45 protein-coding genes and 2 tRNA genes (2 of these 47 cut by a window edge) are annotated in these 44588 nt (G+C 47.5%); 30 read left to right on the top strand and 17 right to left on the bottom strand.

Annotated elements, in window-relative coordinates; genetic code table 11:
• From porU to rplM, 6 genes are all read right to left on the bottom strand, one after another.
• Positions 1-2394, bottom strand: the 5' portion of a protein-coding gene (gene porU, locus L6472_RS10935) for a type IX secretion system sortase PorU (protein ID WP_237805034.1). 1155 nt of this gene lie to the left of the window's left edge; the window shows 2394 of its 3549 coding nt (coding positions 1-2394); the start codon lies at positions 2392-2394; the stop codon falls past the left edge of the window.
• A gap of 6 nt (positions 2395-2400) precedes the next feature.
• Positions 2401-3018, bottom strand: coding sequence for a fumarylacetoacetate hydrolase family protein (locus tag L6472_RS10940; protein WP_237805036.1), 618 nt, complete (start codon positions 3016-3018; stop codon positions 2401-2403).
• An 82-nt stretch (positions 3019-3100) separates the two neighbouring features.
• Positions 3101-4099 (bottom strand): translation elongation factor Ts, encoded by a 999-nt coding sequence (gene tsf, locus L6472_RS10945; RefSeq protein WP_237805039.1) that lies wholly within the window; start codon positions 4097-4099, stop codon positions 3101-3103.
• A gap of 39 nt (positions 4100-4138) precedes the next feature.
• Positions 4139-4966, bottom strand: a complete 828-nt coding sequence (gene rpsB / locus L6472_RS10950; protein WP_237805041.1) for a 30S ribosomal protein S2 — start codon at positions 4964-4966, stop codon at positions 4139-4141.
• A 235-nt stretch (positions 4967-5201) separates the two neighbouring features.
• Positions 5202-5588: a 30S ribosomal protein S9 gene (rpsI, locus tag L6472_RS10955; RefSeq protein ID WP_027451113.1), complete on the bottom strand. Its 387-nt coding sequence runs from the start codon at positions 5586-5588 to the stop codon at positions 5202-5204.
• Positions 5589-5597: 9 nt separating this feature from the next.
• A complete protein-coding gene (gene rplM / locus L6472_RS10960) occupies positions 5598-6059 on the bottom strand; it encodes a 50S ribosomal protein L13 (protein ID WP_237805043.1) in 462 nt (153 codons plus the stop codon).
• Between the two features lie 447 nt (positions 6060-6506).
• Between rplM and argS the strand changes: the two genes are divergently transcribed.
• Genes argS through L6472_RS10975 form a run of 3 tightly spaced genes read left to right on the top strand, consistent with a single transcriptional unit; the run spans position 6507 to position 9499 of the window.
• Positions 6507-8291 (top strand): arginine--tRNA ligase, encoded by a 1785-nt coding sequence (gene argS / locus L6472_RS10965; RefSeq protein WP_237805046.1) that lies wholly within the window; start codon positions 6507-6509, stop codon positions 8289-8291.
• 50 nt (positions 8292-8341) lie between these two features.
• Positions 8342-9013 (top strand): porin family protein, encoded by a 672-nt coding sequence (locus L6472_RS10970; protein ID WP_237805048.1) that lies wholly within the window; start codon positions 8342-8344, stop codon positions 9011-9013.
• A 15-nt stretch (positions 9014-9028) separates the two neighbouring features.
• Positions 9029-9499, top strand: coding sequence for an RNase H family protein (locus tag L6472_RS10975; protein ID WP_237805050.1), 471 nt, complete (start codon positions 9029-9031; stop codon positions 9497-9499).
• A gap of 617 nt (positions 9500-10116) precedes the next feature.
• On the opposite strand, the gene ribD is transcribed toward L6472_RS10975, so the two are convergent.
• The gene (ribD, locus tag L6472_RS10980; RefSeq protein WP_237805052.1) at positions 10117-11058 is read right to left on the bottom strand and encodes a bifunctional diaminohydroxyphosphoribosylaminopyrimidine deaminase/5-amino-6-(5-phosphoribosylamino)uracil reductase RibD; all 942 of its coding nucleotides are present in this window, start codon (positions 11056-11058) and stop codon (positions 10117-10119) included.
• A 399-nt stretch (positions 11059-11457) separates the two neighbouring features.
• Between ribD and L6472_RS10985 the strand changes: the two genes are divergently transcribed.
• The 26 genes from L6472_RS10985 to glmM all read left to right on the top strand — a co-directional run bounded on the left by L6472_RS10985 (position 11458) and on the right by glmM (position 35833).
• The gene (locus tag L6472_RS10985; protein ID WP_237805054.1) at positions 11458-11841 is read left to right on the top strand and encodes a hypothetical protein; all 384 of its coding nucleotides are present in this window, start codon (positions 11458-11460) and stop codon (positions 11839-11841) included.
• Positions 11842-11875: 34 nt separating this feature from the next.
• Complete coding sequence (locus tag L6472_RS10990) at positions 11876-13276, top strand: energy transducer TonB (RefSeq protein ID WP_237805056.1); 1401 nt, start codon at positions 11876-11878, stop codon at positions 13274-13276.
• Positions 13277-13340: 64 nt separating this feature from the next.
• Entirely contained in the window at positions 13341-13955 is a 615-nt protein-coding gene (locus tag L6472_RS10995) for a hypothetical protein (RefSeq protein WP_237805058.1), read from the top strand.
• A gap of 277 nt (positions 13956-14232) precedes the next feature.
• Complete coding sequence (locus L6472_RS11000; RefSeq protein WP_237805060.1) at positions 14233-15297, top strand: hypothetical protein; 1065 nt, start codon at positions 14233-14235, stop codon at positions 15295-15297.
• Between the two features lie 11 nt (positions 15298-15308).
• Positions 15309-16964: a hypothetical protein gene (locus L6472_RS11005; RefSeq protein WP_237805062.1), complete on the top strand. Its 1656-nt coding sequence runs from the start codon at positions 15309-15311 to the stop codon at positions 16962-16964.
• A 264-nt stretch (positions 16965-17228) separates the two neighbouring features.
• Positions 17229-17969 (top strand): four helix bundle suffix domain-containing protein, encoded by a 741-nt coding sequence (locus L6472_RS11010; RefSeq protein WP_237805064.1) that lies wholly within the window; start codon positions 17229-17231, stop codon positions 17967-17969.
• 84 nt (positions 17970-18053) lie between these two features.
• Positions 18054-18887, top strand: a complete 834-nt coding sequence (gene prmC / locus L6472_RS11015; RefSeq protein WP_237805066.1) for a peptide chain release factor N(5)-glutamine methyltransferase — start codon at positions 18054-18056, stop codon at positions 18885-18887.
• Positions 18878-19366: a regulatory protein RecX gene (locus tag L6472_RS11020; protein WP_237805068.1), complete on the top strand. Its 489-nt coding sequence runs from the start codon at positions 18878-18880 to the stop codon at positions 19364-19366. Before prmC ends, L6472_RS11020 begins: the two co-directional genes overlap by 10 nt.
• Complete coding sequence (locus tag L6472_RS11025; RefSeq protein ID WP_237805069.1) at positions 19344-20039, top strand: ComF family protein; 696 nt, start codon at positions 19344-19346, stop codon at positions 20037-20039. Before L6472_RS11020 ends, L6472_RS11025 begins: the two co-directional genes overlap by 23 nt.
• Before the next feature lie 82 nt (positions 20040-20121).
• Positions 20122-20751, top strand: a complete 630-nt coding sequence (pyrE, locus tag L6472_RS11030) for an orotate phosphoribosyltransferase (protein WP_237805072.1) — start codon at positions 20122-20124, stop codon at positions 20749-20751.
• A 6-nt stretch (positions 20752-20757) separates the two neighbouring features.
• Positions 20758-21171, top strand: coding sequence for an SRPBCC family protein (locus L6472_RS11035; protein ID WP_237805074.1), 414 nt, complete (start codon positions 20758-20760; stop codon positions 21169-21171).
• A 50-nt stretch (positions 21172-21221) separates the two neighbouring features.
• Positions 21222-22571, top strand: a complete 1350-nt coding sequence (gene argH / locus L6472_RS11040; protein ID WP_237805076.1) for an argininosuccinate lyase — start codon at positions 21222-21224, stop codon at positions 22569-22571.
• Positions 22572-22588: 17 nt separating this feature from the next.
• Positions 22589-23125 (top strand): hypothetical protein, encoded by a 537-nt coding sequence (locus L6472_RS11045; RefSeq protein WP_237805078.1) that lies wholly within the window; start codon positions 22589-22591, stop codon positions 23123-23125.
• Between the two features lie 90 nt (positions 23126-23215).
• Positions 23216-23300, top strand: a tRNA-Leu gene (locus L6472_RS11050).
• Between the two features lie 88 nt (positions 23301-23388).
• Positions 23389-25080 (top strand): tetratricopeptide repeat protein, encoded by a 1692-nt coding sequence (locus L6472_RS11055; protein ID WP_237805080.1) that lies wholly within the window; start codon positions 23389-23391, stop codon positions 25078-25080.
• On the top strand, positions 25077-26078 hold the full coding sequence (locus tag L6472_RS11060; RefSeq protein ID WP_237805082.1) for a DUF4369 domain-containing protein: 1002 nt from the start codon (positions 25077-25079) through the stop codon (positions 26076-26078). The genes L6472_RS11055 and L6472_RS11060 overlap by 4 nt, the downstream gene beginning before the upstream one ends.
• A gap of 29 nt (positions 26079-26107) precedes the next feature.
• Positions 26108-27676 (top strand): YifB family Mg chelatase-like AAA ATPase, encoded by a 1569-nt coding sequence (locus L6472_RS11065; RefSeq protein ID WP_237805084.1) that lies wholly within the window; start codon positions 26108-26110, stop codon positions 27674-27676.
• A gap of 17 nt (positions 27677-27693) precedes the next feature.
• Positions 27694-28677, top strand: a complete 984-nt coding sequence (locus L6472_RS11070) for an acyltransferase family protein (protein ID WP_237805086.1) — start codon at positions 27694-27696, stop codon at positions 28675-28677.
• A 412-nt stretch (positions 28678-29089) separates the two neighbouring features.
• Positions 29090-29464 carry a RidA family protein gene (locus tag L6472_RS11075; protein WP_237805088.1) on the top strand — a complete coding sequence of 125 codons (375 nt, stop codon included), beginning with the start codon at positions 29090-29092 and terminating at the stop codon, positions 29462-29464.
• A gap of 9 nt (positions 29465-29473) precedes the next feature.
• Positions 29474-30613: a HAMP domain-containing sensor histidine kinase gene (locus L6472_RS11080; protein WP_237805090.1), complete on the top strand. Its 1140-nt coding sequence runs from the start codon at positions 29474-29476 to the stop codon at positions 30611-30613.
• Positions 30614-30667: 54 nt separating this feature from the next.
• Positions 30668-31192 carry a DUF177 domain-containing protein gene (locus L6472_RS11085; protein WP_237805092.1) on the top strand — a complete coding sequence of 175 codons (525 nt, stop codon included), beginning with the start codon at positions 30668-30670 and terminating at the stop codon, positions 31190-31192.
• A 20-nt stretch (positions 31193-31212) separates the two neighbouring features.
• Positions 31213-31404, top strand: coding sequence for a 50S ribosomal protein L32 (rpmF, locus tag L6472_RS11090; protein ID WP_081778395.1), 192 nt, complete (start codon positions 31213-31215; stop codon positions 31402-31404).
• Positions 31405-31406: 2 nt separating this feature from the next.
• The gene (locus L6472_RS11095; protein ID WP_237805094.1) at positions 31407-32408 is read left to right on the top strand and encodes a beta-ketoacyl-ACP synthase III; all 1002 of its coding nucleotides are present in this window, start codon (positions 31407-31409) and stop codon (positions 32406-32408) included.
• A gap of 271 nt (positions 32409-32679) precedes the next feature.
• Positions 32680-33717 (top strand): bifunctional oligoribonuclease/PAP phosphatase NrnA, encoded by a 1038-nt coding sequence (locus L6472_RS11100; RefSeq protein ID WP_237805096.1) that lies wholly within the window; start codon positions 32680-32682, stop codon positions 33715-33717.
• Positions 33718-33830: 113 nt separating this feature from the next.
• Entirely contained in the window at positions 33831-34463 is a 633-nt protein-coding gene (locus L6472_RS11105) for a DUF4827 domain-containing protein (protein WP_237805098.1), read from the top strand.
• Entirely contained in the window at positions 34460-35833 is a 1374-nt protein-coding gene (gene glmM, locus L6472_RS11110) for a phosphoglucosamine mutase (RefSeq protein WP_237805100.1), read from the top strand. The genes L6472_RS11105 and glmM overlap by 4 nt, the downstream gene beginning before the upstream one ends.
• A gap of 68 nt (positions 35834-35901) precedes the next feature.
• Here glmM and L6472_RS11115 read toward each other — a convergent pair whose 3' ends face one another.
• From L6472_RS11115 to L6472_RS11140, 6 genes are read right to left on the bottom strand one after another with little or no spacing between them, the layout of a single operon-like run.
• Entirely contained in the window at positions 35902-36564 is a 663-nt protein-coding gene (locus tag L6472_RS11115; protein WP_237805102.1) for a Crp/Fnr family transcriptional regulator, read from the bottom strand.
• Positions 36565-36572: 8 nt separating this feature from the next.
• On the bottom strand, positions 36573-37511 hold the full coding sequence (locus L6472_RS11120) for an FAD:protein FMN transferase (protein ID WP_370640847.1): 939 nt from the start codon (positions 37509-37511) through the stop codon (positions 36573-36575).
• A 2-nt stretch (positions 37512-37513) separates the two neighbouring features.
• Entirely contained in the window at positions 37514-38140 is a 627-nt protein-coding gene (locus tag L6472_RS11125) for a DUF6048 family protein (RefSeq protein ID WP_237805104.1), read from the bottom strand.
• 13 nt (positions 38141-38153) lie between these two features.
• Positions 38154-38630: a DUF6452 family protein gene (locus L6472_RS11130; protein ID WP_237805106.1), complete on the bottom strand. Its 477-nt coding sequence runs from the start codon at positions 38628-38630 to the stop codon at positions 38154-38156.
• Positions 38627-39580, bottom strand: a complete 954-nt coding sequence (locus L6472_RS11135) for a glycosyltransferase family 2 protein (RefSeq protein ID WP_237805108.1) — start codon at positions 39578-39580, stop codon at positions 38627-38629. The genes L6472_RS11130 and L6472_RS11135 overlap by 4 nt, the downstream gene beginning before the upstream one ends.
• Before the next feature lie 27 nt (positions 39581-39607).
• Positions 39608-40141 (bottom strand): DUF4199 domain-containing protein, encoded by a 534-nt coding sequence (locus L6472_RS11140; protein ID WP_237805110.1) that lies wholly within the window; start codon positions 40139-40141, stop codon positions 39608-39610.
• A 276-nt stretch (positions 40142-40417) separates the two neighbouring features.
• Here L6472_RS11140 and L6472_RS11145 point away from each other — a divergent pair.
• Positions 40418-40491: transfer RNA gene (locus L6472_RS11145), tRNA-Thr, on the top strand.
• Positions 40492-40538: 47 nt separating this feature from the next.
• Here L6472_RS11145 and hemG read toward each other — a convergent pair.
• The 4 genes in view from hemG to L6472_RS11165 are tightly spaced (at most 31 nt apart) and all read right to left on the bottom strand, a layout consistent with a single transcriptional unit that may run on beyond the window.
• Positions 40539-41891 carry a protoporphyrinogen oxidase gene (gene hemG / locus L6472_RS11150; protein WP_237805112.1) on the bottom strand — a complete coding sequence of 451 codons (1353 nt, stop codon included), beginning with the start codon at positions 41889-41891 and terminating at the stop codon, positions 40539-40541.
• 3 nt (positions 41892-41894) lie between these two features.
• A complete protein-coding gene (gene hemN / locus L6472_RS11155; RefSeq protein WP_237805114.1) occupies positions 41895-43259 on the bottom strand; it encodes an oxygen-independent coproporphyrinogen III oxidase in 1365 nt (454 codons plus the stop codon).
• A gap of 2 nt (positions 43260-43261) precedes the next feature.
• Complete coding sequence (locus tag L6472_RS11160) at positions 43262-44470, bottom strand: MFS transporter (RefSeq protein ID WP_370640914.1); 1209 nt, start codon at positions 44468-44470, stop codon at positions 43262-43264.
• Positions 44471-44501: 31 nt separating this feature from the next.
• Positions 44502-44588 carry the final stretch of a TonB-dependent receptor gene (locus tag L6472_RS11165; RefSeq protein WP_237805116.1) on the bottom strand. 1932 nt of this gene lie beyond the right edge of the window, so 87 of the gene's 2019 nt are visible here — the last part of the coding sequence; its start codon lies off the right edge, out of view; it ends in the stop codon at positions 44502-44504.

The raw sequence follows: 44588 nt of genomic DNA on the forward strand, positions 1-44588 counted from the left end.
ATAATGTAGTTTATTATATGGATATGCAGTATTCCATACTTCATTCTTGGTCAGACGCACCGCATCACCAAGGGTATTCCTTTGTCCATTGGTTGACGCAAGCGCATTATTCAAGAAAGCCCTGTTCACCTCTCTGTTGGCATTAGACCACACCGTACGTGTGGTGCCGAAAAAGGCAATAGCACCACCTTTCGGGTTCAGCATCGCTGTTTCTCCGATATTCTCTTCTTGCGAATCGAAGGGCATAATATCGCACGAGGCGGTAATCCAAAGCGGAAGGCGCAAGGATGTCTGCTGCTCGAAGTCAGCACGCTGTAACACCATTTCGTGAGAGAGACAGTAGGCTGCACCATGTCCACAATAGTCCATAACCAAGGCGCCATCCTTCATCTGTTGCTTGACAACACTTTCTACTTCTGGATAGCTGTAGCCAGTAGAAGAAGCCACACGTGGATAAGCGTCCCAATAGATGCGCTTTATCTGGTAGTTGGGATAAGACTTCTCGACAGCAGTGGCAGCCGACTCTGCAGCTCGCATGTGGTCATTGTCATTGCCATCGTCACCCAGAAAACAAAGGGTATTCTGCCATGAACCAGCCATCTCGTTGTTACGGTAGCTCACAATCTTATCAACCATCACCTTCGCATCTTCCTCTGTGCGCGCCGTCAGACGGCCGACACCCACATCGACCATATCGCTCACGGTGAGCCTTGCTCCCTCACCGTCATCGAGCAGACAGAAATAGTCATCCGAAACATAGCTATCTGTCTCACTAAAGGAGTTTTCACCCTCGTGACACAACAGGAAATCGTCGGCAGAATAGCTTCGCCAACCTAAGCTAAGCATACGGTTATCCCACGCACCATCACCAAAAAGCAACAGATAGCGGGGTGCATCTGCCTCAGTTTCGGCACGGTCGTACAGCATCTTCAGATAGCGACGATAGGCATTGCCATCGGGTGTTCCGCTTGAGAACTCATTATACAGTTCATCGGCAGGAACTATTGTTACTCGCATGTCATCTTTTGATTCATGCAACTCTTTCAGACGCAATGCCTGCGACAGGACTTTCTGGCTGGTTGGAATAATGATAACCATGTCGGCAGGTTGATCGGCATGGTGGTCCTGATTCGTAATCCGATAAACGAAACTGGGGGCCTTAAAAGACGTATGGGTCAAACTGGGCATTGCCACAGGGGTGGGATGTGTCAGGCATAGATAATCCAGACGTACCGCAGCACCATACTTAAGTCTCAGCGTCAAGTTATTAGTCTCCTTCAAAATGCCATCAAGCGCAAAGATCTTGGTTAGTTCCATGGCCTTAGTATAGGATGGAAGTTCTGAGGTATTAGTTATCACACCAACCGAAGCCCCATTTAACAGCACTTCTACTTCGAAGACATTATCGCTGGTCAGCTTTACAGTCAGTTGTGCGCTTGTGGTGTGTGATGGCAACTCATAACTGACGCCCGAAGTCGTCAAGAGTGTACTTTCAGACAGATTGCGGCCACTATGATACCATGCAAAGTTATCTATTTCATGAAGCGTGTGAAAATCATTTGTGGTGGGATAGAAACTATCAGCGAAGGTAAGGCTATCTACGGTGATCGGTGCGTCATCTGTCTGTGTCAGGAAATAGCAGCCGTAGTCAACATAGAAGTTGCGAGTGCGCTCTGTGGCAGTGGCACTTCTCCACCCCACTGGCCCAATGGCATGAAACAACCGCTTGCCATTCACGATGCATTGTGGCACTTCCTTCAAATCATCAGTTGACATCAGATAATCGCCAGTCAAAACGTCGGGCTGAAGAGCGCCTCCATAGCCATAGACCTTTACCTTATTAATATCACTAAAGCCTGCCTGACGAACCAGTGCGTCAGTTATCTGATAGATGCCCGTCTCGGGAACACTGATTTTTGCCCATTGTCCCGATGCCAAGACTGAATGGTCTGCATAGCGTTTTTCCGTAGCGCTGCGCATCATGGCATGACGCTTGTTGACAGGAGTGGCCTGCAACTTCAACTTAAAGCTGACAAGCTTCTGATACTTACCATCTCGATAGACCAGCGGTACAAAGCCCACATGCAGCGATGCTTGTTTACGAGAGACGCCAATATACTGTTCTATGATGGGCAGTTCTGGCAGAGGGGATGATGAAATCTTGTGATAGCGTTCGATATCAGCTTCAGACATATCGATAAATTCTGGATAAGCTATCGTGACGCTATAAGCTGAGTCTGCATAATGAGCATCTAAATCATAGACGCGTGAAAAAAAAGGAAGAACCGAATCAATCTTGACCTCAGCTGCCGTTAAGTTATAAAAGTCTTGCGCAGAGGTGGTTACCATCCCTGCCAGCACGCAGCAAATCATGATGACGATTCGTTTCTTCATTATGTCTTATTTACATGTAAAGTCTAACACTTTTCGGTCTTCCAGGAATCCCTCCAGGTGGTCGTCAATCTTCACAGGTCCTACACCTACGGGGGTACCGGTATAAAGCAAGTCGCCGGTTTTCAGCGTAAAGAACTGTGAGAGATACGCAATCAGTTCGTCTATCTTATAGAGCATCTCACAGGTGTTTCCTACTTGCACAGTCTGTCCGTTGATGTCAAGATGGAAATCCAAAGCCTGAACATCGCGAAATTTCTCCTTTTCAACCCACTCGCCAATGGCAGCACTACCATCAAAACCTTTACAGATAGTCCACGGATTACCCAACTTGCGAGCTTCTTCCTGCATATCACGAGCGGTAAAATCAATACCTACCGTCACCGCATCATAATAGCGATGGGCAAAACGCGCAGGAATCCCTTTTCCTAAGCGGCAGATGCGCACCACCACCTCAGCCTCGTAATCTACTCGTTGGCACCAGTCTGGAATAAAGAAGGGTTTTCTGTCCTTCAACAAAGCAGAATCGGCCTTTGTAAAAATCACAGGATGCTCTGGTTTATATAACGCTCCATCCAACTCTTTATTGTGCTGGATGTAGTTCATTCCTACTCCAAAAATCTTCATAACACCACAAACTACGCTTTAGGTAAAAAGAAAGGCGGATGCACGATACATCCGCCTTATCCATTATTTATTTGCCGTTGATTTACTCAGCAACGAGTGTGAAGCGACGGAAAGCAACAATCTCGAGTTCCTTATCCTGAGTCTTCAGCCACTGTGCAACAGTAGCCTTGTCGCCGTCACCGAACTGGAACTCCTGGTCAACCAGGCAGTTCTCCTTCAGGAACTTCTGAACACGACCCTTAGCGATGTTCTCGATCATGTTAGGATTCAGCGAAGCAGCCTTCTCAGCAGCAGCCTTCTCCTTCAACTCGCGAGCTTCCTTAGCCTGCTCCTCGGTGAGCCAACCCTTGTTGATGTTGCTTGCGATATGATCCTCGCTGTCAACGAGATTGGGGTTGATACCTGCTTTCTTCAGAACAACCTCTACATACTTCTCAACCTGCTCCAGCTTAGTCTTCTCAACAGCAGTGTTATACTCCTCGTCAAGTATCTTCTGGTCAACCTGATCAGCATTCAGAGCAACGGGCTTCATAGCTGCAACCTGCATTGCAACCTTGTGGCCAGCCTCTGCATTCTCCTTGTTGGTCTGAACCATGGTGCACAGTGTGTGCTTACCCATGTGATCGTAAACCTCAATATTGTCACCCTCAAGAGTCAGGTAGCCATCAAGCTCCATCTTCTCACCAGTGATACCAGAACGCTGTGTAACAGCATCCTGAACCTTCTGACCATCAGCCAAGGTCAGCTCTTTCACCTCGTCCAGAGTCTTAGCCTGAGCTGCGATAGCAGCATCGAGGACAGCCTGTGTCAAAGCGATGAAGTCAGCACCATTAGCAACGAAGTCAGTCTCACACTTCAGGGCGATAATAGCAGCGAAGTTACCTACCTTCTTAACGAGCACGCAACCATTAGAGGTCTCACGGTCTGAACGCTTTGCAGCGATAGCCAGGCCACGCTCACGAAGCAGTTCCTTAGCGCGATCGAAATCACCTTCTGCCTCGGTCAGAGCCTTTTTAACATCAGCCAGACCAGCACCAGTCATAGCGCGAAGCTTCTTGATATCGTCAATTGAAATTGCCATAATCTAAATCTTCAATTTTTTATTCTTCAATTCTAAAAATTACTCAGCAGCGGGAGCCTCTTCTGCGGCAGGAGCCTCAGCAGCCTCATCCTTACGAGCACGACGTGTGCGCTTAGGCTTAGCCTCCTCAGCAGCAGCCTCTGCCTGAGCATCAGCAGCTTTCTCGTCGGCCTTCTCAACCTTACGCTCCTCGACACCCTCAGCGATGGCAGCGCAGCAAGCGTTGAGGATAACCTCTACACTATCCTTTGCATCATCGTTAGCAGGGATCACGAAGTCGATGTTCTTAGGATCGCTGTTGGTATCAACGATACCGAATACGGGGATACCCAGACGGTTAGCCTCGGCAACAGCAATGTGCTCCTTCATAACGTCAACAACGAACAGGGCGCTTGGCAGACGAGTCAGGTCAGCGATAGAACCGAGGTTCTTCTCCAGCTTAGCGCGCTGACGAGTAATCTGCAGCAGCTCGCGCTTAGACAGGTTACCATAGGTACCGTCCTGCATGAGCTTATCAATATTAGCCATCTTCTTCACAGCCTTGCGGATGGTGGGGAAGTTGGTCAGCATACCACCGGGCCAACGCTCAATAACATAAGGCATGTTAACGCTTGCTGCCTTCTCGGCGATAACTTCTTTAGTCTGTTTTTTAGTACCTACGAAGAGGATTTTCTTACCACTGCGAGCAATGTTCTTCAGAGCTTCTGCTGCCTCATCAACCTTAACAACAGTCTTGTGGAGGTCAATGATGTGAATACCATTACGCTCAGTGTAGATGTAGGGAGCCATGGCGGGGTTCCACTTACGCTTCAGGTGACCGAAGTGACAGCCAGCCTGCAACAGCATATCAAAATTTGTTCTTGCCATTTTTTCTTAAATGCTTTAATTGTTTGTTTACTTTCTTTTTAATCTTGTTAGATCAATCCGAGAGTAATTGAGAACTGTGGTGAGAACAGAGCGAGGCATCGCCTCATTCATTCTCGGAGCAGACCAAGTCCCCCGGATTTAGATACTAAACTGTTCAGTTTCTTGTCGTGAGCCTCATGCCGCATTCATGATCATAAAACCATTCAACACACGCATTGAGACGCTCTGTCCAAGATTAACGCTTACTGAACTGGAAGCGACGACGTGCCTTGGGACGACCTGGCTTCTTACGCTCAACCTCACGGCTATCACGTGTCAGGAAGCCCTGACTGCGCAGTGTCTTCTTGTCCTCAGCATTCACCTTAACGAGTGCGCGAGCAATAGCAAGACGCAGAGCCTGGCTCTGGCCAGTGAAACCACCACCGTCGAGGTTTGCCTTAATGTCATACTTCTCAGCAACTTCCAGCAGATTCAGGGGCTGCTTAACAACGTACTGCAGAATAGCTGAGGGGAAATATTCGGTTAAATCCTTCTTATTGATCGTGATCTTGCCAGTACCCTCTGACAGATAAACGCGAGCTACCGAGCTCTTGCGACGACCTATAGCGTTAATTACTTCCATCTCCTTTAATTATTTATACTGGTTAATATCAATAGCCTTTGGCTGCTGTGCCTCGTGCTTATGCTCTGTTCCCTCGTACACATAGAGGTTGTTCAGCAGACTGCGACCGAGGGGACCCTTGGGCAGCATACCCTTTACTGCATGGCGGATAATGCAATCAACACCATTGGGGCGCTTGCGCAGCTCAGCAGGTGTATTGAAACGCTGACCACCAGGATAGCCAGTATAACGAGTGTAAACCTTGTCGGTTTCTTTGTTGCCGGTGAAACGTACCTTGGCAGCATTGATAATAATAACGTTGTCGCCACAATCTACGTGTGGGGTGAAGCTGGGCTTATACTTGCCACGAATCAGCTTTGCGACCTTAGAAGCGAGACGTCCCACTACTTGATCAGTAGCGTCGATAACTACCCACTCCTTCTTGGCAGTCTCTTTATTAACAGAGACGGTCTTGTAACTTAAAGTGTTCATTCTTAAATAAATTTACTAAAAAACAGTTTTTTACTTTATAAAGTGATCTGTGAACGCCGATTCTCAAACCGTGCCATCCGGCCAAAGACAGTCACTATTTACACGACGCCCGTGGGGATTCTAAGACTCTCCCCCAATAATCGGACTGCAAAGGTACTTACTTTAATTGGAATAAAGAACCTCAGCACAGCTTCTTAACTATAAAATTATATTTATTTAACACAAATAAGTGTCTTTAACTATGAGCCAGTTCCCTTAAAGCACAAACAGATCGCAAGTGAGGCAGGCGTATATCTGCATTTGTCAGCACGCGACAGACCATAAACAGACCACCCACATAAGGGGCAAGCATTTCTTTGCGACCGACAAAAAGAAACCTCTATATTTGCGTGTTTGACAAAAATATAGTACCTTTGCACACCATATTATTATATATAGACAGGAAGTATGAATATCGAGACACTGATAAGTCAAGCCGCAGGCCAGGCCGTCAAGGCACTCTACGGCATGGAGGCAAGCGAAAAGATGTTGCAGCTGCAGAAGACACGCAGCGAGTTTGAGGGTAACCTGACACTGGTTGTTTTCCCCTTTGTGAAAGCAGCCAAGAAATCACCTGAGCAGACAGCCCAAGAGATTGGACAGTATCTGGTTGACAACTGTTCGGCCGTTGAGAAGTTCAACGTCGTAAAGGGCTTCTTGAACCTGAGCATCGGCGAGGGCGCATGGCTGCAACTGCTGCAAGCCATCGACGGCGATGACCACTTTGGCATGAAGCAAGCCGACGAGAATGCTCCCTTGGTTATGATTGAATATTCTTCACCCAACACCAACAAGCCCCTCCACTTGGGTCACGTGCGCAACAACCTGCTGGGTTGGTCGCTGGCTCAGATCATGGAGGCCAACGGCAACAAGGTGGTGAAGACCAACATTGTCAACGACCGCGGTATTCATATCTGTAAGTCAATGCTCGCATGGTTGAAATATGGCAATGGCGAGACTCCCGAGTCGTCTGGCAAGAAGGGCGACCACCTCATCGGCGACTACTACGTGGCTTTCGACAAGCACTACCGCGAAGAGGTTAAAGATCTCGTGGCTAAGGGCATGGACGAAGAGAAAGCCAAGCAGGAAGCGCCCCTCATCAAGGAGGCTCACGAGATGCTGGTGAAATGGGAGAACAACGACCCTGAGGTTCGTGCACTGTGGGAGAAGATGAACAACTGGGTATATGCCGGTTTCGACGAGACTTACAAGAAAATGGGTGTTGGTTTTGACAAGATCTACTATGAGTCGCAAACCTACCTCAAGGGCAAGGCTAAGGTCGAAGAAGGACTCGCCAAAGGACTCTTCGAGCGCCACGAGGACAACTCCGTATGGGCTGACCTGACCAACGAGGGACTGGACCAGAAGCTGCTGCTCCGCTCCGACGGCACCAGCGTCTATATGACACAGGACATCGGTACGGCCGAGATGCGCTTCCAGGATTTCCCCATCGACAAAATGATCTACGTGGTAGGCAACGAGCAGAACTATCACTTCCAGGTGCTCTCTATCCTGCTCGACCGTCTCGGCTTCAAGTGGGGCAAGGAACTGGTACACTTCTCTTACGGCATGGTGGAACTACCCAACGGAAAGATGAAGAGCCGCGAGGGTACGGTGGTTGATGCCGACGACCTGATGCAGCTGATGGTGGATGATGCCTACAAGACCTCTATGGAACTGGGCAAGTTCGACGATATGACCGAGGAGGAGCGCCGCGAGATTGCCCGCATCGTGGGTATGGGCGCTTTGAAGTACTTCATCCTGAAGGTTGACGCCCGTAAAAACATGTTGTTCAACCCCGAGGAGAGTATTGACTTCAACGGCAACACCGGGCCTTTCATCCAATATACATACGCTCGTATCCGCAGCATTCTGCGTAAGGCAGAGGCTGAAGGCTTAAAGCCAGCATGTGCTGCCGCACAACTGGCAGAGAAGGAGGTTGAGCTCATCCAGAAGATGTCTGAGTTTGGCGCTGCCGTAGAGCAGGCTGGCAAGGACTACAGCCCCTCTGGCATTGCCAACTACTGCTACGAGCTGACCAAGGTCTTCAACCAGTTCTACCATGACTTCTCTATCCTCAACGAGCCCGATGAACAGAAAAAAGCCGTACGCTTGATGCTGGCCAAGAACGTTGCTAAGATCATCAAGAACGGCATGAGTCTGCTGGGTATTGAAGTTCCTGAAAGAATGTAACCTTCCCCCTCCTCCAAATAGGGGGAGGGGCTAAATAACGCCAAAGACCTATGAAAAAAATTATTCTTGCAACAGTTGCAGCCATATTTACAACAATAGCTGCAAATGCGCAGTATGGCCATGGTACATGGTCCATACAACCCAAGATTGGTATTGGAGCAGCCTCTATCACTAACATGGAGCAAATGAAGATAGAAGGCACAAACATATCGAATGAACTTTCGCCTGCAGCCTCATTAGGCGCTGAATTTGAATATCAAGATAACAAACGTTTCAGCATAGCCATCGGGGCGGAATTCGCCATGCAAGGTTGTGCATGGGAAAAGTATCGAATGAACGGTACAAAATACACAGATATCAGAATGGAGTTGACCTATCTGAATGTACCCATTGTAGCCAACTTTTACGCTGCTCCTGGTCTTGCTCTGAAAGCAGGTTTTCAGTTTGGTGTTCTTACTAATGCCGATTTCATCATGTCTGCCGAAGGTGAAAACAATGGATATGAAACGACTGTAGAAACAAGAACTAATTTAAAAAAGGATTTTGAGGACTTCGATATCTCTATTCCTATTGGCATCTCCTACGAGTTCAAAAACCACATTATCATCGATGCTCGCTATAAGTTGGGTTTAACAGACATCACCAAGAACAACGACCTCGATTCTCAGACCAACAAGAACTCTGTATTTACGCTGACCGTTGGCTATAAGTTCGACCTTTAGATACCTACTTCACACATGAACATTCTATCGCAGAACCCTCCCGACTATAGACACGACACCGTACTGCCCTTACCCATGGAGGTAAAGGCAGACGCGTGGGCTGTGGACGCGGCCTGTAGCGGTAATCCCGGTCCTATGGAATATCAATGCATCGACTTACAGACAGGTGCACAGGTGTTTCACTACGGCCCCGTCAAAGGCACGAACAACATCGGAGAGTTTCTAGCCATCGTTCACGCTTTGGCACTCTGCTGGCAGAAGGGGCTTCACGACAAGACCATCTATAGCGACAGCAACAATGCCATCTTATGGGTGAAAAAGCGTCAATGCAAGACCAAACTGGAGCGCACCCCCGAAACGGAGCCGCTCTATCAAGTTATCCTACGTGCCGAAAACTGGCTGCGAACGCACAACTACCGTAATCCTATCGTGAAATGGGAAACCAAGAAATGGGGTGAGGTGCCAGCTGATTTCGGCAGAAAATAAGTTTCTATCTTAACAAGGAAAATAGTAATGGTGGGACTGTACCGCTTTTTGTACTGGACATACCGTTAATCTCTGTGATGCTTTGACATGCACAAGAAACTATGGCTCAAGCGAAAAATCATAGGGGTAATCCTTTATCTTTTTGTTATTTCAGTAAAGGCTCTGCAGATTCTTTAGACAGAAATTAATTAAAATAGAAATCAGATAGAAAAAGGACAGAATTACCCTCTCCCTCGGGAGAGTCGTGGTGGCGTTGTTCATGGTCGGGACAGGAACGGTTTCGCACTGTCATAGTTCTGCTTTCGTCTTGTTATAGTTTCACTTTTGCGTTGTAATAGCTTTACTTTTGATGTCCGTCTAGCCCCTAGATGTGGCGTGTCCAGCCCCTGTAACGGGTCGTTTTAGCCCCTGGATGCGGTCGTTCTAAGGGCTGGATGTAGAGCAGCCAGGGGCTAGACCAGAAATGATAGCTTCGGTTTTAGACTTCAGAAACGCCTCTTCTAGACTTTAGAACACGTGCTTTTAGACTTTAAAAACGGCCCTCTCCAGACTCTGGAAATACCAATTCAAGACTCTGGGAGCATTGCGAAACCTACGCAATTGCAACTGAGCCGAAACTATTTAATGTAGTTCACGATGATGTTTTCACCATATACTTGTCGGGAAATCACCTTTATATTGGCTGGCAGCTGAGGAGCACGTGTACCTCCAGAAACGGTGAGCGCAGTATTCGTTTCCACTCTTATCTCATCCCACAAGCCCTGTGTCAAAAAAGACTCAAGCGTCTTTCGTCCACCCTCAACAATCAACGACTGTATTTTATGAGCGTGCAATACCTCGAGGTTCAACGGATGTTGGTGATCAATGACCAGACGTTTGGGGTTGTTGCCTTGCCACTGTCGCACCGTCAGCTGGGGATGTTCGCGCTCATTGGTCACACGCCCCACCAGAATAGCATCTTCTTCGGCCCTCAGCTTATGCGAGAGCATCTGCGTGAAAGGCGTTGAAATAGCCAATGCCTTACCGTCGTCATCAATAAATCCATTGGCTGTCTGAGCCCACTTTAATATAATGTACGGGCGCGAGAGGCGATGAAAAGTGAAGAAGCGGCGATTCAACGCCTTGCACTCTTCCTCAAGCACGCCCACGGTGACCTCTATGCCGGCATCTCTCAGCTTTTTAATGCCTCTGCCCTGCACCTCGGCAAACTCGTCTATACAGCCAACCACCACACGCTTCACACCTTTCTTTATAATCAGGTCGGCACATGGAGGCGTCTTGCCATAATGTGAACAAGGTTCCAGCGACACATACATCGTGGCCTCGCTCAACAGTGGTTCATCCTCTGGTCGCACAGAGGCAAAAGCATTCACCTCAGCATGGCCCTGTCCGCAACGCACGTGATAGCCCTCGCCAAGGATTCTCCAACTCTCCCTCCCTTTTTGGGGTGCCGGCGGAAGGCTTATCACAGCTCCCACCATCGGGTTGGGTTTTGCGTTCTGCCGTCCGTTCTGCGCCAATTGCAGGCATCGACGCATATATTTCTCGTCTGTTGTCATCGTCTGTCAAGTCATTTTAAGTTGCTGCAAAGTTACGATTATTATTTCATTTCAGCAATATGAATTAGAATTTTGGCCATTATTTTTAAAAATCTGGCCAAAATTCAAAACAATCCATACAACAGAGAAGGCCGTCTTAGCCTTCTGTGCATTTTTATTAACAATCTTTTGCTCGTTTCAAAAACATTGTTTATCTTTGCAAAGTCCTTCCCATTGAAACGGACTCCCAATAAGGGCTGAAACCGGAAATGGGGGTGGGGCATTTTTATAAAAAGGTGTCGTCCTCTTAGACGGGCACGGCAACCCGCACTTTTTTGTATCAGTGCCTAAAACAAACAACTAACCTAATTAACAATTGCCATAGGGTTGCAGGCTGCAATATTCTAAAACTATTCTATTATGAAAAAAAGTGTTTTTAACCTGATGACCTTTCTTATGGCATTAACCCTGTGTTTCTCGTTTTCATCTTGTAAAGACGACAGCAACGATGCTGATGACGACCTAATCTACGGCACGTGGCAAAGCATGCGAGTGAGAGGTAATAACGACACCAGCGAAACACTGCGGCTGCCGGAAAAGGGTGAAGGCTCATGGAGCACTTTCGATGAAACAAGGTCATTCAAATTCTCCTTCAGCAACAACAAACTTAATATGACCTTCAAGGAGGGCGACATAACCTACACCGTGACCTACAAAGTAGAACTTCTGACCAACATCTCACTGAACATCATTGAATACGGCTATTCTGACGAAGACCACCGCTACAGGTTCTCAAGGAAATAAGAAGCCCTTGCCACTAACTTAAAACAACAGAATTATGAGACACTATATCGCAAGAATAATATTCGTCCTTCTGACTATCCCCATATCGATTCCCATGCAAGCACAAGATGCCATGGAAAAAGCGAAGGCATTATACAACAGAGCGGAAAAAACTTCTTTAGCAAGTGACTACGACAAGGCTATCATAGCCCTACAAAAAGCCATGGACGAAGGATTTGGACAGGCAGCCTATATTCTTGGCAAACTTTATATGTTTGGTTATCAAACAACTGGCAATTTTGTCAAGGCAGATGATTTGAAAGCGATACAAATGTTTGAAAAAGCATTAGAACTGGGATTTGATTCGGGCCATTTAGAACTAGGACGTTACTATATGTATGGTTGGGGTACAGACGTTAATCCAGAAAAAGCAGTCTATCATTTTAAAGCAGATAACAGTACAGAAGGAGCCTATTATTTAGCCTACTGCTATTGGGCAGGATTTGGTGTAGAGAAAAATGTAATGAAAGCTTTTGAGGAAGTAAGAGTGAACTACGACGAAATGGGAAAATTCTACGATCCAAATGTAAAATTAATGGTTGCATCATTTTTAGAAAATTCATCTTATCATGATGAGTTCTATAACAGGCACTACGCTGGCGATGCACAAGCAGAAAGAGGATATACTATTTCACGCATACACAATTATTTAGCAGCCTGCTGTATATGGTCAAGGATTAACAGTCCATTTTTCGTTCTTAAAGCTCTCAGGTACATGTATGTCAATGAGTGGCTATCCGTAGGAGCAGATAAAAGTAATTCTAGCGTTAACTATCAAGAGATCGCAAAAAAAGCATTAAAAATGAAAGGCTTCACAGAAAAAGAATCTGGAGAAATTCTATATATCTTGGCATACCTTAGAGAAAAAGAAGTAGATGGGCAAAACAATTATTACAATAGAGAAAGCCTTGTTAATGCCGAATATCTAACAAAATCAGCAGAATTTGGCTATGCGCCTGCAATGGAAAAATTGGCGAAATGGTATGAAACTGGCTATACTGTCTCTAAAAATCTAGTTAAGGCCAACCAATGGAAAGAAAAAGCTGAAGCACTCAGTAATGAGATGGAAGCTGAAGTTGAAAAATTTGACAGTTGCACGTTCTTACGCATATATCGCGAAGTGGACGAAAAGGCAACCTGTCCGACTTTGCAAGAATATATTGATAGTTTTGAAAAACCAATAGATAAGGACGGAAATCCAATAAAAGGTAATGTTGTTATACGCTTTGCCGTTGATAAAAAGGGGAAAGCTAAAGATCTTAGGATTATCAGTTCTGACAACCCAGTATTAACAAGGTTTGCAACAACCGAAATCGAAAACCTGCCTAAATTTAATCCTGCGAAACGAAAAGACAAAGAGGTAGCCTCATTGCTTCAATGGAATTTAGAGTATTAGCTAATAGAGACCGACAAAACAGGCATTATCGTTAAATATTCTTGATAATTATTAACTAAAAAATATGAAAAAGAACCTATTTTTAATTGCCATTACTTCGATAGGGTTAATGGCATGTGGTGGTAAGCAACAGCCAGCAGAGAATCTAGATGCTGCAGCAGACACAACAGTTGTAGAAGAAGCTATTATAGAAGAGACTGTGAGCCCTGACTACGTGATGCTGAATCTAAAGGGCAAGGTGAAGAGTTATGAGCTTTCGAGCACCAACAATGGCCATTATTGGGACTTCGTAGGCGAAAAAGTAGAATTCGACGAAAATGGTTTAATTATTAAAGTTAATGACCAAAAAGCCAAACTCGAAAGAAACGACAAAGGTCAAATAACAAAGTACACATGGAAAGAACAAATGGAAGAAGACTATTGGGAAGACGCAAACTACATGTACAGTTACGACGAAAAAGGCCAAGTAACGGAAATTGAGTATCATGGCTGCTATGCCGACTATAATTCCACCTTCGAAAGAAATGAGAATGGGGATGTTATCAAAAGAATCAATAAATCACTGACACAAAGAAACGAAACGAACAAATACCAATATACAGAATTCGACGAGCATGGCAACTGGACAAAATGCAAGTCAGATGGTACTATTACCCGCAAAATCACCTACTGGGAGTAAATATGCCCCTTTATTCGCACGGAAGCCTGAGAACAGACTTCCGTGCGTTTTTTATGACATTTTCTTGCTCGTTTCAAGAATAATGTTTATCTTTGCAAAGTCTTTCTCATTGAAACGCATGGCTATCAGAAAGCGAAAATGGGGAGAGCATTTTTATAAAAAGGTGTCGTCCTCTTAGACGGGCACGGCAACCCGCACTTTTTTGTATCAGTGCCTAGAACAAAAAAACTAACCTAATTAACAACTGCCATAGGGTTGCAGGCAGCAATATTACGTTATGAAAAATATCAAACTTATTTGGCAGATTATGGCCGTAGTTACTTTGTGTACCTGTTTCACAGGATGTGGCGATGACGATGAAGACAAGGAAGGCATTGCTTTTTTCACAGATATTTATGGCGCATGGTATCTCGAAGAATATGAAACATGGAATGGAATTCAGCACTACTGCTACGAAGTATGGGTATTCAGAGAAGATGGCACATATACTCACTATGATTGTGTTGAAGAAGACGACCATAGTTATCATACTTTTACAACTGAAAATTCTTTTTCTTACGATAGTTCAAAAAAAATTTTGTCAATCACAGACAGGAAAGATGGCAAGCTCGATTTTGAAGTCAAGTATCATAATGATAAAATAGAACTTATAGCTATTGGGGATTTGAATGACTGGGAATTTCCTCTCATGACACACTACAATGGTCAATTACCTCCTCCAGAAGGCAAATTATTTGAAAACAACAACCAGAATAACAACGATGACCAGAACGATGACGAGCAGGAAACACTTACCACCATTGACGGCTTTAAATTCGTTGACTTGGGTCTCAGCGTAAAATGGGCTGCAAGCAACCTGAATGGATATTACCAATATGGCAACCCATCAGCCAACGACTTCAAGACGGAATATGGCCTGCCTACAACTGAAATTGGTGGTACGAGCGACGACCCTGCATATGCCAACATGAGCAACAAGTGGAGACTGCCAACCCGTACAGAGATGCAAGAGCTTGTAAACAATTGCACATGGGAATATACCTATGACAACGGTTCGGGATTTCGCGTAACAGGCCCGAACGGAAATAGTATCTTCCTCACCTGCGAGGGAGCCTATCCTTTGGGCAATGAGAGCAGCCTACTCTACTACGGCTATCAGTGTTGGCTGATGACCAGCACACTTGATAATAGCGGAAACAAGCGTCCCTACATCCTGAAAGCCAGCTATATCAACAGCTACACATCACCAACAGTCACCATCACCACCAATGAGGCCTATCGCATCAGCGGTATGTCTGTACGTGGTGTGAGCATAGCCGACCCTGACGTAAGAAACAAATAAATTGACAGAACATGAAAAAAGTATCATCATTTTTCGCTACACTCCTGGCCATCGCAGGGATAGGGGCACTCCTATCCTCCTGCGGCAAGCAAAAGGATGTAGAAGGGGAACACCGCACCCATGTAGCTGTACAACTAGAAGATTATGGTCCATGGAGCATTGTTGATATAAACGGACAGATTGTAGCACGCGATGCATATCCTAGAGAGGCTATGATCTCTGACGTGTATGATGGCGTTTATTGGGTAAAATATGATGAAGGAGTATTCGTGCTCTATAATGTCAACGAACCCGACAAGCCGCTGTGCGATACCTGTATTGCTGCTACAGAATTTGCTACAGGCAGAGCAATTGTAAGCATGAAGGGGAAGCCGCTACAGGTCATTGACACAAAAGGCCAGGTGGTGGCAACGCTTCCGGAAAGCTACGTTAAAGTATCGGCATTTAATAACGAAGGAGTTGCTCGATATCTGACGGATTTCGCAGATATTAATGGAACATTGGATCGCGACGGTAAAGAAATATACGAAGAGACATTGTTCAATATTTTGCCTAATAGCCTTGGTGATGGTGCCATGATTCTCAGTAATGGAAATATTGTCGATTATGACGGTGACGAACTTGGCTATATCGATACGGACGATTACAAAATTGAGTATGAAAGCGAGGCGCGTTTCAGCGATGGACTACTAGGACTTATCAAACGTGAAGACATTGGGGTTAATGTAGCATACATCAACAAAAAAGGAAATGAGCAGTTTACTGTTGAAGGATTTAGCCCCACAGTTTTTCACGATGGCTATGCAGTATATAATACCGTTAACGGGGCTAAAGTCATAGACAAGCAAGGAAATGTCTTGATTGAAACACACGATGTGCACGATCAGATTATTTATCTATCCCAAGGAAAGTTCTTAAAATACGAAGATGAAAATTGCTCTATTATCGACAACAAAGGGAATGAGCTATGTAAATTGGATGATGTTAGAGACGTATACAATGCTACATTGCTGAGTGGGGATCGTTTCCTTCTATACGGAGGAGGCTATCGGATATACGATATGCAGGGTAAACGTATTGGAGATACTCCATTCGCTAAAATCAGCGAGTCACCATGTTACAAGACTATTGACTATATCAACCCTGACGATCTAGCAAGTTATGTTTCTGCGGAACTCAGTTCTATTTCCATTGCTGTGGACGTGGATTCTTTGATGAAAAAGGCAGATATGAACATGAAAACCGCAACAAACAGAAACGGTATCAGTATTAAGTCCAAAAAATTCGGCATGCCGCTATCCATAGGTTATAGCTACAACGGGAAAATAGCACAAAGCCTCACTCACAAAGAACGACGCGGAGGATATATTTATACCGTTACAGACGGATACAGTTTGACTGGCGCTCTACTCAAATCTTTCACATTGTCATTTGAGTTAGGCGACGTAGATCATCCCTGCACCGTAGATGGATATGGGCTTGTAAATGCCATTAAGAAGAAATTGAAGGACACTGGATATGAAGAATTGGACAACGGAATATTCTATACAGAAGGAGCTGACCCCATAAACAGTTACGGCAAATTACTAAAAGGAGTTACTGTAGATGTATCATGTCCAAATCGTGTTACCTATCTAACGATAAAGTGTAGAATAGCATTCGAATAAAAATTTGATGAACAAAAGGGAACTGGACCGAACTGTCTGAAGACGGGGAAGTCTCAACCCGCGAACTGACCTACTGGGAATAGATCCTCATCCATATAACAACTCTCGCACGGAAGCCTGCCCTCAGCCTTCCGTGCGATTTCGTTGCTAATCCTTGTCTGTTCCAAGAAAAAGCCTTAACTTTGCAGAAGAAATTAAAAATCAACGTGTCGATATCTCGAGATAACGATATATCGAGATAACGACACATCAAAAAAAAGAAGAATGGAAATAACTAGATTCGGATTCTACTGGCTTGACACATGGGTGCTTGCTAACGTGATTCAATTGGCGACCCAGGATTTTTGCATGGCCTATCTGAATCAGCATAACGACCCCTGCGGACGACAATACGACCAGATGACGATGGCGGCACGCTCGGCCCCTGCAAACATTGCCGAAGGCAGTTCGCGCCACGCCACCTCGAAAGAGACAGAGATGAAGCTCACGGATGTGGCTCGTGCCACGCTGGCCGAACTGGCTAACGACTATCTGAACTGGTTACTTCGTCAAGAGAGCATCCCCTGGTCTATGCAGTCGGCAGACTATCAGGCTGTCAGCAGCATCCACCTAGACCGTCCTGAATATAAAGATGACATCCTGCACAAAAGCAGCATTCATATTCTGACTCAGAAGCATAAGTTCGACAAATGGCTGAAGAGTGGCGATTCGCTAACGGCTGCCAACTGCCTGCTTGTGCTATGCAACCGTCTGATTCAGATGATTAGTCGTCAGATAGAACGTCAGTTAGAGACATTCAAAGTTGAGGGTGGCTTTACCGAAGGCCTCACAGCAGAGCGACTTGCCTTTAGGGCGCAGCAAAGTGTTCAGGCAGGCGCGCCGACCTGTCCTCTTTGCGGAAAGCCAATGATCAAGCGCGTGGCCAAGAAAGGCACCAACTCCGGCAAGGAATTCTGGAGCTGCAGCGCCTATCCGACGTGCAACGGAACAAGAAGAATTAGTTAAAGGCCAAAATCTCGAAATATCGGAATATCGTTGTCTCGATATATCGATATATCGAGACAACGAAATAACGACACAACAAAAAAAATGACCTACGAAGAATTCTGGAAACCACTGACGGCCGTTTACGAGGCTGGCGAGGCAAAGGCCATCGCCCGCATGGTGATGGAGGTGCGCTTCGGACTCTCCATGACAGACATCATCTGCGGTAAGACTGGCGATGAGGACGAGATGCTGACCTTACGACAGCGCCTGCTGACGGGCGAGCCCGTACAGTACGTGCTGGGGCAGGCAGACTTCGGCGGCAGAACTTTCCACGTGGAGCCGGGCGTGCTGATACCACGACCGGAGACCTACGAGCTGTGCCAGTGGAGCCTCCCCCCGACCCCCTCCAAATGGAAGGGGCACATTCTTGACATCGGCACAGGCAGCGGCTGTATAGCCTGCACACTGGCAGCAGAGATTCCTAATGCAGAGGTGACAGCATGGGACATCTCGGATGAAGCCCTACGCATAGCCGCAGAGAACGCCAAACGTACCAATGTTCACGTGTCGTTCGAGAAGGTGGATATACTAAATCCCCCCCTCCTTTACAGGGAGGGGCTGGGGGTGGGTCTTGATATCATCGTCAGCAACCCCCCTTATATATGTAATAAGGAACGCGCGGAGATGGAGCGCAACGTGCTGGAGCATGAGCCAGAATTGGCACTCTTCGTGCCCGACGACAATCCTTTGTTGTTCTATCGCGCCATTGCACGCTTTGCCCAACAGGCACTTCTGCCCGACGGATGCCTATACTTTGAAATCAACCCAATATATGTCAACGACATGAAACAGATGCTCTGCGACGAAGGATTTAAGCATACTGAGGTCAGAAACGACCAATATAACAAACAGAGATTCACAAAATCATGGCGATAAAAAAAGAAATGACCGGTCAGCAGGCCTACCTAAAGCTAACGGCCCTCTGTGCCCGCAGCGAGCACTGTCAGCAGGAGATGCTTGACAAAATGCGCCAATGGGGCGTGTCAGAAGAAGAGCGGGCACAGGTGATGCAACGACTTGTAAACGAACGCTATGTAGATGACGAACGCTTTACGCGAGCCTTCGTCAACGACAAGATACGCTACAACAAATGGGGGCGCCGCAAAGTGGAACAGGCCTTATGGATGAAACGCATAGACGAACACATTGCCAGGGCTATACTCGACGAAGTGGATGACGAGGAGTACACCGCCACCCTGACGCCTATGCTCAAGCAGAAGCGCCGCACGACGAAGGCTAACAGCGACTACGAACTCAACATGAAACTCATCAAGTTCGCCCTGTCTCGCGGATTCACCATGGACATTATCAAACAATGCCTTGACGTAGAAGATGAGAGCGAGTTTTTGGACTGACCTGTTAGACTTCATAGCCCCACGCACTTGCGCTATCTGCGGCCGCTGGCTGTCATCAAGAGAAGAGTGCATTTGCATCAGCTGTATCTGCGACATACCTTTTGCATCCTACCATCTTCATCCTTTAGACAACCCCATGGCCCGCCTCTTCTGGGGCCTATTTCCCGTAGAAAAGGTGGCGGCCCTGTTCTTTTATCAACCACGAACACAACCCTATCACCTGATTCACGACCTGAAATACCACTATGCACCCGAGATTGGACAGTACCTGGGGCGGCTGATGGTCAAGCGCATGCAGCCACACGGATTCTTCGACGACATTGATGCCATTATCCCCATGCCTATCACCTGGCTCAGACGCATACACCGTGGTTACAACCAAAGCGAGGAAATAGCTAAAGGAATACACGAACTCACCGGCATACCCATCTACAACAACGTGGTGAAGCGCCATAGGTTCAAGCACAGTCAGACAAAACTGAGCATTCGGCAGCGCCGAGAGAACGTGCGAGATGCATTCCATCTGAATAAAAGCGAAAAGGTACGAGGCAAGCACGTGCTGCTCATCGACGATGTCATCACCACAGGTTCCACCATCACAGCTTGTGCCGAGGAACTGACAAAGGCAGGAGACATACGCATCAGCGTGCTTTCCATAGGTCTTACGAAATAGAGAATAAATAAAAATCTCATTCATAATTGATTCGTTTTCAATTAAATTATGTACCTTTGCACGCAAAACTAAATAGAACACCATGGATATCAAAAAACAATTCGCCCAGAAACTGATGGACATTCAAGCCATCAAGTTGCAACCCAACGACCCATTCACATGGGCAAGTGGATGGAAATCGCCTATTTATACAGACAACCGCAAGACCCTCTCGTTCCCACAACTGCGTTCTTTCGTCAAGTTGGAGCTATGTCATGCTATTCAGGAGAACTTTCCCGAAGCCGAGGCTGTAGCAGGCGTTGCTACAGGTGCTATTGCGCAAGGCGCTTTGGTTGCCGACCAGCTTGGTCTTCCATATAGTTATGTTCGTCCGAAGCCCAAAGATCATGGCATGGGCAACCAAGTAGAAGGCGAGATTAAGAAAGGTGCCAAAGTGGTAGTGGTTGAAGACCTGATTTCCACTGGTGGCAGTTCGCTAAAAGCCGTTGCTGCCCTGCGCGAATATGGTGTAGAAGTGATTGGCATGGTGGCATCGTTCACCTATGGTTTCCCCGTAGCAGAAGAAGCATTCCGTGAGGCTGGCGTCAAGCTCATCACACTGAGCAACTACGATGCAGTGCTGGAGCAGGCTGCCGAGACTGGCTACATCAAGGAAGAAGACAAAGCCGTACTGGCAGAGTGGAGAAAGAACCCCAGTGAGTGGAAGAAATAAGTAGATATGTCAAAATTTGAAAGTAGCGTCAAGCAAATACCATACTCGCAAGAGGCGGTCTATAACCTCATCAGCGACCTGAGTAACCTGGAGCGCGTACGTGACCGTGTGCCCGAAGATAAGATTAAGGACTTCTCGTTCGACAAAGACTCGGTGACGGTGAATGCGCCCATGGTTGGTAGCATCACGTTGCAGATTGTGGAGCGCGACGAGCCCAAATGTGTGAAGTTCGAAAGCGTGCAGTCGCCCATGCCTTTCAATCTATGGATTCAAGTGCTGCCCGTCAGCGAAACAACATCAAAGATGAAGGTCACCGTCAAGGCCGACATTCCCTTCATGCTGAAAGCGATGGTAAGTGGACCTCTGCAGGATGGTGTTGAGAAGATTGCCGATGCACTGGCAATGGTACCCTATGTATAATCAAGGCGTTATCGCAAAATAGCGTCATCACGAAATAGCGAAGAAAGACAATGGCACAAAAGCTTTGGGAGAAAGACTTTGAGATCAACAGTGAGATTGAACGTTTCACCGTGGGTCGCGATCGTGAGATGGATCTATATCTGGCACCTTACGATGTACTGGGCTCGATGGCTCACATCACCATGCTTGAGAGCATCGGACTGTTGGAAAAAGACGAGCTGCCAGTACTGTTGGCTGAACTGAAAAACATCTACGAACAGGCCCAGCGCGGTGAGTTCAAAATTGAAGACGGCGTTGAAGACGTCCACTCTCAGGTGGAGCTGATGCTCACCCGCAAATTGGGCGATATAGGTAAGAAGATTCACTCAGGACGCTCACGCAACGATCAGGTGCTGGTGGACCTTAAACTCTTCACCCGTCACCAGCTGCAGTTGGTGGCAGAAGCCGTCAAAGACCTATTCGACCAGCTCATCGCTAAGAGCAACCAGTACAAGAATGTGCTGATGCCTGGCTACACGCACCTACAGGTGGCCATGCCTTCTTCGTTTGGTCTTTGGTTCGGTGCTTATGCCGAGAGTCTTGCCGATGATATGTTGTTTCTGCAAGCGGCCTACAAGATGACCAACCGCAACCCTTTAGGTTCGGCTGCAGGCTATGGTTCTTCTTTCCCATTGAACCGACAGATGACCACTGACCTACTGGGCTTCGACTCGATGGACTACAACGTCGTTTATGCACAGATGGGACGCGGCAAGATGGAACGCAACGTGGGTTTTGCTATCGCAACCATCGCAGGCACCATGGCCAAGTTGGCTTTCGACGCCTGCATGTTCAACTGTCAGAACTTTGGGTTTGTGAAACTGCCCAAGGAATGTACCACGGGCTCAAGCATCATGCCACACAAGAAGAACCCCGACGTCTTCGAACTGATCCGTTCAAAGTCGAACAAGCTGCAGAGCTTGCCACAGCAAATCACACTGATGATGAACAATCTGCCTGTAGGTTATTTCCGCGATCTGCAAATCATCAAAGAGGTGTTCCTGCCTGCCTTTGACGAACTGCTCGACTGCCTGCGCATGACAGCTTACATTATCAACCGCATTGAAGTAAACGATCATATTCTCGACGACCCACGTTATGACCCAATGTTCTCGGTCGAAGAGGTCAACCGCCTGGCTGCCGAAGGCATGCCTTTCCGCGATGCCTACAAAAAAGTGGGACTTGACATTGAAGCTGGCAAGTTCACACCCTGCAAAGATATCCACCACACCCACGAAGGCAGCATCGGCAATCTGATGAACGACCAGATCTGCCAACTGATGCAACAAGTGCTGGATGGATTCGGTTTTGAACGAGTGACTAAAGCCGAGGCACAACTTCTTAGCTCATGCAAAGACTGAAACTTTTCATTATAAGCTTGTTATACCTACTATGCGCCTGTGAAGAAGAGCCACAGTACAGTAACACCTACTGTAACTTCCTATTTCAGGCATCCCTTTTCCCCAGTAGTGCCCTGACCCTGTCAGTCAGTGGTGCAGGCGGCGATTTCTGCATCGTGAAAGCCGTAAAGGAGAATGGGGTTTTTCATCTGAAATGCACCCCCAATCAAGGTTCATACAACAAGACAGACCTTGACCTGATAATGAATACAGCCATCGGCAACGAACTGCTGAACTATGATGCCATGGGGCACAAGCGCGGACTCGTCATCGGCCGCACCTACGAAGGTATTCTATGCGCCTACGATTTGCAATGTCCCAACTGCGACTTCAATTCAGAACTGGTGTGGGGAGCAAAATCCTATCAGTTAAAATGCAACAAATGCCAACGCGTGTACAATATATATAGTAACTATAGCTATATAGAGACAGGAAATAAAGGAAGGCCTTTAGAACAATACAAACGCGTGACCTACGATAGGAATCAAGGCATACTTAAAGTACTCAATCCCTGAAAAAGTGTGAAAACATTTGGTATTTCCGAATATAAAATGTACCTTTGCACCGATTTTATAGAAATCGACATATTTATTGTAAAAAAGGCTGCCGCGATGGTGGAATGGTAGACACGAGGGACTTAAAATCCCTTGGCCAGAAATGGCTGTGCGGGTTCGAGTCCCGCTCGCGGCACAAATGAAGGATTCGAGGTCCTCATCGAATCCTTTAACCTTTTAAAGGAGACACATCAAAACTTAACATCAAAACATAAACAAAGAATATGAATAATAAAGGAACTATTTTATTGTCAGCCGTTGCTGTAGCAGTGCTGACATCATGTTCAGGAAAACTTGGCGCGCTTTCTGCCGACAATTTCAGTGTAACACCAAATCCTTTGGAGACACAGGCTGGTGAGGTCAATGCGACCATCAACGGTATGTTCCCCGAGAAATACATGAAGAAAAAAGCTGTCGTTACCGTTACACCTCAGCTGCGTTTCCAGACCGTGAACGGTGTAAAACAGGTAGCTGGCGAGAGCGCCACCTTCCAGGGTGAGAAAGTGTTGGGCAACGACCAGACCATCTCATACCGTGTGGGCGGACGCTATGCCATGAAGAGCACCTTCGCCTATCAGCCCGAAATGCAGCAGAGCGAGCTGTACCTCACCTTCGACGCAAAGGTTGGCAAGAAAACGGTCAAAGTGCCCGAAGTTAAGGTTGCCAATGGTGTAATCGCCACTTCTGAGCTTTACAAGCGTGCGCTCACCTCTGCACAGGCTGCTGTAGCTCAGGATGCTTTCCAGCGCATCATCAAGAAGAAACAAGAAGCAAACATTAAATTCCTCATCGGACAGGCACAATTGCGCAAGAGCGAGCTTCAGAACAATTCTGTACAGGAGTTCGTACGCTTGCTGAGCACAATTGTTAAAGACCAGGAAGGTATGCTCCTCGATGGTGTTGAGGTATCTGCCTATGCTTCTCCCGACGGTGGTTTCCAGATCAACGAGCGTTTGGCAGGCAAGCGTCAGGACGTCACTGAGAAATATCTCAAGAAAGAAATGAAGAAAGCAAAGATGGATGCTACCGTTGACACCAAATACACTGCAGAAGACTGGGACGGTTTCCAGGAATTGGTAGCTGCCAGCGATATTCAGGACAAAGACGTGATTCTGCGCGTTCTTTCAATGTATCAGGATCCCGAAGAGCGCGAGCAGCAGATCAAGAACATCTCTTCTGCTTTCCGTGAGCTGGCTGACGGCATTCTGCCTCAGTTGCGCCGTGCTCGTCTGACTGTCAACTACGAACTGATTGGTCGTGACGACGAGCAGATTCAGGAGCAGTTCAAGAGCGATGCCACCAAGCTGAGCATCGAGGAGTTGCTCTATGGTGCTACACTCGACGAAGAGAACCCCGCTACTGCTGAGGCATATTATAAGAAGGCTGTAGAGCTCTACCCCGAAGATGCGCGTGCATACAACAACTTGGCTGTTCTGGCCTATGCAAAGGGCAACGACAACGAGGCTCGTCAGTGGGTAGCAAAAGCTCAGAAGAAGAACAGCAACCTGGCTGAGGCAAACGCTAACATGGGTCTGCTGGCACTGAAGCAGGGCGACATGCTGAATGCAGAGAGCTACATTGCAAAGGCATCAAGTGCAAATGGTCTTGCAGAGGTAATGGGTAACCTGCATCTGGCACAGGGCAAATATGCACAAGCTGAGCAGGACTTCGGAAGTCTGAAGACAAACTCTGCTGCTCTGGCACAGATTTTGAACAAGAACTATCAGGCTGCTGCTAACACACTGAAGGGTGTTAAGAACGCAGATGCCACCACCCTCTACCTTGCCGCTATCCTCAATGCCCGCACAGGCAACAATGCAGAGGCAGCACAAGCTTTGCAGAAAGCTATTGCTAAAGATCCCACATTGGCAGAATATGCTGCAAAGGATCTCGAACTCGTAAATATCAAGAAATGACGACCAGAAACTGGTTGGTAATAACAATCATCGGTTGCCTACTCGCTGCTTGCGGCGGGTCAGGCAACCGTTTTCGCCTTGAAGGACAATTCAAAAATCTGAATCAAGGTGAGTTCTATCTTTATAATCTTGAGCGAGGCACAAAAGACACAATCAAGGTCAACGATGGCCGATTCGTGTATGACATTTATCTGAACGACACCATCACCTATGCCTTGCTCTTTCCCAACTATTCAGAGTTGCCCATCTTTGCCATGCCAGGTGCTACCGTAAAAATGGATGGCGACGTTTCCCATTTGAAAGAAACGAAGATATTGGGAACTCCCGACAACAAGGAGATGACAGACTTCCGACTACGTGTCAACGACATGACACCACCAGAAGTCAAGCAACACGCGCAACATTTTATTGAAGAGAATCCTGCATCACCACTAAGCGTATATATATTGCGCCGCTTTTTTATTCAGGACATCAACCCTGACTACGCTCTCTGCGCACGCATGGCTGAAGCCATTACAAAAGCACAACCAGGGCATATAGAGATGCAGCAACTCAGTCGGCAACTGAACACTCTACGCAATGCTGTCTCAAAAGGTAAATTGCCTCATTTCACCGCCATTGACACAAAAGGACGTACTGCCACTCATCAGCAACTTCAAAGCACAGTCAACGTAGTCATTGCATGGGCAGCATGGAGCTATGAATCACAAAACATGCTTCACCAAATGCAACGGTTACAGAAAGAATACGGCAACGACCTTGCGATAGTGTCGGTCTGTCTTGATGCCACGAAAGAAGAAGGACGCTATGCACTGGACCGAGACAGTATCAATTGGTCAAACATCTGCGATGGCAATATGTGGGACTCACCCCTTGTTATGACCTTGGGAATCACCTCTGTTCCAGGCAACATCATTGCTGACAAGCAAGGCAACATCATTGCCCGAAACCTACCAGCTTCGGAACTGGAAGAGAAAATCAGAGCCATGATAGAATAACCCCAAAAACAATCAACCAAAAACAACCTATGCTCGTCAAAACCTATTGCGCAGCCGTCAATGGACTTGAAGCAACAACCGTAACAAATGAAGTAAACATCGTACGTGGTGTTAACATCCACATCTCTGGTCTTGCAGATACCGCCGTACGCGAGAGTATTGACCGTATTCGTGCGGCGCTCAACAATTCTGGCTTTCGTTTTCCCAATGCTGACATTACGATAAACATGGCACCTGCTGATATCAAAAAGGAAGGCAGTAGCTATGACTTGCCATTGGCTATTGGCATTCTGGCAGCCGACAATAAGATAGAATGTAGCCAATTGGAACATTACATGATGGTGGGAGAGCTGGGACTCGATGGCAGATTGAACCCCATTCGCGGTGCACTCCCCATAGCCATCAAAGCTCGTGCTGATAAATACAAAGGACTCATTGTTCCCAGTCAGAACGTACGCGAAGCTGCCGTAGTCAACAATCTAGATGTTTATGGTATGGACTCGCTGATTGACGTGGCCAACTTTTTTAACGGCTCTTCCATCTATAAACCACTGAAGGTGGACACACGTAAAGAATTCTACGAGCAACAGAATCATTTTGAATATGATTTTAGTGATGTTCGCGGACAAGAAAGTGTGAAGCGAGCCCTTGAAATAGCTGCTGCAGGGGGACACAACCTCATAATGATAGGTCCTCCTGGATCAGGAAAATCAATGATGGCCAAGCGCTTGCCAAGTATTCTGCCACCGCTGTCTCTTTCTGAGAGTCTTGAGACTACCCAGATTCATAGTATTGCTGGCAAGCTGCCGCGAGACACCAGCCTCATCAGTCAACGTCCTTTTCGCGCTCCTCATCACACCATCTCGCAAGTGGCCCTCGTTGGTGGCGGTCAGAATCCTCAACCGGGCGAAATCTCACTTGCCCATAATGGTGTGTTATTCCTAGACGAGATGCCAGAACTCTCGAGAACAGTGCTCGAAGTTCTACGGCAACCACTGGAAGACCGCAGGATCACCATTAGTCGCGCAAAGTATAATGTTGACTATCCCTGTTCGTTCATGCTCATTGCATCTATGAATCCCTGCCCATGCGGTTACTACGGCGACCCGCTCCACAAGTGTGTTTGCACGCCAGGGCAAATTCAGCGCTACATGAACAAAATCAGCGGTCCCCTATTAGACCGCATCGACATCCACTGCGAGATACAGGCCGTACCCTTTGCCCAGCTCTCGCAGATGCAGCCCGGCGAACCGTCGTCCGCCATCCGCGAGCGAGTCATCCGTGCCCGCAACATCCAGACTGAGCGCTTCAGCTCCCTCCCTACAGGGGAGGGCGGGGGGAGGGGCCGCCCTCACTGCAACGCCCAGATGACCGAGCGCATGCTCCACGAGTTCGCCGATCCCGACGCTGCCTCGCTCGACATGCTGCGCATGGCCATGGAGCGCTTAAAACTGAGTGCCCGCGCCTACAGCCGTATCCTCAAGGTGGCTCGCACCATCGCCGACCTCGCCGGCAGCGAGAAGGTGCAGTCCATGCACATCGCCGAAGCCATCGGCTACCGGAATCTCGATAGAGGCGACTGGGCAGAAAGAGGATAATAATATTAAGATACAATATGAAATCAGATAGGATCGCTTGGGTAGATATGCTGAGAGGATTCTGCATAATCTCCATTCTATGGTTTCACACCGAAATGTATTATGCCGGTGAAGACATCATTCCTTATGCTCTATATGTTGAAGACGTACTGGCCGTGTTCTTTTTCCTTTCCGGATATGTGATGCACAATGTGGAAAAAGACGATTATAAGAGGATGCAAAGGAGTGTGTTTCGCTGGCTTTTTGTGCCTTATGTCGTATTCACGTCTCTGTTGGCCCTACCAAAAGCCTTGGCACATAACTCCTTTGATGGCTTTTGGCCCATTATCGTGGATATCCTTACCGGACACGCATCGTGGTTCGTGAGTTCACTGATTGTTGCCAAGCTTTTCTACATAAGTCTTATATTTTTCTTTAAACCTTCTTCAAGACTCCTATCAGTCAGTGGCGCTGCTGCATTTCTCCTGTCTGCCCTGATAGGTAATAACGAATCACCATGGCACTATAAATCCGATATATGGTGTATTAATGAAGCCTTTTTGGGTTTTTCTTTGATGACAGCAGGCATGCTTTTCAGACGTTATGAAGACATTATTGTGAAGCGTCTTTACAGCCTGTCTGGCTATCTGCTACTGCTCTTTTTAGTGCTAATCACAAAATACCTCATCCTGACATTGAACATGCAGATGGTGTTTGGCCCCATCATCGTATCAAACTACCCGCTGTTCCTACTTAATTTAGCAGTTTGTGTATTGCTGATTGTAGGTGTCTTTATGAGGTTGCCCAACAACAACTTGTTGGAGTGGGTGGGGCGACATTCCATCGTCTATTACTTTTTCTGTGGTGGCTGTCCCTTGCTCATTAGCATTGGTCTTAACCACTTAGGATTCGATTACAAATGCTATGCACAAATGCCATTAGTGTGGGGCTTGGTTTTCGCATTCTCGTCCCTGCTAGTCGCTTTAGTTAATCGTTATACTAATATAGTTCGTCGGGCTTGATTTCTTATTTCTGAAATTTGGCAGCTTGGTAAAATAATGGCACATTTGCATCCAATGAATATAATAGAAAGAAATCTCGTGGAACTGATTGTATCTTGATTAAAATTCAATATAGATAACAAATTATTATAAGGTTGAAATTAACAAGGCTCAAGCGAAAATCATAGGGGTAATCCTTTATTTGCGCTTTTTGTTATTTCAGTAGAGGGCTCAGCAGATTCTTTAGGCAGAAAGAAGGGTGTAGCCCCAAGTGATTATATGTGAATTGGAGCGTCATATTAGAAGAAGGTATGACAACGTGAAATCAGATGAAACTCTTTGAAGAGAAGAAAGAAAATACTGAATATTCTATTGTTCTTTTAAAGATTATTATTATCTTTGCGCCAACTTACCATTGTTATATATTATTAAGATGAAAGCAATCAGCACATCAAAGGCTCCTGGAGCCATCGGCCCTTATAGTCAGGCCATTAAAATAGGAAATCTCATTTACACTTCAGGACAACTCCCCTTGAACCCTGCCACAGGTGCCTTTCCTGAAGGTGGCATCAAAGAACAGACACAACAGTCTCTGAGCAACATCAAAGCCATTCTGGAAGAAGCAGGTACGACGATGAATAACGTGGTAAAGACCACCGTATTCTTGGCAGACATGAACGACTTTGCTGCCATGAACGAAGTCTATGCTCAGTTCTTTAGCGCCCCCTTCCCCGCCCGCTCGGCCGTTGCAGTAAAGACATTGCCCAAGAACGCACTGGTAGAGATAGAGGTGGTGGCAACCGAATAAAGAGTTGCAATGCAGTGGACTGACAGAATCAGGCAAGTAAAGATATGGTTGGTGGCGGCAGCAATCATCATTGCCGTTACTTCACTATTGGTGTCACACCTATTGGTGCGCGACCTTCAGAAAGAAGAACAACGCAAGATGGATGTGTGGGCACAAGCCATGAATTTTGTCAACCAAGCAGACGAAACCACAGACCTGTCACTGGCCACAGCTGTGATAGAAGGCAACAACACCATCCCCGTCATCGTGCTGAGTGCCGAAGGCGAGGTCATGGACTATCGCAACATTGACGATGATGTGGACGTGAAGAAATATGCCCTGCGCATGAAGGCCGCAGGCGACACTATCCGCATCGAAGTCTTCGACACCTATCAATTGGTGTGCTACGATGAGTCAACCATGCTAAAGCGACTTACCCAGTATCCCTATTGGGCACTGGGCATCGTCATGATTTTTGTGGTAGTCGCCATCTTCGCATTGTTATCCTCTAAACGAGCAGAACAAAACAAAGTGTGGGTGGGACTCTCGAAAGAGACTGCCCATCAGCTTGGTACACCTATCTCCAGCCTGATGGCATGGGTTGAAATACTGAAAGATAACTATCCTCAAGACGAACTGATACCCGAACTTGAAAACGACGTAAAACGCTTGGAACGAATCGCCGAACGTTTCTCGAAAATAGGTTCACAGCCCGAACCTGTTGATGAATCCATGAACAATCTGCTGGACCGCGTGATTGTATATATGAACAAGCGCACCTCTCAGAAGGTCGTCATCAAAGGACACTATCCCAACCACGATGTGGTGGTGAAGATGAATGCGTCGCTCTTCGAATGGGTAGTGGAGAACCTCTGCAAGAACGCTGTTGACGCCATGGAAGGAGGTAATGGGAGAATAGACCTGTGGCTGCTGGAAGAAGACGATATTGTGGCCATAGAAATTGCCGACACAGGAAAAGGTATTAAGAAGAAAGACATTAAGAACGTATTCCGACCCGGCTTTACAACCAAGCAACGTGGATGGGGATTAGGTCTTTCTTTGGCTAAAAGAATTGTCGAACAATATCATCACGGTCACATCTATGTCAAAGATTCAGAGGTAGGTAGAGGCACGACCTTCCGCATTGAGATGCGAAAAAAAACACAATAAAATATTCGTAATTGAAAAAAAGTTTGTAACTTTGCAGCCCGAAATAGTGTGATTATGTGTGATTTAGAGCGTTTTCTGATTGATTTCAAGGCACTTACCGAGGACGAAACGTCCTTGGAATACGACCTTGACAACCATTTTTTTGACGCGCTCGAAGGTGCACAGGTGCAAGAAGGCTCGCTGCATGTGTCGGGGTCTATACGCAAGGCCGTCGGCTTTTTTGAGCTTCAACTTCACACCACTGGCACCATTCGCATCCCCTGCGACCGCTGTCTGGACCTGATGGACCAGCCCATAGAGGCCGACTTGCGCTTAGTTATCAAGCTGGGCGACACATACACCGAGGAGGATGACATCATCACAGTGGAAGAGCACGATCCCGTACTCAACATTGCATGGTTCATCTACGAGTCAATCATATTGGCGGTACCCATCCAGCACGTTCATCAACCTGGCGATTGCAACGATGCTATGATGCGAGTGCTTGAACAGCATTCGGCTGCCCGAAGCAGTGATGCGGACGCACAAGAGATAGACCCGCGGTGGAGTGCACTACTCAAGTTAAAAGAAAAAAGTTAAATTTTAAATAGTAAATCATTATGGCACATCCTAAAAGAAGACAATCAAACACTCGTACCGCCAAACGTCGTACTCACGACAAGGCTGTAGCTCCTACACTGGCAGTATGCCCTAACTGTGGCGCTTACTATGTTTACCACACAGTATGCCCAACATGCGGATACTATCGCGGTAAGGTTGCTATCAAGATGGACGAAGAAGTAGCTGAATAAGAATGGGAAAGATTAACGCGATCATCACCGGCGTCGGAGGCTACGTGCCTGACTACGTCCTCACCAACGAGGAATTGTCGCGCATGGTCGACACCAACGATGAATGGATTATGACGCGTGTCGGAATCAAGGAGCGCCGAATCCTCACAGAAGAGGGTCTCGGCACTTCTTATATGGCGCGCAAGGCTGCCAAGCAGCTCATGAAGAAGACGGGCGCCGATCCCGATTCTATTGATGCTTTGATTGTAGCCACCTCTACATCCGACTATCACTTTCCATCTACTGCCAGCATCGTCATTGGCAAGTTAGGATTGAAGAATGCCATGGCATTCGATTTTTCGGCAGCCTGTTGTGGATTTCTCTATTCGCTGAACGTTGCTTCATGCATGATTCAAAGTGGACGCTACAAGCGCATCATCCTGATTGGTGCCGACAAGATGTCGTCGGCTACTGACTATAAGGACCGTAGCACTTGTCCGCTCTTCGGTGATGGTGCTGGTGCAGTGATGCTTGAAGGCACAGAGGAAGAAAACATCGGACTGATAGACTCTTACCTTCGTACCGATGGCATGGGACTGCCTTTCCTTCACATGAAGGCCGGTGGTTCGGTCAGTCCTGCCAGCCATTTCACCGTAGATCACCGCATGCACTATACCTATCAGGAAGGTCGCACGGTGTTCCGCTATGCAGTGACCAACATGAGTGACGACTGTGCACTCATCGCTGAGCGCAACGGACTGAACAAGGACAACATCGCTTGGGTGATTCCTCATCAGGCAAACATGCGTATCATCGAGGCTGTTGCCAAGCGTTTGGAACTGCCCATGGATCAAGTGATGGTCAATATCGAGCACTATGGTAACACTTCTGCAGCCACCATTCCCTTGGCTCTATGGGAATATGAGTCTAAACTGAAGAAGGGTGACAATATCATCATGACTGCTTTCGGAGCTGGTTTCGTTCATGGAGCCAACTATCTCCGTTGGGCTTATGATGGCAAGTAAACATAACCATTACAGTACAAGAGAGGCGAAGCATCTGCATAGATACTTCGCCTCTTTTATTTGCTGCTCACAGACATTGTGTCCCTTCATTATAAGCTGAAATCAAAGTGGCACTATAGCGTCACTAAAGCGCCACTTTACGAATGCCATTGCGCCACTTTACTACGACGAAAGTGATGCTTGCACACATCAAGTCAACAGGCCTGCCACGGAAAGAACTCCCATAAAAATTTGGTTCTTTTATGGCTTCTTAGTAACTTTGCACCCAATTATGCTAAACAATATACTTACACAAGAGGAATGTCAGCAGATGACAGCCCTCATCAAACAAAGCGAAACGATTGTCATCACCTGCCATCAGAACCCAGATGGCGATGCTTTGGGCGCAAGTTTAGGTTGGGCAGAATACTTACGCGTCGTCTTTGGGAAAGAAGCACAAATCTTCATTCCCGACCAATATCCAGACTATCTGCAGTGGATGCCCAACACACAAAAGATTGTACGCTTCGATAAGTTCCAACAAGGTTGTGAATGGACCCTGAAAAACTGCGACTTAATATTCTGTTTAGACTTCAACACCGCCTCACGCGTCGATCAAATGCAACAGGCTTTGTGTGCTTCGCCTGCCAAGAAAGTGCTGATTGACCACCACCCCAACCCCGATGTAGATGCCGTGCTGACCGTGTCGCGCCCCAAAGCCTCTTCTACCTGCGAGCTGATATTCCGTCTAGTATGGCAGATGGGAGGCTTCGAACAGCTGGAGAAGAACTTTGCCATCCCCGTATATTGCGGTATGATGACAGACACAGGCGGCTTCACTTACAACTCTAATGATCCAGACATCTTCTTCATCATCGGAGAACTGCTGACCAAGCATATCAACAAAGACAAGATCTATCGCAACGTGTTCCACAACTTCTCAGAAGATCGTATCAGGCTGATGGGCTACGTGATGTATCAAAGTTTGGTTGTTGACAGCGAGAGACATGCCAGCTTTTTCACACTGACACGCGACATTCTGAAGAAATTCAACTTCGTAAAGGGCGATGCCGAGGGACTTGTCAACATGCCCTTACAAATAAAAGGTCACAAATTGAGCATCTCTCTACGCGAAGATACAGAAAAAGACAACACCATCTGGGTAAGCCTTCGAAGCGTTGACCAGTTCCCCTGCAACGAGATGGCAGCTCAGTTTTTCAATGGTGGCGGCCACTTAAATGCATCTGGCGGACGACTCTTTTGTTCGATGGACGAAGCCATCAACATCACCAAGAGCGCCATATTGGCCTTCGAGAAACAACTGAAATGAAATATGGCAACCGTTAAATAAACACAAGCAGTAACAATTTCTTCAAGTTATCCAAGCCACTATTCACTTTTATTTCGTATCTTTGCAATTGATTTTCAGAACAAAATAGTAAAATGAAACATAAAATCATAGCACTGTTGTCGCTCCTCTGTCTTGCTGCCACATTTGTGGCTTGCAACGATTATGAAACCTACGGCGACAAAAAGGACAAAGAGCGCGCTGCTATCAAGCAATTCTTGGCAGACTCAGCCATCAATGTCATCAGCGAGGATGTGTTCCACAAGCAGGGAGACATCACCAATAACGATAAGAATGAGTTTGTATATATGAACAACACCGGCGTCTATATGCAGATTGTGCATAAAGGATGCGGCGAGCCCCTGCGCGATGGAGAGAATAGCGACCTGATGGTAAGATTCCTTGAACTGTGCCTGCTTGACTCCTCTGCCATATACAACGACACGGCTCCCTATGATGTTGACGTGATGAACGTGCGCCGTCAAGGCAACGTGTTCACCGCCTCACTGACAGATGGCGTCATGATGTCGGCCTATAACACCGAGTCTGTGCCCACAGGTTGGCTGGTACCGCTGAAATACGTCAACGTAGGTCGGCCACGTACAGAAGACGACCAGATTGCGAAAGTACGTCTCATCGTGCCCCACACCCAAGGTCACAGCGTAGCCAGCAGCTATGTTTATCCCTATTATTACGAGATTAGTTTTGTACGTTCTATTGATATATGACACTGATTAAATCCATTTCGGGTATCCGCGGAACAATCGGCGGACACACGGGCGACACGCTCAACCCGCTTGACATCGTAAAGTTCACAACCGCTTACGCTACCTTTATCGGTGGCAAGCGTATTGTTGTAGGCCGCGACGGCCGCATCTCTGGCCCCATGGTTCGCGACATTGTCTGCGGCACACTGGTAGGTATGGGCTACGAAGTGATTGACATCGGTTTGGCTACTACGCCAACCACAGAGTTGGCCGTACGCTGGCACGAAGCCGATGGAGGCATCATTATCACCGCCAGCCACAACCCCACACAGTGGAATGCGCTGAAATTGCTAAACCGTGAGGGAGAATTTCTGACAGCTGCCGACGGTGCCGAGGTACTGCGCATTGCAGATGAAGAAGACTTCAACTATGCGCCAGTAGAGAAATTGGGAAGCGTCATCACCGACGACACGATGAACCGACAGCACATTCAGTCGGTTCTCGACCTGAAATTGGTAGATGTAGAGGCCATCAAGAAACGCAAGTTCCGCGTTTGTGCCGACACCATCAACTCAGTAGGCGGTGTCATTCTGCCCGAGTTCTTCAAGGCTCTTGGCGTAGATTTCGAGATTCTGAATGGCGAATGCACTGGTCAGTTTGCCCACAATCCCGAGCCGTTGGAGAAGAACCTGCAGGGCATCATGGACAAGATGCGCCAGGGCGGTTTCGACCTGGGCATCGTGGTCGACCCTGATGTTGACCGTCTTGCCTTCATCTGCGAAGACGGCAAGATGTTTGGCGAGGAATACACGCTGGTCAGCGTAGCCGACTACGTACTGTCACACGACAAGGGAAACACCGTCAGCAACCTCTCTTCCACCCGTGCTCTGCGCGATATCACCGAGCGCCATGGTGGCAAATACACCGCCGCAGCTGTCGGCGAGGTGAACGTTACCACGAAGATGAAAGAGGTGGGCGCCGTGATCGGTGGCGAAGGAAATGGCGGTGTCATCTATCCCGAGAGCCACTACGGCCGCGATGCGCTGGTAGGTATTGGTCTGTTCCTGAGCAGTCTGGCACAGAAAGGCATAAAGGTCAGCGAACTGCGCAAGACCTTCCCCGACTATCAGATAGCCAAGAACCGCATTGACCTGACTCCAGAGACCGACGTTGATGCCATCCTGGTCAAGGTGAAAGAGATGTTTGCTGGCAATCCGGAGGCTACGGTCAACGACATTGACGGCGTCAAGATAGACTTCCCCACCATGTGGGTTCACCTGCGCAAATCAAACACAGAGCCTATCATCCGTGTTTACAGCGAAGCTCAAACCATGGAAGAGGCTGACGCCATCGGTAAGAAGCTGATGCAGGTGGTCTATGACATGCAATAAGAAATCACAACATATCGCAAAAAGTAAGACAGCTGCTTTGTCAATGACAAGGCAGCTGTCTTACTTTTCTACATAAACAAGTGCTCCAACGAGGGCACTATGATTCGTCCACGAGCCAGTTGAAGCAGTCCTTCGCTCTGCATCGCATTCAGCTCGCGCGACACATCCAAGCGGCTATCGCCTACCTCCTGTGCCAGATTGCGCATCAGGATATGAAAAATTTTCTGTCCAGCGGGATAGGTGCAATGGTCCAACAGGAAACGAACAATTCGTTCACGCAGATTCTGCGGAGCTCGTCGCCAGGGCAGATGCGCACGTCGCTGCGACAACGTGGACAGCAAGTTGAACAAATTCAGTCGGAAAATCAGAAAGTCTTCAAGCAAACGCATCACCTCATCCTTTGAGAGAACAATAAAATGTGCCTCAGTCAGCGTGTTCACGGTGTAAAGATACTGCGGTTGTGCACCAAACAGAACCTCTGGCTGAACAAGCCAAGGTGCATGCACCTGCTCGCTGACCATATACGCATAGTCGTCACTCTGACGTTGAAACTCCAGTTCTCCACTGATCAAGAAGAGCAGTTGCTTGCATGTTTCCCCTTCGTGGATAATGGTCTTTCGCGGTGGTTGCTTTTGAAATCCAAATTTTGTATTACCAGCCAACTGCAGCAGTTCCGAACGGCTCATGCCTTGGAACAACGGGAACTGCAACAGTTGGTCGTAGATATGCATAACAGAAACTATTCAACAATCCAATCCTTCACGGCATCAGAATGCCACACCACAGGATTCCCATCTTCATCATTATAAATGAAATAGGCAGCCAGCTCGGGATGGCGTGCCAGCACCTCTTTAGCCTTTTCGACCCCCATCACCATGAATGATGTGGCATAGGCATCGGCCACCGCACACTCATCGGCAAATACGGTGGCCGACAACAGAGTCAGCTGCACAGGATATCCCGTACGGGGGTCAATCGTATGTGCATACTTCTTACCATCCTTATAGTAGAAGTTACGGTAGTTGCCACTGGTAGCCATCGCCTTATCCGTGATGTTCAAGACAGCCTGCATCTCGCCATCAATATGCAGTGAGTCGTCAACAGGCTTCATCACACCAATACGCCACGGTGTATCATTGGGGCTTTTGCCGCTGACAACCACCTCTCCGCCAATCTCAACCATGTAATCAGAGATACCTTTCGCGTCAAGCAGACGTGCCACCTCATCGCAGCCGAAGCCCTTCGCGATGGCGCTGAAATCTAATTGGTCACGCACTCTCAGCAGGCTGTCCACCTGTTCTTTAGTGGGCAACTGCTCATGTTTGAAGCCAAATCCCCAGGCATTGACCAGCGGTGCCACCGTGATATCGAAGGCACCCTCCGTGTCCTTATTCACTGTTTGTGCCAACTGGAAGAGCGATTTATACATCTCACTCTGAGGCCACTCCTCGCCTCTGTTCAGATGAGAGACCGTTGACTTTTCATTAAACATCGAGAACTCGCCGTCAACAGCCATCAGCACCTCTTCTATTTCCTTCTGCAAATCCTTGTCATAGGCATAGGTCACATGATAGACCGTTCCGAAGATCATACCCGTATTCTTCTGAAAGCCTTGCGGCTGGCAGGCTGCCACCAACATCACACAGAGTAAAGCAAGTAATAGCGTTGTCTGTTTCATGATTATATGTCAATACTTACATTAAACGTTGCGCCCAAATTGCCTGAATCCTGTATGCCATAGCCCGGAACATACCAAGCCTGCCCAATCTGATTGTCATTGTGCGACATACGCATGCGGTAACGGACACTCCACCCTAGATGGAGCGGACCAGCTATCTTAGCATCAATGCCAAACAGCACTTCAGCCCAGTGTTGATAGAGACGTCTGTCTTTCACCTCAGTAGCAGCATTCCATTGCCACACAGGATCCTTAGATGCGGGTTGCGAAATATCCACCTTATAATTAGTATAGGCATAGCGCACACCAGCAAAAATGCGATTGCCCGTATGCTTTTTCTTCATGATGTTCACATCAACACCCACACGAAAATAGGGTGCCTCCGTACGATATGTGATACCCGTCACAGCGTCGTTCTCATGATTAGCCTTGCCATAGCCCACCTCAACAACCGGGAAATACTGGTCATGCAGATTCAGTCGCAATGCACCTTCATACTGTCCATAGTCGCTCAACAACATCTGAGCTGCACCCACCAGATCGGCCGACACCGCAAAGCCCCGGAAGAAGGGCACGCTATCGCGTTCCAACTTCAAGAACCCCTGTGCGAGAACCGTCTGTGGTCCCATCAGCAATAAGAGACTAATGGCTATTCTTGAAATGTATCTCGATATGTTTCGCTGATGTATCATAAGTCACAGATGGATTGAGAACAAACAAAGTATCTATGGCAACATGCGTAGCACGTACCTGTGTGATTGTATGAAAGAAATGGGTAGCACAGTCAACCGACTCGAAATGCGGTATATCCTTCTTCTTTATCCACACCGTATCAACAGTCGTCGTCTTCTGTCGGTTATAGATTTCAAAAACAAGAGTATCTTCAGCAAGACCATAACTTACGGGCAAAGCAAACTTTGTGATATCCACGCCACGGTTCAATATAATCGTATCCTTCCGGTCGGCTCTCTTTGTCAGTACGGTCAACGTGTCTTTGAGCGTATCGCTCAAGACATAGTTCACCTCTACCGTGGTCTGAATAGGACAGTCAATGCTTGAGCATGCCGTTAAGGCTGCTGCCACTATCATCCCAAAAGCCACCACTTTCAGTCGCATCATATCTTTGTCTCAATCTGATAGTCATTACGATTATTCGAAGAGCGGCTCACCAAATCGCCCAGGAAGCCAGTTAGGAAGAACTGCGTCCCCATCATCATCATTGTCAGAGAGATGTAGAAGAAAGGGGAATCTGTCACCAAACGCTCTGGTATTCCAGCAGCCAAGCAGTATAGTTTATTGGCACCGATAATGACAGCAGACAGAAAACCGACCAAGAACATCAGTGTGCCCAGAAAGCCAAACACATGCATCGGCTTCTTGCCAAACGAAGAGAGAAACCACAATGTGAGCAGATCCAGATAACCATTAACGAAGCGGTTCCAACCCATAAATTTAGAAGTGCCATACTTACGGGCCTGATGATGCACTACTTTCTCACCGATTTTGTCAAATCCTGCCTGTTTAGCCAAGTAAGGAATATAGCGATGCATCTCTCCATACACCTCGATATTCTTGACCACATCACGACGATAAGCCTTCAAACCACAGTTAAAATCGTGCAGGTTGCTGATGCCGCTCACCTTGCGGGCTGTCGCATTAAAGAGTTTTGTGGGCAGTGTCTTTGACAATGGGTCGTAGCGTTTCTGCTTATAGCCACTCACCAGGTCGTATTTTTCCTCAGTAATCATCCGGTAGAGCGCAGGTATCTCATCTGGCGAATCCTGAAGGTCGGCATCCATCGTAATCACCACATCGCCCTGTGCTTCGGCAAAACCACAATAGAGCGCAGGACTCTTACCGTAGTTACGGCGGAACTTGATACCCTTGACTTGAGGCGAACGAGCCTGCAGTTGTTTGATAATCTCCCACGAACCATCGGTAGAACCATCGCTGACGAAGATAACCTCGTAAGAGAAGTGATTCTCTTGCATCACGCGTTCAATCCATCCAAACAGTTCGCCGATTGATTCTTCCTCATTATAAAGAGGTATTACTACTGATATATCCATACTATTCTTTGATTATTCAAGTAAACATTAGCTTTTCGCACCGACTTTTCGCTGCAAGAGTCCAGCGATAGGCAGTCCGACAAGCACGCCCAACATCAAGTTGGTGGTGAGCATATTCAGCGACAGGTCTATCGGACGCATTGCCCCCAACGTGTTCAATGCGTCTTCAACTACCTGCTGCATGCCTGCCTGCTTGATTACTTCGGCATTCTCTGGCAGTTCCATCATTTTGGCATACATACCCAACAGGTAGCCCTGATCCAGGAAATTAAAATAGCAGAACTGGGCTATAGCAAAAAGCAGTGAGCCGTAGAAGAACAATAAGACGACGTATGCCCAGCCACGTAGAAACGAAATACTACCTTCTAAACCATAATCTCGAAAGTTTTTCAAACGTTTCCACACGAGTATTGGCGTGGCAAAAGCCAGCAATAAAGCAACAATACTGTAGCCTGGCGAAGCCAGCCCAAGAAGATAAAAGACAAAGCTGGCTATCCATAAAAGAGCCAACCACAACCCGTCTGCACGGGCAAATGCCTTTAACTGTATATAATCGTTCAAAGCCAATTAATTAACTATTTTGAATTATAACACGAAAAACGATGCAAATATACGCATTTTCCGCCATATAACACGGGCGTTGTCTTAAAAAATAGTTAAAACAACAAAATTCCCAGCTAATCATTCTTAATTATTAATTTAATTATGTACCTTTGCACCCGCTTAAAAGCAACCACGGGTAAGTCCTGTACGGCCAGCTCCCTTGGAATCCCCCAGGACGGGAACGTAGCAAGGGTACTCGGTTGTAGCGGCGCGATATAGATCGCTTACCCACCCGCCTCTTTAGCTCAGTTGGCCAGAGCACGTGATTTGTAATCTCGGGGTCGTTGGTTCGAATCCGACAAGAGGCTCTTCTAAACGACAAAGGACAGATGCAACGTCTGTCCTTTGTCGTTTTCTATAGTTTATTGGCGACCATCGCTGCTTGGTGTATGCGATTGCCCATGCCTATACCATCGCACATATTTCCCGCCAGAATCAACCCGGGATATTGCTGTTCGACACACGCTATTGCTTCAAATCTTGTACCACTATCCTCACCATACTGAGGAATAGCGTGTTCATGACGGAAAATGCGTATCATGTCGGGCTCCATTGTCTTGGGATATTTCAACAGAGAATGGAACGCATCAATGACCATCTCACGTATCTCGTCATCGCTTTTCTGCAGATAGTCGGCATGGCGTGCACCACCCATAAAATAGGAGTAGAGGGCGCCTCCCACTGGAGCTCGCTGCACGAAACACTCTGAAGGAAACAGTATGCCGAGCAGCTGCTTCTGTTCTTTGCTGGGTATCAGACCGCCGAAAGCGGGATAGTTCAAGCCATGCGAATCACGAATACCAACACACACTTGGATGACAGGAGCATAATAGAGACTGCTGATAGGGTCCATGAGCGTGCGAGGGATAAAGGGCAACAAATCTGGCAGTGCATAAGCCCCCACCGTTGTGACAACGTGACGACAAATAACCTCTTCACAGCCATTGTTATAAGTCACACGCCAGGTATGGTCCTCACGGGGTTGCACTTTTATCTGCTGAGTTCCTGTCACGATGTCTGCATCCTGAGCCAAGGCATCTACCATCTTCTGCAGACCACCACGGGCTGAGAACACCTTTTTCGTGACCAGCCGGTCGCGGTCGGTCTTAGGCTCTTTTCGCTTTGCGATGGCACCGCGCACAAAACTGCCGTAGTTCGCTTCCAGATGATAGAGCTTTGGCAAAGCAAAGCGTGTGGTCAGTTTCATGGGATCACCGGCATATACGCCCGACACAAATGGGTCAACAGCATACTCGAAGAACGAACGTCCCAATCTTCGTTGCGCCAGCGCACCCACCGACTCATTGGGGTTTGTTCCTTTCTGTCGCCACGGCTCGCCCAGAATGCGAAACTTGTCTTTCAACGTGAACAGCGGCGTGGTGACAGCAGACACAGGTCCCGAAGGAAGTGCATGAAACTTGTCTCCCTTCCATATCAGACGTCGCTTAGACGACTCGCGGGCGGTTTCTAAGTCACAACGTCCCTTCAGGTCTTGAAACAGTTCTGCCACTTCAGGAAACGAGACCACACCTGTATTGGGGCCGCTCTCAAACGTAAACCCCTCTTCTGTGAAAGTGTGTATCTGACCTCCCACACGATTTTGTTTCTCTAATACGAGAACATCACGCCCCTTTTTTCTCAGGTTGAAAGCCGTAGCAAGACCGGTCAGTCCTGCACCAATAACAACGATATCACGTTCTTGCGTCATCTCTTATATCGGATTTGAAAATTGTTTATCTGTATGTTGTACCAACGGATCGAGTGCAGCCGCTACACATCTTACCAGCGGTCTGCCATCACTATGCACCTGGATATGCTGTTCGTCAAAGTCTATAATGCCGTCATGGGCCATCTCCTTCAGTCGCTCTTCGTCATAACAGCAAGCGCCACGAAGTTCGTCAACGCTGACACCTAAGCGATCTGCCACCTCCTTCCAATTTAGATAATAGTTGCACATCAAGGTCTCAACCACCTCGCGCACCATCTTCTGTGCACTGGTGAGCTGGCAACCACGGCGTATATACAGTTGCTGCCGTCCTATGGTCTCAATATATTCCTTGATATCACGTCCGTTCTGCGCGTAGGCATCATCCAACTGACTAATGGCCGTCACGCCAAAAGCATAGACCTGCGCCGTGGTCCTGCGTGTACAGTAGCCTTGGAAGTTGCGGTGCAGGGCACCCGACTGCAAGGCAGTGAAGAGTTCATCCTCGGGTAACACGAAGTGATCGAGTCCTATACGTTGATAGCCCGCCTGCGTCAGGACGCCGGATGCCACCTCAAACATGCGGTTTTTCTCTTCCACCGATGGCAGACCTATGCGGTCCAGAATCTGCTGACGGGGAAAGAGCTTAGGCAGATGCGCATACGAGAACGTGACCAGACGGTCGGGACGCAAAGCTGCTGCCTGCTCGATAGTTTGCTGAAATGAGGCAGCAGACTGATGTGGCAGGCCGTAAATAAAGTCGAAGTTGACCGTTGCCCCCGATGCTCGCAGAATGTCGAGTACGGCCTTCATAGGCAACAGCGAAGGACGTCGGTTGACAGCTTTCAGCACATCCTCCTTCAAATCTTGCATGCCGATGCTATAGCGCGTAAATCCACAAGTAGTCAACCGTTGCCAATCTTGTTCGTTCAGATAACCAGGATGACACTCAATCGCAATCTCTGGTCTTTCAATCACTGGAGCAATACTCAGCAGATGCTCGTTCAGCTCCTTGACCATCTCTATTGGAATCGACGTTGGACTGCCACCGCCATAATGTATCTGGGCAATCTTCCTGCTACGGTCTATATGCTTTGCCACCAAGTCAATCTCTTGGTGCAAGGCTTCCACATAAGCCTTCACCGTCTCGGGCGCTGCAGCAGGATAAGAGTTACAACCACAATAGTGGCACAAATGACGACAGAATGGAATATGCAGATAGAACGAAATTTGGTTCTGTCTGGCCTTGTCGGATGCCTCTACCGCACGCAGATAGTCTGACTCTGTGAAATTTCCGAAATAGTTTGCTGGTGGATAGCTGGTGTATCTGGGCACCGGCTTATTGTATTTTTGAATAATCTCGGGCTGCATAGCTACTTTCTGAAAAAGATAAGGATATATAATAGTGAGACAATGGCAATGATACATTCGGTGAGAAACAGACCATGATAGTCGAAATGGTCAGCAACGCTGCCACTCAGAGAAGCGATAATGATACCACTTAGATGGGTCAGCACGGTCTGTATGGTAAAGTCTGTACCCTCACGCCCCTTACGCACACACTCCATCGCCGAGGTATAAACAACGATGGTGGCCATGCCATAGCTGGACCACATCAGGACAATGCCGAAATAGAGCAACCATGCTGAGGGCTGGGATACATACGACATAGTCAGAAAATAGAGCGTGGTCAGCAGGATGAACGTGGCAAACAGCACTCGGGAGACACGGATACCAATACGACGGACCACAAAGCCTGCACCAAAAGAGGCGCAGAAGGCTGCCGACGTTCCCACGATGCCACTCATCACACCGATTTCTTTCATGGTATAACCTAAGTCAACCAGCCAAGGACGCATCATCGACAGGATGCCGATCATGCTGGCATAGTAAAGCAACAGGAAACCGATCTGCCGCCAGATGCCACGCTGTGCAAAGAACGAGGCGAAGTCGGTCCATCTGGCACGTTCCTTCACGGTCTTGGCCACAATCTCAGGCTCACGACGCATGATGAGAGGAACCAGCATCAGCAACACGAAAGCTCCTAGACACAGGGTGACCGTACGCCAGCCGAAGGCATGCAGTATCAACAACAAGAGCCCGCTGCCTATCAGCGCTCCGCCAAAGCTCCCCATCGACTGCATACTGTTCACCATGCTCTTATCCTTACCTCCGTGCATCAGGATAGCCAGGGCATCGGTGGCAATATCCTGTGTGGCCGAAGCCACCAGCGACAGACATACCAGTGCTATAATCAGATAGAGGTTGGTGCCCACATCCAACAAACCAGCCAACACGATGAACAGTGCATACACACACTCGCTGCCGATGATGCAGCGACGGAAGTCGCGCCCTGTCAGACAGTGACGATCTACCAGTGGCGACCACAAGAACTTAAGTACCCACGGCAACTTCACCAACTGCAACAGTCCGATCGTTGCCAACGAGTAGTGAGCCTCGCGCATCATCACCTGTAGCGCTGTCGCGAAGAAACTGGATGGAATACTCTGGGCAATGTAAAGGCAGAAGAACATCGGTAGTCCGATGCCTCCTCTGCCTTCTTTGCTTATTATGTGGTTAATCTTTGTTTGAACTTCTGATTGCATATATTAATTAAATATCAAATATAAGCGATGTGCCAAAAGACACTGGACGTCCCTGCTGACCATACCCCTGACTGGTCTTGAAGTAGTATGTCAG

This window comes from Prevotella sp. E13-17 (genome assembly GCF_022024035.1).
Taxonomy (GTDB): Bacteria; Bacteroidota; Bacteroidia; order Bacteroidales; family Bacteroidaceae; genus Prevotella.

Bases quoted from the DNA above. Each gene is read 5' to 3' on its own strand.
- L6472_RS10940 (WP_237805036.1), bottom strand. From the start codon at position 3,018: ATGAAGATTTTTGGAGTAGGAATGAACTACATCCAGCACAATAAAGAG.
- tsf (WP_237805039.1), bottom strand. From the start codon at position 4,099: ATGGCAATTTCAATTGACGATATCAAGAAGCTTCGCGCTATGACTGGT.
- rpsB (WP_237805041.1), bottom strand. From the start codon at position 4,966: ATGGCAAGAACAAATTTTGATATGCTGTTGCAGGCTGGCTGTCACTTC.
- rpsI (WP_027451113.1), bottom strand. From the start codon at position 5,588: ATGGAAGTAATTAACGCTATAGGTCGTCGCAAGAGCTCGGTAGCTCGC.
- rplM (WP_237805043.1), bottom strand. From the start codon at position 6,059: ATGAACACTTTAAGTTACAAGACCGTCTCTGTTAATAAAGAGACTGCC.
- argS (WP_237805046.1), top strand. From the start codon at position 6,507: ATGAATATCGAGACACTGATAAGTCAAGCCGCAGGCCAGGCCGTCAAG.
- L6472_RS10970 (WP_237805048.1), top strand. From the start codon at position 8,342: ATGAAAAAAATTATTCTTGCAACAGTTGCAGCCATATTTACAACAATA.
- L6472_RS10975 (WP_237805050.1), top strand. From the start codon at position 9,029: ATGAACATTCTATCGCAGAACCCTCCCGACTATAGACACGACACCGTA.
- ribD (WP_237805052.1), bottom strand. From the start codon at position 11,058: ATGACAACAGACGAGAAATATATGCGTCGATGCCTGCAATTGGCGCAG.
- L6472_RS10985 (WP_237805054.1), top strand. From the start codon at position 11,458: ATGAAAAAAAGTGTTTTTAACCTGATGACCTTTCTTATGGCATTAACC.
- L6472_RS10990 (WP_237805056.1), top strand. From the start codon at position 11,876: ATGAGACACTATATCGCAAGAATAATATTCGTCCTTCTGACTATCCCC.
- L6472_RS10995 (WP_237805058.1), top strand. From the start codon at position 13,341: ATGAAAAAGAACCTATTTTTAATTGCCATTACTTCGATAGGGTTAATG.
- L6472_RS11000 (WP_237805060.1), top strand. From the start codon at position 14,233: ATGAAAAATATCAAACTTATTTGGCAGATTATGGCCGTAGTTACTTTG.
- L6472_RS11005 (WP_237805062.1), top strand. From the start codon at position 15,309: ATGAAAAAAGTATCATCATTTTTCGCTACACTCCTGGCCATCGCAGGG.
- L6472_RS11010 (WP_237805064.1), top strand. From the start codon at position 17,229: ATGGAAATAACTAGATTCGGATTCTACTGGCTTGACACATGGGTGCTT.
- prmC (WP_237805066.1), top strand. From the start codon at position 18,054: ATGACCTACGAAGAATTCTGGAAACCACTGACGGCCGTTTACGAGGCT.
- L6472_RS11020 (WP_237805068.1), top strand. From the start codon at position 18,878: ATGGCGATAAAAAAAGAAATGACCGGTCAGCAGGCCTACCTAAAGCTA.
- L6472_RS11025 (WP_237805069.1), top strand. From the start codon at position 19,344: ATGAGAGCGAGTTTTTGGACTGACCTGTTAGACTTCATAGCCCCACGC.
- pyrE (WP_237805072.1), top strand. From the start codon at position 20,122: ATGGATATCAAAAAACAATTCGCCCAGAAACTGATGGACATTCAAGCC.
- L6472_RS11035 (WP_237805074.1), top strand. From the start codon at position 20,758: ATGTCAAAATTTGAAAGTAGCGTCAAGCAAATACCATACTCGCAAGAG.
- argH (WP_237805076.1), top strand. From the start codon at position 21,222: ATGGCACAAAAGCTTTGGGAGAAAGACTTTGAGATCAACAGTGAGATT.
- L6472_RS11055 (WP_237805080.1), top strand. From the start codon at position 23,389: ATGAATAATAAAGGAACTATTTTATTGTCAGCCGTTGCTGTAGCAGTG.
- L6472_RS11060 (WP_237805082.1), top strand. From the start codon at position 25,077: ATGACGACCAGAAACTGGTTGGTAATAACAATCATCGGTTGCCTACTC.
- L6472_RS11065 (WP_237805084.1), top strand. From the start codon at position 26,108: ATGCTCGTCAAAACCTATTGCGCAGCCGTCAATGGACTTGAAGCAACA.
- L6472_RS11070 (WP_237805086.1), top strand. From the start codon at position 27,694: ATGAAATCAGATAGGATCGCTTGGGTAGATATGCTGAGAGGATTCTGC.
- L6472_RS11075 (WP_237805088.1), top strand. From the start codon at position 29,090: ATGAAAGCAATCAGCACATCAAAGGCTCCTGGAGCCATCGGCCCTTAT.
- L6472_RS11080 (WP_237805090.1), top strand. From the start codon at position 29,474: ATGCAGTGGACTGACAGAATCAGGCAAGTAAAGATATGGTTGGTGGCG.
- L6472_RS11085 (WP_237805092.1), top strand. From the start codon at position 30,668: ATGTGTGATTTAGAGCGTTTTCTGATTGATTTCAAGGCACTTACCGAG.
- rpmF (WP_081778395.1), top strand. From the start codon at position 31,213: ATGGCACATCCTAAAAGAAGACAATCAAACACTCGTACCGCCAAACGT.
- L6472_RS11095 (WP_237805094.1), top strand. From the start codon at position 31,407: ATGGGAAAGATTAACGCGATCATCACCGGCGTCGGAGGCTACGTGCCT.
- L6472_RS11100 (WP_237805096.1), top strand. From the start codon at position 32,680: ATGCTAAACAATATACTTACACAAGAGGAATGTCAGCAGATGACAGCC.
- L6472_RS11105 (WP_237805098.1), top strand. From the start codon at position 33,831: ATGAAACATAAAATCATAGCACTGTTGTCGCTCCTCTGTCTTGCTGCC.
- glmM (WP_237805100.1), top strand. From the start codon at position 34,460: ATGACACTGATTAAATCCATTTCGGGTATCCGCGGAACAATCGGCGGA.
- L6472_RS11115 (WP_237805102.1), bottom strand. From the start codon at position 36,564: ATGCATATCTACGACCAACTGTTGCAGTTCCCGTTGTTCCAAGGCATG.
- L6472_RS11120 (WP_370640847.1), bottom strand. From the start codon at position 37,511: ATGAAACAGACAACGCTATTACTTGCTTTACTCTGTGTGATGTTGGTG.
- L6472_RS11125 (WP_237805104.1), bottom strand. From the start codon at position 38,140: ATGGGACCACAGACGGTTCTCGCACAGGGGTTCTTGAAGTTGGAACGC.
- L6472_RS11130 (WP_237805106.1), bottom strand. From the start codon at position 38,630: ATGATGCGACTGAAAGTGGTGGCTTTTGGGATGATAGTGGCAGCAGCC.
- L6472_RS11135 (WP_237805108.1), bottom strand. From the start codon at position 39,580: ATGGATATATCAGTAGTAATACCTCTTTATAATGAGGAAGAATCAATC.
- hemG (WP_237805112.1), bottom strand. From the start codon at position 41,891: ATGACGCAAGAACGTGATATCGTTGTTATTGGTGCAGGACTGACCGGT.
- hemN (WP_237805114.1), bottom strand. From the start codon at position 43,259: ATGCAGCCCGAGATTATTCAAAAATACAATAAGCCGGTGCCCAGATAC.